Source organism: Streptomyces sp. NPDC039462, assembly GCF_055639375.1.
On sequence record NZ_JBVKAO010000011.1, the window covers coordinates 55,955 to 110,507 of the forward strand.

Genomic DNA, 54,553 nt, shown 5'->3' on the forward strand with positions numbered 1-54,553 from the left:
GCCCGCGGGGGCAATGAGACGGCTGGGGCGGAGGACGGCCCGGCGGGGCTCATGACTCCCGGAGGCGGGTCGGGCGCGCTGCCGGGTGGGCTAAGGGGCGGGTCGGGTGCGGTGGCGTGGGAACGGCTCGGTAACCTAAGCGCGCTGACACACCCTTAGGGCAGCTTTACGGCCGCCCGTAGGACGGCTTTACGGCCGCCCGCCCCGTCCTGTACCGCCCACGTTCAAGGAGTTGCCGCCGCCGTGAGCCGCAGCCTTCGACGCGGCGCCCTCGCCGCCACCGCCATCGCGTTCTCGCTCGCCTCGCTCTCCGCGTGCGCGGCGGGCAACAACGCACAGACGATGGAGGTCAAGCCGGACAACGCCGCGACCTCCGTCGGCGACATCAAGATCCAGAACGCCATGGTCATCACGCAGCCCGACCAGAAGTCCACGGGCCCGGCCGCGATCTCCGCGACGATCTTCAACGCCGGTGACAAGCCCCAGACCCTGAGGTCCATCGCGGTCGAGGGCGCGGACGAGAAGGCCAAGCTGACGCGCGGCAAGGAAGACAAGGCCTCCAAGCCGAACGGCCCGCTGACCATCCCGGCCGGCGGCTCCCTCGTCATCGGCGGCAAGGACAACGCCTCGGCGGTCCTGTCCGGCGCCGGCGAGGCCGTCAAGCAGGGCAACGCGCAGCCCGTCACGTTCTCCTTCAGCAGGACCGGCGACGTGAAGATGGAAGCGTTCGTCGTGCCCGCCGAGAGCTACTTCAGCAAGTGGGGCCCGAGCGCCCTGCCGCAGGCTCCGGGCGGCAAGCCGTCGAAGCCCGCGAAGCCGGGCCAGTCGGGCGAGCCCTCCACGGGTGCGTCGACGGGCGCCTCCACCGACCCGTCCGGCAAGCCGTCGGACGGCGCGAGTACGGACCCGTCGGGGTCCGCCTCGCACGGTGCGGACACGGGGACCGGCACCGGGACCGGCGCCGAGCACTGATCGACGTACGTACAGCGCACGACACAAGAAGGGCGGGACCCCACCGGGGCCCCGCCCTTCTCCGTACTCGGCCTTTCTCCGTACTCGCCGTGCTGTTTACGGCTCGAACTTGTAACCGAGACCCCGGACCGTGACCAGGTACCTGGGCGCCCCCGGATCCGGCTCGATCTTGGCGCGCAGGCGCTTCACGTGGACGTCGAGGGTCTTGGTGTCGCCCACGTAGTCGGCGCCCCAGACCCGGTCGATGAGCTGCATGCGGGTCAGTACGCGGCCCGCGTTGCGCAGCAGCATCTCCAGGAGGTCGAACTCCTTCAGGGGCAGGTCGACCTTGGAGCCGGAGACCGTGACCACGTGGCGGTCGACGTCCATCCGCACCGGGCCGGCCTCCAGGGCCTGCGGGGCGACCTCCTCGGGCTCGCCGCGGCGGCGCAGCACCGCGCGGATGCGGGCGACCAGCTCGCGCGAGGAGAAGGGCTTGGTGACGTAGTCATCGGCTCCTATCTCCAGGCCGACGACCTTGTCGATCTCGCTGTCCTTGGCGGTGACCATGATCACCGGGACGTTGGAGCGGCTGCGCAGCTGGCGGCAGACCTCGGTGCCGGGCAGGCCGGGCAGCATCAGGTCGAGCAGGACGAGGTCGGCGCCGTTGCGCTCGAATTCGTCGAGTCCGTCCGGGCCGGTTGCCGCGATGGCGACTTCGAAACCCTCCTTACGGAGCATGTAGGACAGGGCGTCGCTGAAGGATTCCTCGTCCTCGACGACGAGCACTCGGGTCACGGAAGGACCTCCGGGGCAGGAATGGGTTCGTACGTGGTGGTCGCGGCGGCGGCGGGGCTCGCGTCGGATGGGGCGGTCTCCCCGTCGGGTCCGCCGCCACGACCGGTTCCGCGGTCGCGGTGTGCGGCCGCCTCGGGCAGCCGCAGGGTGAAGGTGGAGCCCTGACCCTCGGAGCTCCACACGGTGACCTCCCCGCCGTGCGAGGCGGCCACGTGTTTGACGATGGCGAGGCCGAGGCCGGTGCCGCCGGTGGCCCGGGAGCGGGCCGGGTCGACGCGGTAGAAGCGCTCGAAGATGCGTTCCTTGTCCTTGTCGGAGATGCCGATGCCCTGGTCGGTGACCGCGACCTCGATGAGGTCCCCGCCGGGTGCGGTGACCCGGCGGGCGGCTATGCCCACGCGGGTGCGGGCCGGACTGTAGTTCACGGCGTTCTCGACGAGGTTGCCGAGGGCCGCCGCGAGCTGTCCGCGGTTGCCCCAGATCTGGAGCTCGGCGGTGCCTCCGGCGGCCATGGTGATCTGCTTGTGGGAGGCCTGGTGGCGACTGCGGTCGATCGCCTCGGCCACCAGTTCGTCGACGCGGACGGGTTCGGCGTCCTCCAGGGGGTCGTCGTTCTGTACCCGGGAGAGGTCGATGAGTTCCTGCACGAGGTTGGTCAGCCGGGTCGCCTCGATCTGCATGCGGCCGGCGAAGCGCTCGACGGCCTCCGGGTCGTCGGAGGCGTCCATGACGGCTTCGGAGAGCAGCGAAAGCGCCCCCACCGGAGTCTTCAGCTCATGGCTCACGTTCGCGACGAAGTCTCGTCGTACGGCCTCGATGCGGCGGGCCTCGGTCAGGTCCTCCACGAGGAGCAGGACGAGGCGGGAGCCGAGCGGGGCCACGCGCGCGGAGACGGCCAGGGCCTCGCCGCGACCGGTGCCGCGCCGCGGCAGGTCCAGCTCCACCTGGCGTATCTCCCCGTCGCGGCGGGTGTCGCGGGCCATCTGCAGCATGGGCTCGACGGCGAGCTTCCCGCCGCGTACGAGACCGAGCGCGTACGCCGCCGAGCTGGCCTTGACCACGCTGTCGGCCTCGTCGAGGACGACCGCGGAGGAGCGGAGCACGGAGAGCACCGTGTCCACGCCGGGTGGCAGTACGGGATCGGTGTGCAGGGAGGTCCGGGTGGGGCGTTTCTGGTCGCGCTCGCTCCATCGGAACGCCAGCATGGCGATGACACCGGTGCACACCCCGGCGATCGCTGCCGCTGCGGCGACCGCCGCGTTCACGTCCATGCGTCCAGGTTATGCGCCGAGTAAGCGCCGGTCACAGCCGTACGGGTGTCGGCTCGAACAGTCGTCGCCCAGAGTTCACCATGGGGACTGCACCGGTTCACTTACTCCGAGCGGACCGGGGCGGCGCCGGTCGGGGTCGCCGTCCTTCGTCGCCCACAGTTCACCTTGATGACGGTGGCGATTCATTTGGGGTGCCGGAAACGGACGCGTCCGGCCCGCACCGTGGGAGCGTAGGGGCCAGCCCCCTGGCACGTACTAGAGAGGGACAGCCACATGCGGGACGCGTACCACGAGGAACTTGACTCGATCGGCGACAGCCTCGTCGAGATGGCCCGCCTCGTCGGGTCCGCGATCGGGCGCGCCACGACGGCCATGCTCGACGCCGACCTGAAGATGGCCGAGAGCGTGATCGCGGCCGACCAGAAGGTCGACGATCTGCAGCACGACCTGGAGGCACGCGCGATAGCCCTGCTGGCGCGCCAGCAGCCGGTCGCCACGGATCTGCGCATCGTGGTCACCTCGCTGCGCATGAGCGCCGACCTGGAGCGCTCGGGCGACCTCGCCCAGCACGTCGCGAAGCTGGCGAGGCTCCGCTTCCCCGACTCGGCGGTGCCGCGGGACCTGCATGCCACGATCCTGGAGATGGGCCAGCTCGCGCAGCGCCTGATGGCGAAGGCGGCGGAGGTCATCATCACCAAGGACGTCGACCTGGCGCTCCAGCTGGAGCAGGACGACGACGAGATGGACCAGCTGCACCGCACGCTGTTCCAGCACCTCATGGACGACCGCTGGAAGCACGGCATCGAGACGGCCGTCGACGTGACGCTCCTCGGCCGCTACTACGAGCGCTTCGCGGACCACGCGGTATCGGTGGCGAAGCGGGTCGTCTACCTGGTGACGGGCGAACACGCGGACGAGATACAGGCGACGGGGCCGGCGCAGGTGGAGGGCTCGGGCTCCTGAGACTCTCCGCTTCGAGCGCATGTGCCCCGCCCGGGTCGGATTCCGGGCGGGGCACAGCCGTGTTCACTGCCCGTCCAGGCGCAACGGAACGCACCCGGGTGTCAGCCGCAACCGCCCCCGCACTGGCAGCTGCCACCCGACTGGCAGCCACAGCTGCAGCCGGGGCCGCAGCCGCAGGACTTCAGAAGACAGACGGACTGCTCGGGAACGGATTCGCGCGTAGGGGACTCGGCCATGGTCTCCTCCTCGAAGGCGTACCGGCGTACTGCCTGCTGCCATTGCATGCCCACAGGACCGGGGCGCGTCAACGGCGCACGCGCGCGTGGCGGTTGCCCACCTCCGTCCCGGGGCGGGGCCCATGAGTCCCCCTCGAGCCTCCCTCGGGCCCCGAGCCGATTCAGCCTCGGATGAATGCTTTGCTGCCAACTACGGGTGACCGGGCAGCCACGAGGCGCGAATTCGGGTTACACAGGAACGTCCGGGTCTTTGGCTCCTGACGGGAGGGGTGGCCAAGTGGTGCTGTCGATCGACCTCGCGGTTCTGCTGGCTGTCGTCATCGTCGTGCTCCTGCGCAGACGAGTGGCTCCCCGCACGAAGACGGACACGTTCCTTACCATGTCCGTGGTCCTGGTCTTCGGCATCCTGGTGGCCCCGACAGACTTCGGCCAGGGCATCCAGAACGTGGTCACGGACCTGGCCCAGGGGATCTCGGAATCGTCTGCGGGGTCGGGGGCCGGGTCGGGGCACGGTGGGGGCACGGGTACGCGGTGAACGGTGTCAGGCGTGGGTCTCGGGGTCGGTTGTGTCTTCGAGCAGGTCCAGGGCGTGATTGTGGTACCGACGCTCGGCGCCCCGGCACGGGGCGTTGAAGAAGACCCGTTGCGCTTCGCCGAGATCGCAGTTCAGCAGGTCCATGGTCACGGCTACGGCTTCCACTCCGTGGCACCCGCTGTCCTTGAGGAACTGCTGCAGCACGTCGGTGTCGCCACTTCCCTCCCAGACGGGCCTGGCGGCTTCCCGCATGACCGCGACGCGCGCCGCCCGCTCCGCGTCGAAGACCACTGGCCTCACTCCTTTTCAGCCTCCATGGCCAGCAGGCCATCGCCGGCCTACAAGCCGATGGGCAACCCCCGCGCTCGGCCACGCGCTCGGGGCCGCGTCAGGCGTCGAAGTCGTACTCCAAGACGTACGAGGCGGCGTCCAACGTCATCTCGTTGAGTTCGACGGGGTGACCTTCGGCCGTGAATGCCGTGCGGCAGATGAGGACGACCGGGGTGCCCGCCGACATGCTCAAGCACTCCGCCTCGTCCTTCGACGGCATGCGGGAGCGGATCTCTTCGCGGAAGTGGGCCGGCTTGTGGCCGAGTTCGGCGAGCCTGGCGTACGTTCCGCCCTCCCCGGTGTCCTCCTGGGTGATCGCGGATCCGGCGACCAGGGACATGGGCAGGTAACTCGTCGCGAGCAGGACGGGTTTGCCGTCCAGGACGAAACGCCGGCGCCTCACGCACACCGGCTCCTCATCGACCAACTCCAAGACCGTGCCGACGCGGTCGGGTGCGGTCTCCTCGGACACGGTGACCTGGTCCACCTCAAGGGAGCGGTTCTCGATGTCCGCCGACCAGATGGAACGGCCGTTCCCCCACTGCTGCTCGGCCAGTCGCTGAATGCCCCGACGCCGGAGCGGGCGGAAGGTGCGGACGAACACGCCGGCTCCCTTGCGTGCTTCAGCGATGCCCTCGTCCCGAAGGACGCTCAGGGCCTGGCGTGCCGTCATGCGGGCAACGCCGTGCGTGGCCATGAGGTCGTTCTCCCCCGGCAGCCGGTCACCAGGACCGTACTGGCCCGCGTGGATCGCCTCGCGCAGGGTGTCCGCGATCCGCTGGTACTTGGGCCGAGGGGCTTCTCCGGTGTGGGCCATTCCCGCAGTTCTCCTCCCGCTCATCTCTAGACACCTTAGGCCACGGGTTGGGCGTTCGTTCGCTGCGAGTAGCCACTGACCCGATCGACTACCTCCCACCTCTTCTCACGTTTTCGATTGACGTCTCTAGAGATGTTAGTCAAGGGTGAGATGTATAGAGAGGTCGAGATCGGGACCTCGAGACTGAGAGGTGCCGGACGCTGATGACCTACACGATCGACCACGACCCCTGCGAAGAGTCGCCGCGCCTCGGTGCGATGACCTTGCACCCCGTCGCGGAGTCCGCGTCTCGGGCCCGGCGTTGGTTCCGGAAGTTCATCACTCCGTACGAGCCCGCCTGCTCGGTCGACGACTGCGTCCTGCTGATCTCGGAGCTTGTGACCAACGCCGTCGTCCACGGCAGGTCGGACGAGCCCTGGGTCGTCCGGGTGGAGTGGTTCCGCGAGGACGACTCCCTCAGGGTGGAGGTGCACAACCCGGGGCTCCCGGAGAACGTGCGGCTGAGGTGCCCCGACGCCAACGACGCACACGGTCGCGGGCTACTCCTGGTCGACTCCATCTCCGATGCTTGGCACGCCGGCCCCAGCCGCTTCGGCGGAACCGTGGTCTCCTTCCAGATGACCGACGCCTGGCCGTCCTGAACCCGCGCCCGATCTTGCGGACAGCCGCTCAAAGGACGACCCGCACCACACGTAAGCCTCCGACCTACAGACATGGGTCAGCGGCGTCGGGCGGCCCGGGACGACCCAGCTTCTGGGGCTGAGCGATTCAAGCCAGGAGCGCACTCGAAAGGCAGTGGCATCTGTCTTCGATCGCCGATGAAGAGAGGCGACAACGAAGGAGACAAGACTCCTCGATGGTCACTGCGAACAGATCGGCGAAGGCGGTTGACTGAAGAGACGAGAGATCTGGACTCACGTACAGACTCACAAGTTGATTGGATTAGCAGTGCGTGAGAGATTGGGGCGCAAGCACTAGTTGGTTCTAGTTGGCTCTAGATAGCTCGCGAAAGTTCTAGAAGACTCTAGAACGACTGAGGACCCAGACCCGGTGGCACCCGGATCCAGGTCCTCTTGCAGTCAACGAGCCCGGTCGCCTTCAAGCAGGCCGGGCTCGCTGCACGTACAGCTCCCGGTCCCGACCGCCCTCGCGCGTGACTCGCTCATCGAGCGAACTGCATCACGCCGGTAGCGATGGCCACCAGTAGACCCACCCCCGTAAGCCAGACCTGACACCTCTCAGCGCTGGTCCAGCTACGAGGCTCGTCTTTTTTAAGGCTCACCTCTACCGCCTCCCTTCTCCTCCAGCCGACCCGCTTCTCGGGTCGGAGCCTGGGAACTCACGTGCATCTGCATGGAGTTCAGGGGAGGTTCAGGTGAGGTGCGAACAGCATACCGGGCACATTGCTATTCACCGAGGCACGCGAGAAGGCTTGACAGCGGCCCCGAACCCCTCTCACGGCCCAGCGACGGTCCCAGTACATAAACAAGCCCTCTACCCGCGAGAAATCCGCAGGTAGAGGGCTTGATCAGCTCTGCTTACTTCTTCTTGCCCTGGTTCTTGACTGCCTCGATCGCTGCCTTCGCCGCGGCCGGGTCCAGGTACGTGCCGCCCGGGTTCAGGGGCTTGAAGGTGGCGTCGAGTTCGTAGGAGAGCGGGATGCCCGTGGGGATGTTCAGGCCCGCGATGTCCTCGTCCGAGATGCCGTCCAGGTGCTTGACCAGGGCGCGGAGGGAGTTTCCGTGGGCCGCCACCAGGACCGTCTTGCCCGTGAGGAGGTCGGGGACGATGCCGTCGAACCAGTACGGGAGCATGCGGACGACGACGTCCTTGAGGCACTCCGTCTGGGGGCGCAGCTCCGGGGGGAGCGTGGCGTAGCGCGGGTCGGAGAACTGGGAGTACTCCGCGTCGCGGTCCAGCGGCGGGGGCGGGGTGTCGTACGAGCGGCGCCACAGCATGAACTGCTCCTCGCCGAACTCGGCGAGGGTCTGGGCCTTGTCCTTGCCCTGGAGGGCGCCGTAGTGGCGCTCGTTCAGGCGCCAGGAGCGGTGGACCGGGATCCAGTGGCGGTCGGCCGCCTCGAGGGCGAGCTGCGCCGTGCGGATGGCGCGCTTCTGGAGCGACGTGTGGACCACGTCGGGGAGCAGGCCGGCGTCCTTGAGCAGCTCACCGCCGCGGACCGCCTCCTTCTCGCCCTTCTCGTTGAGGTTGACGTCCACCCAGCCGGTGAACAGGTTCTTCGCGTTCCATTCGCTCTCGCCGTGGCGGAGGAGGATCAGCTTGTACGGTGCGTCGGCCATGCCTCTGAGCGTAATCGAACCCCGGGGAGCCTCGCGCGCGTGGGCGCGGACGGGACAGGGGGTGCCATGCGACGGGTGACAGTTGACGGCTGCTGTCAATTGAGTGGCGGTGCGGGATCAGGGGATCGTAATATGCGGGTGCTGTCCGCGCCTCTTACATCTGCCTCTTATGTTTGATGTCGTCCCGGGGGAATCTTCCATGCCGTTCGCCGCCATGAGACGTGCCGTCACGGAGAGCGTGTCGGGGCTCCCACGAGCCTTCTGGTGGTTGTGGACCAGCACGCTCGTCAATCGGCTCGGCGCCTTCGTCGCCACGTTCATGGCCCTGTACCTGACCCTGGAGCGGGGCTACTCCGCCTCGTACGCGGGGCTCGTGGTCGCCCTCCACGGGCTCGGGGGTGTCGTCTCCTCGCTCGGCGCGGGAGTGATGACCGACCGGCTCGGGCGGCGGCCCACGCTGCTGATCGCGCAGGCCTCGACGGCCGTGTCGGTGGCGGTGCTCGGGTTCATGGAGCACCCCGTCGCGATCGCCGGCGTCGCCTGCGCGGTGGGCATGGCGAGCAACGCGTCCCGGCCCGCCGTTCAGGCGATGATGGCGGACATCGTCCGGCCCGAGGACCGGGTGCGGGCCTTCTCGCTGAATTACTGGGCCATCAATCTGGGGTTCGCCATCTCCTCGGCCGGTGCCGGGTTCATCGCCTCGTACAGCTACCGCGCCGGCTTCCTGATCGAGGCCGCCATGACGATGGCCTGCGCGATCGTCGTCTTCGCGAAGCTGCCGGAGTCGCGGCCCGTGCGGACGGCGCTGGAGAAGGCGGCGGAGCCCGATGTGGGCCTCGGGACCGTGGTGCGGGACGGGCGGTTCATGGGCGTGGTCGGGTTGTCCTTCCTCGTCGCGCTGATCTTCCAGCAGGGCTCCGTGGGGCTGCCGATCGCGATGGGTGACGCGGGGTTCACGCCCGCTGACTACGGCGTCGCCATCGCCGTCAACGGCGTCCTGATCGTGGCCCTGCAGGTCCCGGTCACGCGGTTCATCGAACACCGGGACGCGGGGCGGCTGTTGGTGATCTCCTCGGTGCTCGCCGGGTACGGTTTCGGGCTCACCGCTTTCGCCGGGTCGGTCGGGGTCTTCGCGCTGACCGTGTGCGTGTGGACGCTCGCCGAGATCGTCAACGCGCCGACGCAGACGGGGCTGGTCGTACGGCTCTCCCCGGTCCACGGCCGCGGGCGCTACCAGGGCATGTACACGATGTCGTGGTCCGTGGCCGCGCTGGTCGCCCCGCTCATGTCCGGCTTCGTGATCGACCGGTTCGGGGCGGAGTGGCTGTGGGCCGCTTGTGCGGTGATCGGGACGGGGGCGGCCTTCGGGTACTGGGCGTTGATGCGGAAGCTGCCGGAGGAGGAGGCCCCCGGCGGCGCTGAGGTCAGCGTCGCAGAGCCCGTTGCGCCTCGTACAGATTCCGTGGCCGAACCGCGTCCGTAGTGCCGTACAGCTCCAGACGCGCGTGCAGGTCGCCGGTGAAGTCGGGGACGTCGATCTGGTCGAACTCGCGGACCGTGTTGAGACCGACCGTTGCACTGTAGGGCGCGAGTCCGTCGATCTTCATCAGGCCCGCGCGTTCGTTGGTGACGCGGATGTTCCAGTGGGTGAAGCGGGCTCCGAAGAGGGGGCCCGCGCTCGCGTCGCCGCCGTGCCGGCCGTTGTTGTTGATGGTGATGTCCGTCCGTACGTTCGCGAAGGGCATCCCGCGATGGCTGTCGAACGTGCCCATCTCCATACGGCCGCGTGACCAGACGTTGTAGGAGGAGAGGCCTTCGACGTTGATGCCGTGCAGTTGGGTGCCGGGCGGGGCGGGGGTGGTGCGGGCGTCGATCCGGAAGTCCTCGATGAGGTTGTCGTGCGAGCCCTCACGGCAGAAGTACGGGTGGTGGGAGCCGCGGCCGGTCACGCGGGTGCGGCGCAGGGTGCAGGCGGAGGCGGCGACCAGGCCGAAGCCGTTGTCGACGTGGCGTACGACGATGTCGTCGGCCCAACAGTCGTACGCGCACTGGAACGTGACGCCGTTGTAGCCCTTGTCGAGGAGGTGCGGGGACTGCGGGGCCTCGGGCGCTTCGAGGGTGAGGGCCTCGACGCCGGAGCCGGTCAGCGCCGGGACGTGGGTGGTGAGACGGGGGTCCCACTCCGGGCGTACGTCGAGGGGGAGCGGCCGTTCGAAGGTGACCCGGCGCCTGCCGCGGTGGAGCGCGGCGATCCGTACGGGCCACTCGTAGGGGACGTACGAGGTGAGCTTCGTCTTGTCGTCCCAGGTGTACGACTTCGCGCCCGCGCCGTCGCCTGCCATGTGCTCCAAGAGGGTGTGGTCCGGGTCATCCGCGAGGCGGAGGAGGACGAGGTCGCCCTCGCGGAGGCGGGAGGTGTCGGTGACGGTCACCGACCAGGAGCCCCGGCGGGCGGGACGGACGGGGGTGAGGGTCTCCCACTCGTCGCGCTTGTTGCCGGTCCAGCCCTCGAAGGGCCAGCTCTTTGCCTTGATGGCGGTGGTGAGGGACTGCCAACGGGCTTCGGGGCAGAGCCAGATGAGGCCGCCGGCCCAGGACCAGCTGGACTTGTCGCCGCCGTAGCGGGAGCCGTAGGGGCCGATCAGCTCGGTGAGGCTCTTCGTGGCGAGGAGGGTGGTGCGGGTGCTGCCCGCGCCGCGGAGGGTGACGTTGTCGTGGGTGATGCGGATGAGGTCGTCGATCCGGTACGTGCCGGGGTGCAGCACTACGGTGCCGCCGCCCTTCTCGCCCGCCTCGGCGAGGGCGCGGTTGATCGCGGGGGCGGCGTCGGAGTTGCCGTCGGGGTGGGCGCCGTAGTGGCGGACGTCGATGTGGGGTCGGGGGTTCTTCGCCGGGTGGGTCGAGGGTTGCCTTCCCGCGCGGCAGCCTGCCCGGCCGATGTAGGGGATCTGGGGGTGGGTGTAGGGGGTCTTGGTGAACTCTCGCCAGAGGGTGGGGGTTTGGGGCATGCCGGGGGCGGGGGTGGGGGTGGCGTGGGCTGTCCCGGTGGCAGCACTGGTGACGGTGGCTGCCGCGACGCCTATCGCGCCGCCGAGCAGGGTTCGCCTGGTGGGTTCCTTGTGCGCCATGCCCTGCCCGCCGCCTTCCGTCTTCCATGGATGTGAACGGAGTTCATGCTTGCGATGGGCGGGAGCATGGCATAGCGCTGCGCTGGGCGGAAGGGGGTGGACTACGCCGCCGCTTCGCGGCGGATGGCTCCCACCCACCCACCCGTTTGCCCGGCACCGAGTCGTGCGAATAGGGACGCGGGGGGGCATACAGCGGGCGGGCCCAGTCGTCCGCTCGCCGCCTCAGCGGTTCTTGTCGCCGCTCGGCTGGGTCAGGTGCGTGAACGCCTCAAGATTGCGCGTCGACTCGCCCCGAGCGACCCGCCACTCGTACTCCTTGCGGATCGCCGACGCGAAGCCCAGTTCGAGGAGGGTGTTGAAGGAGTCGTCGGAGGCCGAGAGGACCGAGCCGAGGAGGCGGTCGAGTTCCGTCGGGGTGACGGCGGAGAGCGGGAGCTTGCCGGCGAGGTAGATGTCGCCGAGCGAGTCGATCGCGTAACTGACGCCGTAGAGGCGGAGGTTCCGCTCCAAGAGCCAGCGGTGCACCGCCTCGTGGTTCTCGTCCGGGTGGCGGATCACGAAGGCGTTGAGGGAGAGGGAGTGGTTGCCGACCCGCAGTGACAGGGTCGTGGAGAGCTTTCGGGTGCCGGGGAGCTTCACCACGTACGAGCCGGGCTCGACGGTCTCCCACTCGAGCTCGGCGTCGTCCAGGGTCCGCTCGATGATCGCCGCAGTGTCCGCCTGATCAGCCATGGTGCGAGCGTACGTGACGGCGGGACGTGCGGAAGTCGTGCATCGCCGCGGTGTAGACGTCCGCCGTCGAGGACGCCGCCGTGTCCCAGCCGAAGGACTCCGCGTGCCGGGCCGCGGCCTCACCCATGCTGTCCACAAGGTGTGGATGGTCGGCGAAATCGCGCAGCACGCGCGCGTAGTGGGCCGGTTCGTGGTTGGGGATGAGGAATCCGGTCACCCCGTCGCGTACGGCGACGGGCAGCCCGCCGACCGCCGCCGCGAGGACCGGCGTGCCCGCCGCCTGCGCCTCGATGGCGACGAGGCCGAAGGACTCGCTGTACGAGGGCATCACGAGGACGGACGCCGCCCTGAACCAGTCCGCCAGCTGCTCCTGGCCGACCGGCGGCTGGAAGCGGACGACGTCCGCGATCCCCAGCTTCGCGGCCAGTTTCTGCAGCCCCTCCGGCTTGGCGAGGCCACTGCCGCTCGGGCCGCCGACGATGGGGACGACGATGTTCGAACGCAGTGCGGGACGCTCGTCCAGGAGGACGGCGACCGCGCGGAGCAGCAGGTCGGGGGCTTTGAGGGGCTGGATGCGGCCCGCGAAAACCGGGACGAGGGCGTTCTGCGGCAGGCCCAGGCGGTGCCGGGCGGCGGCGCGGCCGTCGGCGGGGCGGAACCGGTCGAGGTTCACGCCGGGGTGGACGACGGCGACCTTGCCGGGCTCGGCTTCGTAGTGGCGTACGAGCTCGTCGGCCTCTTCGGAGGTGTTGGCGATGAGGCGGTCGGCGGCGCGGACGATCTGGGTCTCGCCGATGACGCGGGCGGCGGGTTCGGGGGTGTCGCCCTCGGCCAGCGCCGCGTTCTTGACCTTGGCCATGGTGTGCATGGCGTGGACGAGGGGGACGCCCCAGCGTTCGGCGGCGAGCCAGCCGACGTGGCCGGAGAGCCAGTAGTGGGAGTGGACCAGGTCGTAGTAGCCGGGCCGGTGTCCCGCCCAGGCCTGCATGACGCCGTGCGTGAAGGCGCAGAGCTGGGCCGGCAGCTCTTCCTTGGCGAGTCCTTCGTAGGGGCCCGCGTCCACGTGGCGCACGAGGACGCCGGGCGCGAGTTCCACGGCGGAGGGGAGCCCTCCGGCGGTGGCGCGCGTGAAGATCTCGACCTCGATGTTGATCGCGGCGAGGCGCTTGGCGAGCTCGACGATGTAGACGTTCATGCCGCCCGCGTCGCCCGTACCGGGCTGGTGCAGCGGCGAGGTGTGCACGCTCAGCATCGCCACGCGGCGGGGCCGCCGCTGAGTGCCGGGGATACGGAGCCGTGGGGGTGCCGCCGGGGAGCGACGCCCGAGCCTGGACACGTACTGGCTCACGTGGCGGTCCTCCTTGCGTACGGACATGACTGCGGGCATGACTACGGGGAGGGCGTACGTACCTCCAGAGGGGGAACACCGGAGCCGGCTGCTCCATTTCCGCCTGGCCCCCGCCCGGCTCGTTTTTGCCAAAGCGTTACGCTGCGTCGTCACGCGTGTCTCTCCACCGCTCTCCCGCATACCCTTCCTCCATGGCCCCACGCACCTCCTCCCGCCCCGTGGGAACGGTGACGCGCGGGACCACGAACCCGAACCGGCTGCGCCGCATGGACCGCTGGATCGCCGCCGTCCACGGCCCCGCGCTGCGCCGCGCCGCAGACCCCGTCGCCGTCGACCTGGGCTACGGCGCCTCCCCCTGGACCGCCGTCGAGCTGCTGCTCAGGCTGCGTACCGTCGCCCCACGCGCGCGGGTGGTCGGCATCGAGATCGACCCGGCGCGGGTCGCGGCCGCCGCGCCGTACGAGCGCGAGGGCCTCTCCTTCCTGCACGGCGGCTTCGAGGTCCCGCTGCCGGCGGGAGCGGGGCCGGAACCGGTCCTGATCCGGGCCGCGAACGTCCTGCGGCAGTACGACGAGGAGCAGGTCGCCGCCGTCTGGGAGCGGCTGCGGGCCCGCCTCTCCCCCGGCGGGCTGCTCGTCGAGGGCACCTGCGACGAGATCGGGCGGCGGCACGTGTGGGTCGCGCTCGGGCCCGAGGGGCCGCGCACGGTGACGTTCGCGACGCGGCTCGGCTCCCTGGACCGGCCGTCCGACCTCGCCGAGCGGCTGCCGAAGGCGCTGATCCACCGGAACGTGCCGGGCGAGCCCGTGCACGCGTTCCTGCGGGACTTCGACCGGGCCTGGGCGGCCGCGGCGCCGTACGCCTCGTACGGGGCGCGGCAGCGGTGGATCAGGGCGGTGCGGGACCTGACGGCCGACTGGCCGGTGACCGACGGGACTTCGCGGTGGCGGCAGGGGGAAGTGACGGTGCACTGGGAGGCGTTGGCACCTCGCTCGGGGTGAACCCGCAGGTCTCCCTGAGGCCACCCTGACGTCACCCGGAGATGTTCTGGTGCAGGCGGTGACGGGGAACGATCTTCGCGTGCGGTACGTCACATGGGGCGTAGCGGTACGTCACATGGGCTGTAGCGGTACGTCACATGGGGCGTATGGGGGATCGGAGTTGCTGTCGGGCTCTGTCGGATCGGGCGTCGGCATGGCACCATCCCGGTGGCGACCGTAAGTTACTGACGGTAAATCAGGTACATCGGCTTTGGGGGTGGCGGAGCGTGACTGGCAAGCGATACTCGACAGCGACGGCCGTGGCGCTGATCTGCGCGGCGACGGTGCTGGCCGCACCGGGGACGGCCTTCGCGAGTCCGGCGAAGCCCACCAGTCCTGCGAAGCCCACCGATCCGGCCCCCCGGACGGACGAGTCGCTCGAGCAGGTCCGCAAGGACATCGACAAGCTCTACCACGACGCGGGCGTGGCCACCGACGCGTACAACGCGGCCGAGGAAAAGGCCGACAAGCAGTCCGAGCAGATCGTGAAGCTGGCCAAAGAGATCTCCAAGGGTCAGGCGAAGCTGAAGAAGCTCAAGGCCCGCGCGGGCGCGGCCGCCCGCGCGCAGTACCGCGGCGGTGGCATGCCGGACGAGGCCCAGCTCATGCTCAGCGACAATCCGGGCCGGTTCCTGGACGGCGCCGGGCGCCTGCGGCAGGGCCAGAAGGCCACCAAGGGCATGCTCACCGAGCTGGAGCGCACGCAGGAGGACCTGCGGATATACGCCGAGGACGCCACCGCCCGCTGGAAGAAGCTGGAAGCCAACCGCAAGGCGAAGGCCGCCTCCAAGAAGAAGATCAAGAAGAAGATCTCGGCCGCCGAGAAGCTCGAATCGACGCTGGAGAAGAAGGAGCGGGAGCGGCTGCGCAAGCTGGAGGAGGCGGCCGCTCTCAAGAAGCAGTCGGCGTGGGTGAGTTCGGGCGCCCTGAAGGACGTCAGCGGGAAGGCGTCGCCCCAGGGCAAGAAGGCCATCGAGTTCGCCACCGCCCAGATCGGCAAGCCGTACGTGTGGGGCGCCGAGGGCCCCGGGTCGTACGACTGCTCCGGACTCACCTCGAAGGCCTGGTCGGCCGCCGGTCGCGGCATACCGCGCACCTCGCAGGAGCAGTGGAAGCAGCTGCCCCGCGTCGACGTCAAGAACATGCGCCCCGGCGACCTGATCATCTACCACGCGGACGCGAGCCACGTCGGGATGTATCTGGGTGACGGCGCGATCGTGCACGCGCCGCGGCCCGGCCGGGACGTGACGATCGCGGGTGCGGGATCGATGAAGATCCTCGGGGTCGTACGCCCGGACAAGTAGGCGGACGCGGGAGCGGGGGCGGCATCGGGGGCGGTGGGCCCCGGCCCATGTGACCCAGCGCACCCCGCGCCCGGCCGCTCAACCCTCCCGGCGTGATGTTCGTCATCCCTGGCGGGACCCCGCCGTGCCCAAGTGCGTTCCTGGATGCGGCATATGACGGTGGCCGTTTGCCGCGCGCCATTCCACTGGAGGCACGGCTACCGCTATGGTCCCCGTCGGTGCCGCGTCGACCTGCGTGGCGCCATGCCCTCGGGGGGAGGGAAGGAAGCAAGCGATGCCCGTACCCATACCGCGGCAGAGAGCGATCCCGGCCGCGGAAGGCGGTCAGGCTCATGCGGCGCCCCCGCACGACACGACGGCGCCCGCCCACGCCCCGACAGCGAACACCCACAGCAACACCAGCAGCACCAGCAGCACCAGCAGCACCGCCAACGACAAGAGCAGTGGCAACGGCAGTGGCAACGGCCACAGCAGCGGCTCCAGCCTCAGCCTGCTGGTGATCGAGGACGACCCGGCGGGCTCGCTGAGCGTGCCCCAGCTCCTCGACTCCGCGGGCAAGCCCATCCGTATCCGCACCGCCCGCAACCTCACCGAGGCCGAGCGGCTGCTCACGGACGACGTGCACTGCATCCTGCTGGACCTCGCCCTGCCGGCGCCGGGCACCCAGTCGGCCCCGGGCGCTCAGCCGACCCCGGGCGCCACCGAGGCGGACGACGACGAGCTCGTCGCCCTCAAGCACGTGCTGCGCCTCGCGCCCCGGCACGCCGTCCTCGCCCTCACCGCGAACGACGACTCCGAGCGCGGTGCCGAAGCCGTCCGGGTCGGCGCCCAGGACTACCTCTTCCGGGAGGAGCTGGACGGGCGGCTGCTGAGCCGCGCCATCCGGTACGCGGTGGAGCGCAAGCGCGCCGACGCCGCCCAGCGCCAGCTGACCGAGTCACGCCTGCGCGCCCAGGAGAACGCCCGCCTGGAGCGCGGCCTGCTGCCGACGCCACTGCTGGAGGGCTCACCGCTGCGGTTCGCCGCCCGCTACCGCCCCGGCCGCTCCCGCGCGCTCCTCGGCGGCGACTTCTACGACACCGTGCGCACCCCCGACGGCTCGGTGCACGTCATGATCGGCGACGTCTGCGGCCACGGGCCCGACGAGGCGGCGCTCGGCGTGGAGCTGCGGATCGCCTGGCGCGCGCTGACCTTCGCGGGACTCTGCGGCGACGAGCTGCTGTCCACGCTCCAGAAAGTCCTGGAGCACGAGCGCGAGAACGACGAGATCTTCGCGACGCTCTGCACGGTCGACATCGCCCCGGACGGCCGCCGCGCCGGTCTCTGCCTCGCCGGGCACCCGGCGCCGCTGATCGCGCGCGAGGGACGCCTCGCCGAGCTCCTGCCGTACGAGGACGGGGGCCCGGCGCTCGGGCTCCTGCCGCGCGCCCGCTGGCCGCGCCGCCAGGTGGAGCTCGGCGGCGCATGGAGCCTGATGCTCTACACGGACGGTCTGATCGAGGGCCGGATCGGCGAGGGCAACCAGCGCCTGGGGCAGGACGGCATGGTGGAGATGATCCGCCGCCAGGTCGCCGCGGGGCTGCGGGGCGACGAACTCCTGGAGGCAGCCGTGAACGAGGTCCGCGACCTCAACGGCGGCGACCTCACGGACGACGTGGCGGTGCTGCTCCTGGACCGCTCGCCCGGGGCGCGGTGACGGCACCGCACCCGTCCGGGGAAGTCGTGGGGGCTACCGGCCGCCGTTGTACGGGCCGTACGGGCCGTCGCTGCTGGAGCCGCCGCGGCGGCCACCGCGCCCGCCGCCCGTGATCTGCTGGATCGCCGGGCGCACGTCCACCATGTACACGATGGTGGCGACGAGCCCGATGATCGGCAGGAACGACAGAATCGGGAAGAGCAGGTTCACCACGAAGGCGATGCCGAGGATGATCAGCCAGAACGGCTTGGTCTTCTTGTCCGCCGCGCGATAGGCGTCCTCGCGCCGGACGGCGGCGTCGATGAGGGCGAACCCGCTGAAGACGATCAGGGCCAGCGACAGCAGCCACATGAAGTTCGCGAACCCTTGCATCAGCACAACGTCCACCACCAGTCTCGGCCAGTCACGGCTCATCGATTACGCGGCCACGGTACCCGCTACCCCGTCAACGGGGCGGGCACGCGGAGAGTGCCCGCCCCTCGCGCACGCCGGAAGCGTGTCGCGGCGCTGCTACTTGGCGGGCGGCGGCGTCTTCTTCGCCGTCGTCTTGCGGGCCGGGGCCTTCTTCGCGACGGGCTTCTTCGCGGGGGCGGCGGCCGCGCTCCGGGGCGCGACGACTCCGGCCGGCTTGGGCGCGGCGCCCTGCGCCGCCACGGGCTCCGCCTCGTCGTCGGGCTCGACCGTCTCGGCCAGGTCGAGGATCTCCTCGGCGGCCTCGCCGCGCCAGGACTTCACGGCCTGCTCGCCGTGCTCGGCGACCTCGTCGTACTTCTCACGCGCCTTGACCGCGAGCTCGGCGGCCACGCCGACACCGCGCAACGCGATGTCCTGCGCGGTCTCCTGAAGCTTCTTCAGGTCGGTGTCGAGCGTGCCGAGCACCTCGGTGACCTTGGCCTGGAGGGTCTCCTGCGCCTCCTTGGCGCGGGCGGCGGCCTTGTCCTGGACGGTCTTGGGGTCGGTGTTGCGCACCGCGTCGATGCGCGAAGGAGCCTCGGCGATCAGCTGCTCGACGAGACCGGGAACCTTCTTCGCCTGCTGGAGGGCGAGGTCCGCGGACCCGGCGACGAAGTACGCGGGGGTGGGATTGCTGAGGGTCTTGCGCAGGTCATCGGTGATGGCCATGACGATGGTCCTCCCGGATTCGCGTCGGCTTGTCAGCTTGAGGGTGTCTGCTTCGGGTCGGCATCACTGCCGTCAGCATCACTGCCGTCGGCGTCGTACGGCGTCGCATCGAAGCCGTTCTCCTTGCGGAACGACTCGTAGATCTGCAAGAGCACCTGCTTCTGGCGCTCGTTGAGGGACGGGTCGGCGAGGATGACGGCGCGCGTCTCCAGCTCGTCCCGCTCCTTCTCGTCGAGGATCCCGGCGCGCACGTACAGCGTCTCGGCGGAGATCCGCAGGGCCTTGGCGACCTGCTGCAGAACCTCCGCGCTCGGCTTGCGCAGGCCGCGCTCGATCTGGCTCAGATACGGATTGGACACCCCGGCGGCGTCGGCGAGCTGCCGCAACGACAGCTGCGCGGTGCGCCGCTGCTCGCGCAGGTACTCGCCGAGATTGCCGACGTTGAGTGATGCCATGCCCCGATGGTGCAGCACCCTTGCTAACTTTTGCAAGCACCCGCTTGCAATAGTGCACCACATCACGCCACACCACGCAGGGCGCCCTGTGCCGAGTGTGATCGGGTCCCGGTCGTTCTGCGGAGTGCGACCTCTTGCGGGTTGCCCTAGGGACATCGCGCGGCGAAAACTCTCCCTGCTCGGCCTGTCAGCCTTCGCGTACAGTGCGCAGGCAGCGTCCGGGGACACTCGCGTACACGGTGGAAAACGAGGTCGGCATTCCAATGCAGGTAGCGGCCGTGCATCCCGATATGCCGGAAAGCACCCGCCTGGCCGCCTACAGCACAGTCTCCACGTCCCTCGCCCTGCAAAGTGATCGCCGGCTGGGCGCGCTCGTTGACGCCGCCATACCCCTTGGCTCCGGTATCGGCGGAAGGTCTGCGCTGCTGAAGGTTGATGGGAAGCCGGTCTTCGTGAAGCGGGTGCCGCTCACGGATATGGAGCGGCTGCCGGAGCACGCACGGTCCACGGCCAACCTGTTCGGGATTCCCACCTTCTGCCAGTACGGCGTCGGTGGTGGGCCTGGTTTCGGGGCATGGCGGGAGCTCGCCGTTCACACCATGACGACGAACTGGGTGCTCGGAGGGCAGTACCAAGGGTTCCCGATGATGTACCACTGGCGCGTACTGCCGGACACGGCCGCGCTTCCCGAGGAACTCGCGGACGTGGATCGGGTCGTGGCCTATTGGGGAGGCAGCCCGGAGGTGCGCCGTCGTATCGAGGCCCTTCAGCAGTCCTCTGCGAGCCTCGCGCTGTTCCTGGAGTACATCCCTCAGACGCTCGACGAGTGGCTCACCGAGCAGGTACAGGCTGGTGAAGAGTCTGCCGACCAGGCTTTTTCCCTGGTGGAGGGCGAGTTGGAGACCGGCACGTCCTTCATGAACGCTCGCGGGCTTCTGCACTTCGACGCCCATTTTCAGAACATCCTGGTCGACGGCCGACGCCTTTACTTCGCCGACTACGGCCTCGCCATATCCTCCCGATTCGATCTGTCACCGTCCGAGACCAGCTTCTTCGAACTGCACAGGACCTACGACCGCTGCTACACACGCAGCTGGCTCGTGAACAGGCTGATCACGAAGCTGTACGGATACGAGCGGAAAGAACGCGAGGCACTTATCCGCGCATGCGCGGAAGGAGAGGACCCGCCGGACGGACCGCAAAAGGCCAGGGCGATCCTCTCCCGCCATGCACCGCTCGCCGCAGTGATGACGGACTTCTACGTCAAGATCCAGGACGAGAACAGGGAAACCCCGTACCCGCTGGAGGCGCTCCGCCGGGCCCTCCATGCGTACAGGTCACGTCCCACGTGAGATTCTCCGGTCGATCACCTGGATAAAGGGTTTGGTCCCGTTCTTCCTTCTCGGTCCCGCTGCTTCTGCACAGTGGTTCCTATAGCGGGAACGATCAGCTGGCCGCCCCGATCAATACCGGTGGGACCGTCGCGGCCTTCTTGGTCGCCGGCGCGGGCATCGTCTACAAGCGGCGGTGAACGCTGCGCGCCGGGCGGGGACACCAGTCGACCGCACACCATCGGCGGACCGGCATCACCATGGAGCGTGTCCGTGCAATCGCCGAAGCCGTCCTCCACCCCACCGGCAACGAATCCAAGTGACGTCGAACAGGCTGTTGACCTAACGTTCCGCCCATGACCACCCCAGACGTCGGCGCTGACGACGAGGCCGGCGTGACCATCCGCTGCCGGGACAACGCGTCCGTCGGCGTGACGTTCTGCGACCGGTTCAGCTTCGACGCAGACTCGGTGCACTATGCCGTTGAGCTGCGGGCCCCCGGTCTGACCGCTCGCGTCGACGAGGTCGTCGCCTGGATCTGGGACAGCGACCTCACCACGTTCCTGGAAGAGCTTGCCTCCGACTACCGGGGGTGGGAGGGCGAACGGAGCTGGCAGACCGACGACCAAGAGCTGACGGTGTCGGCGGTCTTCCGGTCCGGCGGCCACGTCGGGCTGACCTGGGCCTTGCGGCCATGGCCTCAGGCCGCAGGCGGCTGGGGCGCCTCGGTGACCACCTGGCTGGAGGCCGGCGAGCAGCTGACTTCCCTGGCGGCCGACGTCCGGGCCTTCCTCGCCGTGGAGCACCGGTGACTTCCGGCATGCGCATCGCCGTGACGGGGGCGGCCGGCAGTTTGGGACGGCGGGTGGTGCGGTTGCTCGCGGGCCGGGCCGACGTGGACGTCGTAGCGATGACCAGGCGGAAGCCGCCCGCCGATGCGGTACCGCCGGGGGTGGAGGTCGCCGTCGCCGACTACGCCGATCCGCCCGCTCTGCGTGCGGCTCTGAAGGGTGTGGACGTTCTGGTCTTCATCTCCAGTGACGGGCCCGACGCGCGGGTGCTGCTGCACCACCGCAACATCGTCGCCGCTGCGGCGGCCGAGCGCGTCGGCCATGTCGCGGCGCTGAGCAGCGTTGACGCCGACATGGCGTCCCCGTTCTGCTACGCCGTGGTCAACCGGCTCACCGAAGATCTGCTTCTGGCCTCCGGCGTCCCGTGCTCGTTCGCCAGGGCTTCGCTGTACATCGAGTTCTTCCGGTCCTGGCTCACCGAGGCCCGAGCGACCGGGCTGCTCAGGCTGCCGGCAGCGGATGGCCGGGTCTCCCTGGTGGCGCGCGACGACGTGGCGCGCGCCCTCGCCGCACTCGCGGTGGGTGAGCCGACCGGCCGGCACCATGACATCACGGGACCCGAGTCGGTGAACCTGGCAGGCATCGCCTCGATCACGACGGAAGCCTGGGAGACACCTGTCTCCTACGTGGACATCCCGTCTGACACGTACTGCGCCGAGACTGCGGCGGCCGGGCTGGATCCCTGGTGGACCTACGCCTTCGCGTCCATGTTCGCCTCGGTGCGCGAGCAGCGCTGGGATCGAGTCCGAAACGACTACACCCAGCTGACCGGCCGCTCCCCCATCGCTCTCCGCGACGCCCTGTCGGCACACGGGTGAGAGAGCCGGCCATCGCCCGGCAAGCCCTCGAGCCCTTGGGCCCTAGCTGCCCGTGGCGCTAAATCGGTCGACATGCAGAGCCGCGGCGCATTGTGATGACCCGTACCGTCCGCCGTACGGAGCGGGCCGACCCGCAGGAGCTGTTTTGGCAACCGCGAGAACCGCGGACGTACGACCCGAGATCGATGCCGTGCTCGTCAGGCGCCTGGTCGACAGCCAGTTTCCTCGATGGGCGGAGCTGCCTCTGAAGCTGGTCGACCCGGCCGGGTCCGACCATGTCATCTACCGGCTGGGTGAGGAGCTGGCCGTTCGGCTGCCCCGGCATGCCGGGGCCGTGGGTCAGGCCAGGAAGGAGTTCGAGTGGCTGCCCCGGCTCGCCCCGCACCTCCCGCTGGCCATTCCGGTGCCGGTGGGGGTGGGGGAACCCGACTTCGGCTATCCGTGGCCTTGGGCGGTGGCCCGATGGCTTGAAGGCGACGTGGCGACCGTCGACGTACTGGCCGACTCCACCAGGACCGCCGTCGAGCTGGCGCGCTTCCTGGCCGCTCTGCAGCGGTTCGCGCCCGAGGGCGGGGCCAAAGCCGGGTGCGAGTGTCTCTCCAGTTGGTCGTTGTCCGAACGGGATCGTGCGACGCGGGTCGCCATCGCGGAGGCCGGTGACGTCTTCGATGCCGTGGCGATGACCGAGTTGTGGGATGCCGCCATGAGCGCCCCTGGATGGGACGGCCCTCCGGTGTGGTTCCACGGCGACTTCCACACGGGCAACCTGCTGACCCTGCACGGCCGCCTCAGCGCCGTCATCGACTTCGGCGGGCTCGGCATCGGGGACCCTGCCTGCGACCTGATGATCGCCTTCACCCTGATGACTGCCGGGAGCCGGGCCGCCTTCCGGGACGCGCTCGGCGTGGACGACGCCACCTGGCTGCGAGGCCGCGGCTGGGCCCTGGCCACCGGCCTGAACGCCTACACCTCCTACGCCGCCGTCAACCCTCGGGTCGCCGCGCAGACCACCCGGCAGATCACCGAGGCGCTCATCGGCTGACTGGGGCGGCGGTGGCGTCCCCGCCCTTGCCCCTGTCCCCGCCCTTGCCCCTGTCCCCGCCGTCGCCCTCCCGCAGAGAGCGGATCATGCTCTGCAGGATGCGGAACGCGCCCGACCGCTCGGCCTCTGTCATGCCGGTCAGCATTCTGACCTCGACGGACCGGACCGCCGCCGACGCCTTCTCCAGGCTCCGGCGGCCTCGAGGCGTGAGCCGTGCGGGGAGGGCCTTCCCGACGGGGGCCTCCGCGGGTCTGGTCACGTAACCCTCTCGCTCCAGGTTCTGGAGCAGTACGTTCATCGACTGCCGGGTCACGAACGCGCCGCGTGCGAGCTCGGAGTTCGACAAGCCCGGCCGCTGGGCCAGCAGTTCGAGGCAGGAGTAGTGCGTCACGGTCATCCCGAGCGGCCGCAGCACCTCCTCCATGGCCGAGCGGAGGACGCTCGACGCCTCTTTCAGCAGGTAGCCCAGTGACGTCTCCAGGTCGACACCGGCAGCAGTACCGACACCGTCTTGTTTCATGTCAGCATTCTGACATAGGTTGCTCCGTGTCAGAAAGCTGACATGAAAAGAAGGAGCTCGTCATGCCCGTCACCGGTCCCGACTTCATCTCGCTCCAAGCGCGCGACCTCGACGCTTCACAGGCGTTCTACGAGCAGTACCTGGGCCTGGTCCGCTCACAGGCCGGGCCTCCGCACGCCGTCGTCTTCGAGACGAAGCCGATCGCGTTCGCACTCCGCGAGGTCGTCCCCGGCACCGATCTCGCCTCCGTCGCCCAGCCCGGCATCGGTGCCGCGATCTGGCTGCACGCCACGGGCGTCCAGGCCATCCACGACGCTCTCGTCGCCGACGGCCACACCATCGTCTCCGCGCCGATCGACGGACCCTTCGGCCGGACCTTCACCTTCGCCGACCCCGACGGCTATCAGGTCACGCTCCACGACCGCGCCTGATCACCCGTACCGAACCACCTCCGCACCGCGCCGAGCAGGTCCTGCTGGTCGTCGCCCGCCCACGCCACGTGGCCGTCCGGGCGCAGCAGCACCGCCGGGGCGTCCAACTCCTCGCTGACGTCGACGACGTGGTCGATCCGGTCCGTCCAGCCCTCCACCGAGAGGCGGCCGGTCTGGTCGAGCAGCAGGCCGCGGCCCTCGTGCATCAGGTCGTAGAGGCGGCCGTGCTTCAGCTCCAGGTCCCGCAGCCGCTTGCCGAGCAGGTCGTGGCCCGCGCCGAAGTCGTACCGGACGCCGATCGCGGTGATCTTCTCGATGAGGTAGCGGTTGACCTCCTCGAAGTCCATCAATTCGGCGAGCAGTCTGCGTACCGACTGCGGGCCCGGCTCCTGGGACATCAGCTCCATCTGCGCGCGGGTGTTGTCCAGTACGGCGGCGGCCACCGGGTGCCGTTCGTCGTAGTAACTGTCCAACAGGCCTTCCGGCGCCCAGCCGTTGATCTCGGCAGCCAGCTTCCAGCCGAGGTTGAACGCGTCCTGGATGCCGAGGTTGAGCCCTTGCCCGCCGGTCGGCGGGTGGATGTGCGCGGCGTCACCGGCCAGCAGCACCCGGCCGACCCGGTACCGCTCGGCCTGCCGGGTGGCGTCGCCGAAGCGGGACAGCCAGCGCGGCGAGTGCACGCCGAAGTCGGTGCCCGCGAACGCCCGCAGCTGCCGCTGGAAGTCCGCGAGGACCGGCGGGGTCGCCCGGTCCTCGGACACGCCGTCGGCGGGCACGATGACGCGGTACACCCCGTCGCCGAGGGGCATGGCGCCGAACCGCAGCTGGGTCTTGCGGACTTCGGCGATCTTCTCCGTGAGTTCCTCGGGCGATACGGCCACCTCCATCTCGCCCAGCAGCGTCTCGGCCCTGCTCGGCTCGCCGGGGAAGCCGACGCCGAGCAGCTTGCGCACCGTGCTGCGGCCGCCGTCGCAGCCGACGGCGTAGCGCGAGCGCAGCCGGGTGCCGTCGGCCAGTTCGACGGTCACCCCGTCGTCGTCCTGGCTCAGCCCGGCCACCTCGCAGCCGCGCCGGACCTCGACGCCGAGTTCGGCGGCGCGCTCGGCGAGCAGGCGCTCGGTGACTTCCTGCGGGATGGCGAGGACGTACGAGTGCGCCGTGTCGAGGCGGTCGGGCCAGGCCTTGCCGAGGCCTGCGAAGAAGCCGCCGACGGTGAACTGCCTGCCGAGCGGCAGGAACCGGTCCAGCAGCCCGCGTTGGGCCATCACCTCGATGCTGCGCACGTGCAGGCCCTGCGCACGGGACTGCTTGGTCGGCTCCGTCTCCTTCTCCAGTACGAGGACGTGTACGCCCTGGAGCCGCAGTTCGGCCGCCAGCATCAAGCCGGTCGGGCCGCCGCCCGCGATGATCACGTCGACCATGTAATCCCCCATGTCAGTCCCCGGTTTGTCGAGCTCGTCGTTGTTACGAGCGGTGATTGTGCAGGACCGACGGGGTCTTGCCGCAAGGCCCCCTGTGCGCTATAAGTTGAGAGTGGCAAGGAGTGCGTAACCCTCCTTGCTTTTTTATTTTCCTCTCCTCCCGTCCGAGGGCCCGTCCGGCGTCCCGTCCGAGGTCTCGTCCGAGAAGCGACTGTCAGACCCCCCGGCTAGCGTGAAAACGCACGACGCCGCGTGCCGGACCTCGATGGAGAGACCATGAGCACCAGGAAGACGAGCACCAGGACCGCTGCCGACAGCCACGACCTGATCCGCGTGCACGGCGCCCGGGAGAACAACCTCAAGAACGTCAGCATCGAGATCCCCAAGCGCCGTCTGACGGTGTTCACCGGCGTCTCCGGTTCGGGCAAGAGCTCGCTGGTGTTCGACACGATCGCCGCGGAGTCGCAGCGGCTGATCAACGAGACGTACAGCGCCTTCGTGCAGGGCTTCATGCCGACGCTCGCGCGGCCCGAGGTCGACGTGCTCGACGGTCTCACCACCGCGATCACCGTCGGCCAGCAGCGGATGGGCGGCGACCCCCGCTCCACCGTCGGCACCGCCACCGACGCCAACGCGATGCTGCGCATCCTCTTCAGCCGGCTCGGCGAGCCACACATCGGCCCGCCCAGCGCGTACTCCTTCAACACCGCGTCGGTCCGGGCGAGCGGCGCGATCACCGTCGAGCGGGGCAACAAGACGAAGGCGCAGACCGCGACGTACCACCGCACCGGCGGCATGTGCACGCGCTGCGAGGGCCGCGGCACGGTCTCCGACATCGACCTCACCCAGCTCTACGACGACTCCAAGTCGCTGGCCGAGGGCGCGTTCACCATCCCCGGCTGGAAGTCGGACAGCCAGTGGACCGTGCAGGTCTACGCCCAGTCCGGCTTCGTCGACCCGGACAAGCCGATCCGCGAGTACACCAAGAAGGAGCTGCAGTCCTTCCTGTACGGCGAAGCGGTCAAGGTGAAGGTCAACGGCGTCAACCTCACCTATGAAGGGCTCATCCCCAAGATCCAGAAGTCGTTCCTGGCCAAGGACAAGGAGTCGATGCAGCCGCACATCCGGGCGTTCGTGGAGCGGGCGGTCACCTTCACCACCTGCCCCGAGTGCGACGGCACGCGCCTCAGCGAGGGGGCGCGCTCGTCGAAGATCCGGCGGAAGTCCATCGCCGACGTCTGCGCGATGGAGATCAGGGACTTGGCCGAGTGGGTCCGCGGCCTGGCGGGGTCGTCCTCGGGGCGGGCAGGGGGCGCGTTCGGGAGCGTGGGGCCGCTGCTCACCGCGTTGCAGCAGACGCTCGACTCGTTCGTGGAGATCGGGCTCGGGTATCTGTCCCTCGACCGGCCCGCGGCCACCCTGTCCGGCGGTGAGGCGCAGCGCGTCAAGATGATCCGCCACCTCGGCTCCTCCCTCACCGACGTCACGTACGTCTTCGACGAGCCCACCGTCGGCCTGCACCCCCACGACATCCAGCGGATGAACGGGCTGTTGCTGCGCCTGCGGGACAAGGGCAACACCGTGCTCGTCGTCGAGCACAAGCCCGAGACGATCGCGATCGCCGACCACGTCGTCGACCTCGGCCCCGGCGCGGGCACAGGCGGCGGCACCGTCTGCTTCGAGGGGACCGTCGAGGGGCTGCGGGCCTCCGACACCGTCACGGGCCGCCACTTCGACGACCGGTCCGCGGTGAAGGAGACGGTCCGCGAGCCCACCGGGGCGCTGGAGATCCGCGGCGCGAACACGCACAACCTGCGCGATGTCGACGTCGACATTCCGCTCGGGGTGCTCACCGTCGTCACCGGCGTCGCGGGCTCCGGCAAGAGTTCGCTCGTGCACGGGTCGATCCCCGCAGACGCGGGCGTGGTGTCGGTCGACCAGACCCCGATCCGCGGCTCGCGGCGCAGCAACCCGGCGACGTACACAGGGCTGCTCGACCCGATCCGCAAGGCGTTCGCGAAGGCCAACGGCGTGAAGCCGGCGCTGTTCAGCGCGAACTCCGAGGGCGCCTGCCCGACGTGCAACGGCGCCGGCGTCATCTACACCGACCTGGCCATGATGGCGAGCGTCGCCACCCCGTGCGAGGACTGCGAGGGCAGGCGGTACCAGGCGTCGGTCCTGGAGTACCGGCTCGGCGGCCGCGACATCAGCGAGGTCCTGGCGATGTCGGTGGACGAGGCGGAGGAGTTCTTCGGCCCCGGCACGGGCTCCGGCTCCGGCACGGGCTCTGACTCCCGCTCCGGCACTGGTTCTGGTTCTGATTCTGGATCCGGCAGCGGCTCCGGCTCGGGCCGGGGCACCAGTTCCGGCTCCGCCTCGGGCACCGGATCCGGCGAGGCGCACACCCCCGCCGCCCACAAGATCCTGCGGCGCCTCTCGGACGTCGGGCTCGGCTACCTCAGCCTCGGCCAGCCGCTCACCACGCTCTCCGGCGGCGAGCGGCAGCGGCTGAAGCTCGCCACGCACATGGGCGACAAGGGCGGCGTCTACATCCTGGACGAGCCGACCACCGGCCTCCACCTCGCCGACGTCGAGCAGCTGCTCGGCCTCCTCGACCGGCTCGTCGACTCGGGCAAGTCGGTCATCGTCGTCGAGCACCACCAGGCGGTCATGGCGCACGCCGACTGGATCATCGACCTCGGGCCGGGCGCGGGCCACGACGGCGGCAAGATCGTCTTCGAGGGCACGCCCGCCGACCTCGTCGCCTCCCGCGCCACCCTCACGGGCGAGCACCTCGCGGCGTACGTGGGCGGCTGACCCGGCGCGTCAGGCCGGCGACGGAGCGGCGGTTGACCTTCACCTTGGGGGAAGCCGCAGCATCGGTGGGGCCGGGCGAAGTGCCCGGCCGAGGAAGGGGGGGCAGGCATGGGGATGCTGACCATCGGGGTGTTCGCGAAGGCGTCCCGGCTGTCGCCGAAGGCGCTGCGTCTCTACGACGAGCTCGGTCTGCTGCCCCCGGCCCGCGTCGACCCGGTGACCGGCTACCGCCTGTACGCCCCGGACCAGTTGGACCGGGCGCGGCTCGTCGCCTGGCTCCGCCGTCTGGGCATGCCGCTCGCCCGCATCCAGCACGTCTGTGCGCTGGACGCGGGGGCGGCGGCCCGGGAGGTGCGGGCGTACTGGGCGCGGGTCGAGGCCGAGACCGCCGCCCGGCGGGACCTGGCCGCCTTCCTCGTCGACCACCTGTCCTGGAAGGACTCCGCCTTGTCCGACGCCACGTCCCCCACGCCGGCCCCGACGCCGTCCCTCACTCCGTCCCCCACCGCCGAGCCCGCCACCTTGGGCATTCGTTACGCCGCGCTGTCCGACACCGGCCTCGTCCGGAAGAGCAACCAGGACACGGCGTACGCGGGTTCCCGGCTCCTCGCGGTCGCCGATGGGTTCGGCCGCGGCGGCGCGCCCGCGAGCGCCGCGGCCGTCGACACGCTCAAGCGCCTGGAGACCGAGACCATCCCCGCGGGCAGCCTCCTCAACGTCCTGGAGGACGCGGTCGAGGAGGCCCGGCAGGCCGTGGCAGGTGTCACGGGACCTCCGCAGGAGGACGGTACGACGCTGACCGCGCTGCTCTGGACCGGCTCGCACCTCGCCCTCGTCCACATCGGCGACTCCCGCGCCTGCCTCCTGCGCGACGGCGAGTTCTTCCGAATCACCCACGACCACACGGTGGTGCAGTCTCTGCTCGACGAAGGCCGCATCACCCCCGAGGAAGCGGACTCCCACCCTCAGCGCTCGCTGCTGATCCGGGCCCTCACACCGGGCTCCGACGCCGCACCCGACCTGCGCCTGCACGAGGCCCGGGCCGGTGACCGGTATCTGCTCTGCTCCGACGGCCTGTCCACCGTCGTCCCGGACGAGGACGTGCGGCGGGTGGTCACGACGGTCGGCGACCCCGAGCAGGCCGTGCGGGACCTCGTCGAGCTGGCCAACAGCAGGGGCGGCCCCGACAACGTCAGCTGCGTGATCGCCGACGTGGTGGAGCTCCAGCACTGACCCCCGACGCCACACCGCCTCCGATGGCCTTACCCGATGGCCACTTTTAAGTGGGTACTTGGCGGAGGCCGGCTCAGCGGCGAACCTGGAGGGGCAGCGGAACGCACGAGCCGGGCGAGAGGGAAGAGGGGGTGAGGTGATCGCGCGTCACGATGCTTGCTGTGCCAGGGCTTTCGGCCGGGCCTCGGCCTTCTCGGCGGCCCCGGCAGCCTCGGCGGCTTCGGCGGCCTTGGCGACCTCGGCGACCTCGGCGGCTTCGGCCAGCCTGTCCAGCCGCCGGTGGCCCCAGTCCGACAGCGGGGCCAGCGCCTCGCACAGGTCCCGGCCGAACTCCGTGAGGGAGTAGACGGTCTTCAACGGCCGTACGTCGTACACCTCCCGGTGCACGAGACCGTCCGCCTCCATCTCGCGCAGCGCCTGCGTCAGCACCTTCTCCGTGAGCCCCGGCAGCAGCCGGAGGATCTCGCCGGGGCGGTGCGGCCCGCTTTCGAGGGGCCAGAGCAGCGCCGTCTTCCACTTGCCGTCGATCACCGCGATCGCGGCGGTCACACCGCACACGTTCGGGTCCTGAGCCCGGCTGCGCGTCACATCAATCCCCTTCGAACGCCGTCATGCGCCTCCGCATGCCTTCACGCACTTCCACGCATATTCACACAGGAGTTGGATCATGTCTCCGCACAGCGAACAGTCCGCCGTCACCGTACTCGGCCTGGGCCCGATGGGCCGCGCTCTGGCCGCCGCGTTCCTGGCCGCCGGGGTGCGCACCACCGTGTGGAACCGGACGCCCGGCCGGGACGGCGAGCTGGTCGAGCAGGGCGCGGTGAGCGCAGCCACGGCCGAGGAGGCGGTGGCCGCGAGTCCGTTGACCGTCGTCTGCGTCGTCAACTACGACGCGTCGGACGCCGTCCTGCGCCGCGACGCCGTCACCGCCGCACTCCGGGGACGTACGGTCGTGAATCTCAGCGCCGACACCCCCGGCCGGTCGAGAGACACCGCGAACTGGGCCGCCGCGCACGGCGTCCGGTACCTGGACGGCGCGATCATGACGCCGACCCCGACCATCGGCACGCCGCACGGGGTCTTCCTCCACAGCGGCGACGCCGCGCTCTACGAGGAGCACCGCCCCGTCCTGGAAAAGCTGGGCGGCACCCACACCCACCTCGGTGAGGACATCGGGCGGGCGGCGGCGTACGACATCGCGCTGCTCGACTTCTTCTGGACCTCGATGACCGGCCTCATGCACGGTCTCGCGGTGGCGAAGGCGGAGGGGGTCACCGCGCAGGAGCTGGCGCCGTTCGCGAAGGGCATCAGCGCGATCCTGCCCGCGATCATCGACGGGACCGCGGTGGACGTCGACAAGGGCAGCTACCCCGGCGACGGCAACCCGATCACGTCCGCCGCCTCGACCATGGCCCACGTGGTCCACGCCTCCGAGGCCCACGGCATCGACGCGGGCGTCATGCGCGCCGCCGAGGGCTTGGTGCGGCGCGTCATCGACGAGGGCCACGGCACGGACGGACCGGCCAGACTCGTGGAGCTGCTCAGTCGCCGCTGAGCTCGCCGCCGCTGAGCCCGCCACCGCTGACCCCGCCCCCGGCCCGGCCGAGCGTCGGATAGTCCGTGTAGCCCGTCGCCCCGCCGACGTACATCAGCCCCTTGTCCCGCAAGGGGTTCAGCGGCGCGCCCACCCGCATCCGCTCGACGAGGTCGGGGTTGGCGAGGAACGCCCTGCCCAGTGACACCAGGTCCGCCCCGGCCGCCAGCAGCCGCTCGCCGGCGAGCCTGCCGCCGTCGGCGGGCAGCGGTCCGCCCCAGCCGAGGACCGGGTTGGCGATGAGCGTGCCCGGCCAGCTCGCGCGGATCCGCCGGAAGAGGGCGCTGTCGGGGTCGGCGAAGACGACGTGCAGGTAGGCGAGGTCGCCGAGGTCCTTGAGGGCGTCGACGAGCGCCGGATAGATGTCCTCGGTGTCACCCTCCTCGATGCCGTTGACGGTGATGCCGGGCGCGATGCGGACGCCGACCCGCTCGGCGCCGATCGCATCGACGACGGCGCGGACGACCTCGACCACGAAGCGGATGCGGTGGGCGACCGGGCCGCCGTACGCGTCGGTGCGGTGGTTGGTGTTGCGGGCGAGGAACTGCTGGAGGAGGTAGCCGTTCGCGGCGTGCACCTCGACACCGGCGAAGCCCGCGTCGACGGCGCGCCGGGCGGCGGCCGCGAAGTCCGCGACGGTGTCACGGATGTCCTCTTCCGTCATCTCCCTCGGTACGACGGCGGGTTGGTGCCCCGAAGGCGTGTGGACGGTGTCCGGGAGCGGGACCGGCGAGGGCGCGACGGGCGTGAGCCCGCTGTTGTCGGGGTGCCCGACGCGGCCGCCGTGCTGGATCTGCAGGAACATCCGGCCGCCCGCGTCACGCACCGCGTCGGTGACGCGCCGCCATCCGGCGACGTGCGCGTCGTCGTGGATCGCCGTGGTGTTGGCGTACGTCTGCCCGACCGCGTTGGGCGTGGCCGCCTCGGCGACGATCAGCCCCGCCGAGGCTCTCTGGGCGTAATACGTGGCCATCACCGGCAGCGGGACACCGTCGGCGGAGGCACGGTTGCGGGTCATGGGCGCCATGACGAGACGGTTGGGGAGGCGCAGGGCACCGAGCCGGGCGGGCCGCAGGAGCGGCGAGCCGACGGCGGTGTGGCCGGACGCGGCGGGGGTTTCGGTGGTGATGGTCATGAGGTGCTCCCTGTCCCGTGGACTCGGCCTCGGACTTGGCCCCGGACTCGCCGGGTCGTTCCGTCGGCTGCTGACAGGGACGACTGTGCTCCGGAGCGCTTCGGGGATCCTGATGGTCGGCTGACGGGGCAGGAGCGGGCAGCCGCGTAGTGCGACGCGGTCAGTCAGCTGGGCGGTGCGTGGTCAAGCCGCCGGGCGGCCGCTGAAGAAGGACCGGCGGTAGTCGCCCGGTGGCACCCCGACCTGCTTGAGGAAGTGGTGCCGCAGGTTGTTCGCCGTGCCGAGGCCGCTCAGTTCGGCCACCTTCTCCACCGGCAGGCCCGTCGACTCCAGGAGGCTCTGGGCCCGGGCGAGGCGTTGGTTGAGGAGCCACTGGAGGGGTGTCGTGCCGGTGGCCGCCTGGAGGCGGCGGTAGAGGGTGCGCGGGCTCATCGCCGCCCGGCGTGCCAGGTCGTCGACGGTGAGCGGCCGGTCCAGGTGCGCGCGGGCCCATTCCAGTACGGGGCCGAGGCCCGCGTCGTCCGTCTCCGGCACGGACAGGTCGACGAACTGGGCCTGGCCGCCCGGCCGGTGGGCGGGTACGACCATGCGGCGCGCGAGCTGGTTGGCGACGTGCGCGCCGAGGTCGCGGCGGACCAGGTGGAGGCAGAGGTCGAGGCCCGCGGTCAGGCCCGCGCTGGTCAGGACGTCACCGTCGTCCACGTAGAGGACGGAGTCGTCGACGGTCACCTTCGGGTGCCGGGCGGCGAGCTGGGCGGTGTGCATCCAGTGGGCGGTGGCCCTGCGGCCGTCGAGGAGACCCGCATCGGCGAGCGCGAAGGCGCCGGTGCACAGCGAGACCATGCGGGCGCCCGCCTCGTGGGCGGCGCGCAGCGCGTCGGTGAGACCGGCCGGCAGCGGCGCGCCCTCCTCGACACAGGCGTCCGGCACCGAGGTGACGACGACGGTGTCGGCCCCGGCGAGGCCTTCGAGGCCGTAGGGCGTGCGGAGCGCGATCCCGAAGTCGCCGCCGCCCGGCTCGCGTTCCCCTGTCGCGCACAGCCGCAGGTCGTACCAGTGATCGGACAGGTCGGGCTGTGGCTTGCCGAACACCGTGAGCGGAATGCTCAGTTCGTACAGGTCCCAGGACGGGACCCCGATCTCGTCGGCCACGACCACGGCCACGGAACCAGCGCTCATCCCGTGAGCGTACGAGGGCGGCGGCCGCCCGCGGGCGGCTGGCAGGAATTTGGTGTTCACCGTCACCACTGTCACTGTCCGGGCCCGCCGACCCCTGCGAGCGTGGTCCCCATGAACGCACAGAACAGCCCCGCCCCCGTAACCACTCCCGCCCCCGCAACCGTCATCGGCCTCGGCAACATGGGTTCCGCCCTCGCCGCCGCCCTCCTCGACCGCGGTCACCCCACCACCGTCTGGAACCGCACCCCGGAGAAGGCGAAGGCGCAGGCCGACCGCGGCGCGCACGTCGCCGCGACCCCGGCGGAGGCGGTCGCCGCGAGCGGCCTCGTGCTCGCCTGCGTACTCGACTACGACGCGCTGCACACCGTCCTCGACCCGGTCGCCGAGGCGGGCGGCCTGGCCGGGAAGTCCCTGGTCAACCTCACCTCCGGGTCACCGGAGCAGGCCGAGGAAATGGCCGCCTGGGCGGCCACGCACGGCGCGGGCTACCTCGACGGCGGCATCATGACGACCCCGCCGGGCGTCGGCAGCCCCGAGATGATGTTCCTCTACAGCGGCTCAGAGGCCGTCCTCGAAACCCACCGCCCGGCCCTCACCGCGCTCGGCGACCCGCTCTACCTGGGCGCGCGGCCCGGCCTCGCCTCGCTGTACGACTCCGCGCTGCTCGGCCTGATGTGGGCGACGTTCGCCGGCTGGCTGCACGGCACCGCCGTGGTGACCGCCGACGGGCCCCCGGCCACCGACTTCACCCGGGTCGCCCTGCGCTGGCTGACCGGCGCCGTCTCCGGCTTCATGACGACGTACGCGCCCCAGGTGGACGCCGGGCGCTATCCGGGCGACGACGCCACCGTCGACGTACAGATCACGGCGATCGACCACCTCGTCCACGCCGCGCGGGCCCGGGGCGTCGACACCTCGCTGCCCGAGCTCCTGAGGGCGACGATGGAGCGCGCCGCGGCCGCGGGCCACGGTCAGGACAGCTTCGCGAGCGTCATCGAGGTGCTGCGGGCCCCCGGCACCCCTGCGACGCCGTAGCCACCGTCACCCGGATTCCCCTCCCCCGCCACGCCGTAGCCACCGTCACCCGGATTCCCCTCCCCCGCCACGCCGTAGCCACCTCACCCGGATTCCCCTCCCCCGCCACGCCGTAGCCACCGTTACCCGGATTCCTCTCCCGGGCCGGGGCGCGAGCCGTCACCATGGACCGGAGGAGTTCGGTCACCGGCACCGGGGGAGCCACCCATGAACCGTCCGCTGCGGCACATAGCCGTCTTCTGCGGGATTCTCACGCTGGCGCTGCTGCTGCGGGCGACCTGGGTGCAGTTCGCGGAGAACGACGAACTGGCCAACCACGACAAGAACCGCCGCGTACAGATCGAGGCGTTCTCCCACCCCCGCGGCGACATCATCGTCGGCGGCAAGTCCATCACCGGTTCCAAGAAGACGTCGGGCACCGACTTCGCGTACAAGCGGACCTTCAAGGAAGGCCCGATGTACGCGCCGGTGACGGGCTACTTCTCGCAGGCGCAGGGCGGCACCTTCCTGGAGGGCGTCCACAACGGCATCCTCAGCGGCAACGACGACCGGCTCTTCATCAAGCGCACCCTCGACATGCTGACCGGCAAGAAGCAGCAGGGCGGCGACGTCGTCACGACCATCGACCCCGAGGCGCAGAGGGCCGCCTACGAAGGTCTGGTGAGCCTGAACGCGAAGGGTGCGGTGGTCGCCCTCGACCCCCGCACCGGCAAGGTGCTCGCGATGGCGAGCACCCCGTCGTACGACCCGTCGGTGTTCGCGGGCATCTCCGCCGAGGAGGGCAAGAAGTTCAAGGAGCTGGAGAAGCGCCCGGACAAGCCGCTGAGCAACCGCGCGCTGCGCGAGATCTACCCGCCGGGCTCCACCTTCAAGATCCTCACCGCGGCCGCCGCCCTCGAACACGGCGTGGTGACGGACATCGACGAGCGGACCGACGCCGAGACCCCGTACAAACTCCCCCTCAGCTCCACCCGCATCGGCAACGACGTGCCCGACGCCAACTGCGACAAGGTGTCGATGAAGACCGGCATGCAGTGGTCCTGCAACAACGTGTTCCTCGACATCGCGCTCAAGGTCGGCAAGGACAGGATGCGGGAGACGGCGGAGCAGTTCGGGTTCAACGAAGAGCAGTTCATTCCCGTGCGCGCGGCGGCCAGCAGCTATCCGGAGAAGCTCGACAAGCCGCAGACCGCGCTGACCGGCATGGGCCAGGGCAGCCTGACCAGCACCCCGCTGCAGATGGCGATGGTCACGGCGGGCCTCGCCAACGACGGCGAGGTCATGAAGCCCTATCTGGTCGAGGAGTTGCGCGGCCCCGACCTGTCGACGATCGAGAAGGCCTCGCCCGACCCGCTGAACCAGGCGGTCTCCGAGGAGACCGCGAAGACGGTGCAGGAGATGATGGAGAACACCGTCGAGAACGGCACCGCGAACAAGGCGCGGATCGACGGCGTCACGGTCGGCGGCAAGACCGGCACGGCCCAGCACGGCGCGGACGTCAACGACGAGCGCCCGTACGCATGGTTCGTCTCCTACGCCAAGAACAGCGAGGGCGAGTCCCCCGTCGCCGTCGCCGTGTTCGTCGACCCGTCCAACATGGACATCCCGCGTTCGGAGATCGCGGGCGGCAAGCTGGGGGCGCCGATCGCGAAGGCGGTCATGGAGGCGGTCCTCGACCGCTGACCGCTCACCCCTTCGTGGGGTGTGCCTCCCAGGACTGCCAGGGCAGCGGCCTGCTGTGCAGGACGTCGAGGCGGGAGACCGCACGGGTCAGGACGACGTACAGCCGGTGCAGGCCGCGCGGTTCGGCCTCCGCGATGTCCGCGGGCTCGACGGCGACGACGTGGTCGTACTCCAGTCCCTTGGCGACCGAGGCCGGCAGCACGGTCACCCGCGCGCCCAGCTCGTCGGGGCCCGCGCTGCCGATCCCCGCGGCGCCCAGGGCGGCACGCACCCGCTCGACGCGCCGGTCGGCGGCGATGACGCCGATGGACCCCTCCCGCCCGAGCGCGTCCCGCACCGCCCCGACGACGCCGGCCTCCACCTCCGCCGCCGTCGGCACCTCCCGCACCCGCAGCTCCCCGTCGGCGCGCAGCGACCGGGCGGGCGGCACGTCCACGTCGAGCCGCCCGAGCAGCTGGTTGGCGAGCCCGACGACGGCGCGCGGCACCCGGAATCCGGTGGTCAGCGGCGTCACCGAGGCGTCCGGTTTGCCCAGGTGGGCGAGGAGCTCGGGCCAGCCGCGGGCCGCCCACGGTGCGGTGGCCTGCGCGAGGTCGCCGAGGACGGTCAGCGAGCCGAAGCCGGCGCGGCGCGCGATGGCCCGGCACTCCATGGGCGACAGGTCCTGCGCCTCGTCGACGACGATGTGCCCGTACCCCGCGGGCCGTTCGAGCAGCCCCTCGATCTCATCCAGCAGGATGAGATCGGCCGCGCTCCATTTCGCGGACTTGTACGAGCGCGGGGGCCGGGCCCACAGGATCGCCCGCTGCTCCGCTGCGTCGAGGACGCCGTCGGCCGCGGCGGCGAGCGCGTCCGCGTCGCCGAGGAGACCGGCGAGCACCTCGTCGGCCCGCGCCCTCGGCCAGGCGCCGTCCACGAAGGCGCTGACGGGCCGGGACCGGCCGATCCGCTGCACCCAGGTGTTGTTCCGCGGTCCTGCCCGGCGCTCGGCCTGCTCCTGGACGGCCCGGACGACCCGGCTCCGCACGCGTTCACGCCCGACCGCGTACGGCGGCTCCTCGCCCCGCACGTCCTCGATGATCCGTTCCAACTCGCCGAGCGGGACTCTCCAGCGGTACGAGCCGTCCGGCACCGCCAGGGGCTCCGCGGGCGGCGCGACGCGGGAGTACAGCGCGCGGCGCAGCACCTCGGCCATCCGGGCGTCGTGCTTCACGAGGGCGGCGGCCGGGTCGTCGTGGGCGCGCACGGGGTGGCGCGCGACCTCGTCCTGGACGGTGGACTGCCGTACGCCGGTCTCGCCGAGGGAGGGCAGCACCTCGGCGATGTAGCGCAGGAAGGTGCGGTTGGGCCCGAGGATGAGGAGCCCGGAGCGCTGGACGCGCTGGGGGTGGGTGTAGAGCAGGTAGGCGGCGCGGTGGAGCCCGACGGCGGTCTTTCCCGTGCCGGGGGCTCCCTGCACGCAGACGGATGCGGCGAGGTCACCGCGTACGAGGTCGTCCTGTTCGGGCTGGATGGTGGCGGCGATGTCACGCATGGGTCCGACGCGGGGCCGCTCGATCTCCCCGGCGAGAATGCGGCTGCCTTCCCTGCTCCCGCTCTCCCCCTCTCCCAGGTGCTCGTCCTCCATGCCGGTGAGGTCGGCGGAGTCGCCCTTGCTGCCGGGGGCCCAGCCGAACCGGCGGCGGACGGCGACGCCCTGCGGGTCCTGCACCCCGGCCTGGTAGAAGGCGCGGGAGACGGGGGCGCGCCAGTCGACGACGAGGGGCGGGGCGGAGGGGTGCTCGGTGATGCGGAGCCGCCCGATGTGGTAGCTCTGCCCGCGGTGCTCACCGGCGTCGGCGTCCGTGCCGAAGTCGAGGCGCCCGAAGAACAGCGGCGCTTCGGGGAGCTCCCGCATGGCTTTGGCATGGCTGCGGAACTGGTAGCCGAGCACTTCGGCGTCGGCCCCGGACGCGGAGACGTCCGCTCCTCCGGTCACTTGTTCCTCGGCGCCTTCGACCATGCCGGCGAGGGCGGCGCGGCAGGCGTCGTGGTAGCTGCGTTCCTGGGCGAGGGCATCGGGTGGTGTGAACGTCATGCCCACCAGAGTAATGAAAAACGTAACCGAGTCACATTTCTAACCGCATCTCACTCCGGCTAGACTCCTCCTCATGCCCAGCGACACTCCCAGCGACAGCACACAGACCGACCGGCCCGGGCCCACGGGCCTGCGCGAGCGCAAGAAGCGACGCAGGTACGAGGCGATCTCCGAGACGGCGATCGCCCTCTTCCTGGAGCGGGGCTTCGAGAAGGTCTCCGTCGCGGAGGTCGCGGAGGCGGCGGAGGTCTCCAAGCCGACGCTGTTCCGCTACTTCGCCTCGAAGGAGGACCTGGTCCTGCACCGCTTCGCTGACCACGAGGACGAGGCGGCCCGCGTCGTCACCGCCCGCGGCGACGCCACGGCGCTCGACGCCCTGCACCGCCACTTCCTCGACGGCCTGGAGCGCCACGACCCGGTCACCGGCCTCTGCGACGCCCCCGCCGTCCTGGCCTTCCACCGCCTCCTCTACGGCACCCCCGCCCTGGTGGCCCGCCTCCACGGCTACCAGAACCGCTCCGAACAGGCCCTCGCCACCGCCCTCCGCACCGCCCACGGCGGCAGCCCCCTGGAGGCCCGCCTCGCCGCCGGCCAGATCATCACCGTCCAGCGGATCCTCGCCGAGGAGAACTGGCACCGCATCGCGGCGGGCGAACCCGCGACCACCGTCCACCCGTCCGCGGTCACCGCCGCGCACGATGCGTTCGAACAACTCCGCACGGGAGTCACGCGTTACGCGTGAGCGCCGGGCAGCGGTGAGGCGAGCCGCCACAGCGTGTCGAAGAGGTCCTGCCGCTGCGCGACCTTCTCGCGGCCCGCGGCTCCCGACTCGGCGCGCCAGTGGGTCAGGACGGCCTGATAGCCCTTGAGATCCAGGATCTGCCGCTCCGGGGGCACGGGCGCCGACTCCTGCACGACCTTGTCGTAGATGCCGTCGAACAGCTCGTCGCCGTTGATCAGGCAGAACTTCAGCAGCGGCGTGATGCACAGGACGCGGAACTGCACGTCCATCTCGGCCCGGCGCGACTCCCGCAGGCTGCGGGCGGCGACACCGAACTCCCGTACGTTCCACCGGACCTTGTCCAGCTGATACGCCCGGTACGCCGGGTCGTCCACGGCCTTGCCCTCCGCGTCCAGCGTCCCGGGGATCGCCATCGGCACGGTGAAGTCCGGCACAAGTATGCGAACCCGCACCTCGCGACGCGCGCCCTCCTCCAGGGCTTCGAGGCTGCGGCTGACCGGGGCCTGGACGGTCTCTCCTGTGTAGCCGATGGCGTCTATGCGGATCCGCCTGGCCCTTCTGTTCGCCAGCACCCGCTCGATGTGCTCGCGCAGGTCGGACGTCCGTATCTCCGACCCGGACTCGGGGAGCATCCTGCGGTTCAGCTCCCGCACCTCGGCGTAGAGCACGTAGCCCACCAGGCTGAGGATCGCGCCGCCCAGATAGGTCTTGCCCTCCAGCGCGTCCCCCACCGGCTGGACGAACTGGGCGACCAGGCCGAGGAGGAAGACGCCGAGCAGCAGCGCCTTGGTCACGACGCTCTCGGCGTCCGCCCACCGTTCCCCGAACCGCTCACGCCCCGCACGAAGACCCCTCGCGGCCACCACGTCCCCCTTGTGTCACGGGAATTGAACGGTGCTCTACAGGAGAAGCCCATGGTGCCCGGGCCCGGGCCGGTCAGGAAGAGCACGGCCGAGCGGCCCCGCGTACCAGTCGCGCAGCGCCTGCCCGGCCACGGCCTCGTCGGGCACGTCGGCCAGCTTCAGCGGTTCGGCCGCTCGCCGCAGGGCCCGGCAGACCCGTACGGCCGCGGCCGCGAAGTCGGCGTCGTCCGGCTCGGACGGCAGCTCGGTCAGGTCGAGGGCGGCCCGCATGATGTCGGGGAAGACGGACTGGGCGTACTCGAAGTCCAGGTAGACAGGCAGGTCGGTGGCCATGCCCGCCGTCATGTCGGCGTGGCCCGCACGCTCCATCGCGTCGGCCCACAGCTCCGTCATCCGGCTCTGCTCGTCCTTGTCGTACTCCATGCGTACGAGATGGGTGGCGAGGTCGTGCAGCGGGTCGCCGTACATGGCCAGTTCCCAGTCGATGACGGCGAGTTGCTTGTGGTCGACGACGACGTTGGCGCGGTGCACGTCGGTGTGCAGGAGGCAGAAGGGGCGCGATGTCAGGCGTGGGCGGGCCGGGTCGTCGCGGAAGGCGGCCATGGCGTCGGGGCGCAGGCCCACGGCCGCGAAGAGACCGTCGAACCGCCGGCGGTTGGGTCCGTGCACCCGGTCCTCGGTGAAGCCGATCAGCCAGTGGAGGAACTCCTGGCTCTGCCCGGACTCCGGCCAGCCGGGCGGTCTCGGTGGCAGTTCCTCGTCCGGCACGGTCGCCGTCCGGGCGAAGAACTCGGCGAAGGAACGCATCATCGGCTCCCCGACGGGTCCCTCCGGCTGCACTTCGGAGAGCGCGCGCCCGGGCCGGTAGGAGTGCAGCGACCAGTCACCGAAGTCCCGCAGGCAGCTGGGCACTTCCTTGAGGTGCCGGCTCACCACCGCGAGGAGCTCCGGCTCGCTCGGCCAGATGCGCGGCACCACCTCCAGGGTGTCCCGGGGCATCCGGCACTTGACCCGGGCCCGGAAGGGCATCGTGCGCAGCAGCAGGGCGAGGCGCCAGCCGAGCGGCACGACGTAGTTGATGTTGTGGTGACCGGCCACGACCTGGCGGTCCGGGTGTTCCCGGTGCGCGTCGGCGAGGCGTCGGATCCACGACTCGCGGCGACCGCTCTTCGGCGCCTCATGGGGAGTGCGAGGCGGAGGTGACGGCATGAGCGCAGAGGGTATCCCCTGCACGGAACCGTTCCTGCCACTTGCCACATAGTGGACACCGGCGTGGCGACCGTTCGCTCAGCCTGCCGCTTTACTGCGCCTTCGTGTCGCCCATGTCGAACACCACTCTGGAGAGCAGTTCGAGGGATTCGACCAGGTGTTCCGCGCCGGCCCCGCGCAGCAGCCCCGCCTTGCGTGCGTTGCGCGCGAAGCCGAGGAAGCGGACGCCCGCCCGCCGTGCCGCCACGCAGTCGGACGGCGCGTCGCCGATCATGAGTGTGGCGGCCGGGTCCGCCCCCATGGCGCGCAGGGCGCGGTTCACGCAGTGCGGGTCGGGCTTGAGCAGCCGGAGGTCGCGGGTGCGGCCGTAGATGTGCGGGAGGAAGCACCCCAGGAGCCCTCGCGAGTCGAGGTAACGCTCCACCGCGCGGGGCGAGTTGTTCGTCGTCACGGCCAGCCGGGCGCCGACCGCCGACCAGGTGCGGATCAGCCGGTCGGCGTACGCGGTGGGCCAGGCGGACGCCACGGCGTTCAGCTCCTGCCGGGTCAGCCACTTCTCCAGCTCGTCGACCAGGTCGCTCTCGGGGTGACGCCGGTCCACGGCGCGCAGTACGTCGTACGGATCGGCCAGCTGCCGCTCCTCGTCGGTGAGGAGGCCGTGCAGCCCCCTCTCCTCCAGCCACTGGACCAGGTCCTTCGCCACCTGCTCGGCCGAGTGGCCGGCGAAGAGGCGGCAGATGGGTCCGTCGAAGTCGAAGAGCACGAAGCGGGCGGGGCCGGTCAGGATGCGGAGCATGCCGATCTCGTCATTGACCGTCTCGGACCAGGTCGCGTCGGGTTGCGTCGAGTCAGGAGTCACCTAAGAGAGTGTCAGGTCCGAGGTGATGGTTGCCCAGAGTGCGTCGAACCACTTCTGCGACTCTTCGACGAACATCGCGTCGCGCGAGGCCGCCACGGCCTTCTCGAAGGAGAAGACGGGCGCCTTGACGCCGCCCACGTCGTAGAGGTCCACCACCTCGCTCTCGTCGCCGTCGGCCGCGTCCAGCTCCAGTGACTGCTGGTGGGGCGAGTAGAAGGCGAACAGCGCCTCGGCCGCGTTCAGCAGGTAGATCTTGACCGGCGGGGTGAAGGGCAGCGCCCGGAACGTCACATGGACGTCGATGCCGTGCGAGGAGCGCAGGGCGCGGAGGTTGTGCCGCAGCACCTGGCCCTGGGCGTTGCGCTGGGCGAGCCAGCGCTGGTGCAGCCGCTGCCGGTGCTCCGCGTCGGTGTCGATGGGCACCGGGAAGGCCAGCTCGATGTCGCTGCTCGGCAGCAGGATGCGCACGTCGATCGACTCCGGCCGGATGCGGCCCTCGTGGATCAGGCGGAGCGGCTCGCCGATGGCGACCATCAGCGTCTCGGCGGTGTAGGAGACGACGTCTATCCGGACGTGGGGCCTTGCGAACGCCTCCGCCAACCGCGGCGCCAACGCCACCATCGACGGCTGTGGGTCCCTGCTCGCAGGGGCCGGCCCCGCGTCCGCCACCCTCGGCGGGCTTCCCTTGCTGACGTTGGACAGCAGGCCCTCGCCCTGGAGCAGCTTCATCGCCTGGCGCACGGTGCCGCGTTCGACGCCGAACTCGCAGGCCAGTTCGGCCTGGGTCGGCAGGCGTTCTCCCGCTTTGAGTTCGCCCGCCCGGATGCGGTCGCGGAGGGTGTCGGCGATGTCCTGGGGCGTGAGTCTTCTGCTGCCGTTCACTGCAACGTTCTCCTGGGTCACGACCAGACGATACAACTGACCGCCATCTTTGGGGAGTTGATGGGAAGTTGTTTATGGGCTTACGCCAAGTGGGGACAACCTAGGCAGAGTTGGTTGCCAACTCGTCCAAGATGGCAGAAGGAGGAACCACCATGCCCGCCATAGCCCTCCTCGCAGCCGTGGTCGCCGTCACCGTCGAGCAGCTCGTGCAGTGGAAGTACGGCCCGATGGGCATCGTCGGCCTCCTCCTGCTCACCATCGGCGTCAAGGCGCGGAACCCCACGTGCAGCTCCATCGGCGCCGTCGTCCTCGCCCTCCTGGTGACGGGTCCGGCGAGCTGACCGGGTCGGCGGGCGGCGGCCCGCTCCCTAGGCCCTGCCCGCCGACAGCTGCAGGTCCTGACTGATCGTGTTCCACAGAGCGTTGAACCACAGGTGGGACTGCTCCACGAACGTGGTGTCCCGCAGCCCGTCCCCCTCCTTGAACGGAAAGAGCATCGACTGCGTGCCCTGCGCGTCGTACATCTCCAGGGACTCCTGGCCGATCTCCTCGTCCCGCTTGGTGAGCGTGTAGTAGGCGAAGAGCGCCTCCGAGCCGTTGATCAGGTACAGCTTCACCGGCGGCGTGAACGGCAGCGCGCGGAACTGCACCGACACGTCGATGCCGTGCGAGGAGCGCAGCGCCAGGAGGTTGTGGCGCAGCACCTGCCCCTGCGCGTTGCGCTGGTCGAGCCAGCGCCGGTGGACCTGGTCGCCCTCGTGGTCCCCGCCGTCGACCGGCGCGGGGAAGGCGAGGTCGATGTCGCGGCTCGGCAGCAGCACCCGGACGTCGACCTTGGCCGGTTTCAGCTGCCCCGCGTGGATCTGCCGCAGCGGCTCGCCGACGGCCATGGTGAGCGAGATGGACGTGTGACAGAGCGCGTCTATCTCCACGTGGGGCACGTCGAAGGCGGCCGCGATGCGCGGGGCCAGGCCGACCATCGTGGGCTGCGGGCGCGTCTCGCCCGGTCCGGCCGCGGCGCGCTCGGAGGCCTCCGCGACCGTGGCGGGGCTCCCCTTGGACACGTTGGACAGCAGATGCTCACGGTGCAGGATGCGCAGCGCCTCCCGCACCGCACCGCGCTCCACGCCGAACTCGTCGGCCAGCTCGGCCTGGGTCGGCATGCGCTGTCCCGGCCGCAGCGCCCCGGACCTGATCCGGTCGCGCAGCACGTCGGCGACCTCGCGGTGGGACCGCTGCGATCGCTTGCGCCCGTTGACGGAGGCAGGTTCGGTGCTCACAACCAAACAGTACAACTTCGCGCCATCTTAGGGGAGTTGCAGGAAAGGTGGTTATGAGTCGAGTCCTAGCGGAGATAAGTCAGTTGAAGTTGGTAGCCAACTTCGGCGACATGGTCAGACCCTCCCGGGGTTGGCCACCAGCTCATCGGGGTTCGCCGCCCCGGTCCCGAAGGAGGGAACGTCATGCCCGTCATCGCCATCGTCGTCGCCGCCCTCGCCCTCGGTTTCGAGCAGCTCATCCAGTGGAAGTACGGACCGCTCGGCATCGTCGCCTTCGTCCTGCTGACCATCGGCATCAAGGCGAAGAACGTGAAGCTCAGCGGCGTCGGGGCCGGACTTCTCGTCCTGCTCCTCGCCCAGTCGGGCTGACCCGCCCGGCGCCGCACAGACCCGGCGGGCCGGGCTCCCATCCGGAGGGGAGCCGGGAGTCCGGTCAGCCGTAAGGGGGCTGAGCCCCGGTCCACCGCTACGGACGGGCCGGGGCTCAGACGCGTCCGGGCCCCGGCGGAACACTCGCGATCGTCACGACAGCAAGTCGTCGACCTGCGCCTCTCCCACCCGGTACCGCCGCGCGATCTCCGCGCTGCACTCGTCCGTCGTCCGCTGCAGCCGCTGGCGGCGCCGGGACACCTGCTGTTCGTACCGCACGAGGCGGCCCATGGCCGTGTGCAGTTCGTCGTCGGTGCGCGCCGCCAGGTCGGAGAGCTCGACCTCGGCGAGCATCTCCGTGGCCAGCAGGCGGTACTCCTCGCCGTGCGGCGTGCCGAGCGTGACGTGCCGGGCCGATGAGCGGTGGCGGGCCGGGGCGTCCCTGAGGATCTCCGCGAGCCGGTCCATGACCGTCGCCTCCGGCTCGGGCGCCTGCGCGTGCGGCTCCCCGCGGCGCGCGATCTCCGCCCGCAGGATGTCGATGCGCCCCTGGAGGAGCCGCCGCACATAGCTGAGGTCGGCCTCGTCCTGCTGGGCCGCCCTGCGCAGTTCGCGGAGCTCCGGCAGGCGCAGCCCGCCGAGGTCGCCCCCGGTCCCGTCGGTCAGCAGCCGGCCGCCGGTGCGCTGCGCGGGTGGCCGCGGAACCTCCGTACGCCGCAGGGAGATGCGGCCGGGCGAGTGCCCGGTACCTGGTGTGCTCATCTGCCTCTACCCGTCCCCTCGACCGGTCGACGCGGTGCACCGCGTGTGAGCATCGTGCCACCCCGAGTGGCCGCTATGTGAGCGAGTGCCCGGAATCGGCCCCAGATGGGGGGATCGGGGGCATGTTCCGGGCGCCGCGCCCGGCACGGCATGATGGCCGCATGCGAGCAGTGGTGCAGCGGGTCGACGGCGCGAGCGTCGTCGTGGCGGGCGAGGACGGCCCGGAGACGGTGGGCGAGATCAGCGGCGAGGGCCTCTGCGTCCTGGTGGGCGTCACGCACGACGACACCAAGGAGAAGGCGGACCGGCTCGCCCGCAAGCTCTGGACGCTGCGCATGCTGTCCGACGAGAGGTCGTGCAGCGACACCGGCGCCCCGCTCCTGGTCATCAGCCAGTTCACGCTCTACGGAGACGCCCGGAAGGGCCGCCGCCCCACGTGGAACGCGGCGGCCCCCGGCGACGTGGCCGAGCCCCTGGTCGACGAGGTGGTGTCGCGGCTCCGCGCCCTGGGGGCGACGGTGGCGACGGGCCGCTTCGGCGCCCAGATGCGGGTGGGCCTGACGAACGACGGCCCGTTCACGGTGCTCCTGGAGATGTGAGCCCGGGGCTCGACCAGAAATGTGGGCCTAGGGCTCGACGACCACTTCCTGGGCCGCGGCGGTGTCGCCCGCCACCAGGCCCGCGTCCAGCGGCACATTGCGCTTGATGAGGCCCAGCGCGATCGGTCCCAGTTCGTGGTGGCGTACGGCCGTGGTGATGAAGCCCAGCTTCCGTCCCTCGGCGCCCTCGCCGGCGAGGTGCAGCGGCGTGCCGGCGACCGGCAGGTGCACCTCGCTGCCGTCCAGGTGCAGGAAGACGAGGCGGCGCGGCGGCTTGCCCAGGTTCTGGACGCGGGCGACCGTCTCCTGGCCGCGGTAGCAGCCCTTCTGCAGGTGCACCGCGGAGCCGATCCAGCCGAGCTCGTGCGGGATGGTGCGGTGGTCCGTCTCGAAGCCGAGGCGCGGCCGGTGGGCCTCGACCCGCAGCGCCTCGTACGCGAGGAGGCCGGCGGCGGGGCCGTGGGCGGCGGCGAACGTCTCCAGGTCCGCGCGCGGCAGGAACAGGTCGCGGCCGTGCGCGGTCTCGCGGGCGACGGCGCCCTCCGGGACCGGGGCGATGGAGCCGGCGGGCAGGTGGACGACGGCGAACTCGTCCGTGCGGTCGGCGACTTCGACGCGGTAGAAGAACTTCATGCTCTCCAGGTACGCGATGAGCGCGTCCTGCGTGCCCGGTTCGACGTGCGCCCAGACGGTCTCGCCGTCGTCGACGAGGGAGAGGTGGTGCTCGATGTGGCCGTTGGCGGAGAGGATCAGCGCTTCGGTGGCCTGGCCCGCGGGCAGCTCGCTGACGTGCTGGGTGATCAGCAGGTGCAGCCAGCTCAGCCGGTCGGAGCCGGTCACGGAGACCACCCCGCGGTGGGAGAGGTCGACGAAACCGGTGCCGTCGGCGAGGGCGCGCTGCTCACGGAACAGTTCGCCGTAGTGGGCGGCGACGCCTTCGTCCACGCCCTCGGCGGGGACGGCGCCGGGCAGGGACAACAGGGGGCTCTTCATGTTCACAAAGACTACGACCCGCTGGTGACGGTTTTTATTTCTGGGCGTCCCTGTTCCGCGCCGCGCACTTCTCGCACTGGCCGAAGATCGCGAAGTGCTTCAGGTCGGTGTCGAAGCCGAAGGTGTCCCGCAGCTTGGCGGTGAACTCCGCCGCGATCTCGGTGTCGGCCTCGATGACGTCCGTGCAGTCCCGGCAGACGAGGTGGATGTGGTGGTGCCGGTCCGCCAGGTGGTACGTCGGCGCGCCGTGCCCGAGGTGGGCGTGGCTGACCAGGCCCAGCTCCTCCAGGAGCTCCAGGGTGCGGTAGACCGTGGAAATGTTGACCCCCGACGCCGTCTTCCGCACTTCGCAGAGGATGTCGTCGGGGGTCGCGTGTTCAAGGGTGTCGACGGCTTCGAGGACAAGCTGACGCTGCGGCGTCAGCCGGTAGCCGCGCTGACGCAGGTCGCTCTTCCAGTCGGAGTCGGTACTCGTCACACCAGAAGTCTAGGTCTACTTGAAGAAAGCGATGCCGTCGTCCGGCAGATCACCGAGGTTGCGGGCCATCTCGGCGACCTCCTCGGGGGTGACGACCTTCTTCAGCTGGGCCGACATGTAGGGGCGCAGCGGCACCTCGGGGGTCTGCTTCTCGCCGACCCACATCAGGTCGCCCTTCACATAGCCGTAGAGGCGCTTGCCACCGGTGTAGGGGCCCGAGGCCGCGGTGCGGGCGACGGCGTCGGTGGCCAGGTCGATCTGCGGCTTCTTGTCGGCCAGCTCGCCGTACCAGACCTCGACGACACCGTCGTCGCGGACCATGACGACCTCGACCTTGCGGTCCTTGTCGATGCGCCAGAACCCGGACTCGGTCTCCAGGGGCTTGACCTTGTTGCCCTCGGAGTCGAGCACCCAGGTGTACGACCGGTACTCGATGAAGTCCCGACCGTCGTGCGTGAAGGAGACCTCCTGGCCGAAATTCGCCTTCTCGGCGCCGGGGAAGTCGGTGACGCCCGCGCCGGCCCAGTTGCCGAGGAGGAAGGCGAGGGGGACGAGGTCGGGGTTCAGGTCGGACGGAATCTCGATCATGGGAAGCTCAGGCGATCTGTGGAGGTGGCGGTGAGGGGCGGGGAGGTCAGCGCTGGCCCTGGTACAGCTTCTTCACGGTCAGGCCCATGAAGGCGAGAACGCCGACGCAGACGAGAACCAGCAGGGCGGAGAAGAAGGCCTCAAGCACGGGGTGCTCCTCGGTGAGCGGTTGGGGCAGGTATCAGAGCCGGTCCCACTCTAGTCGGGCGGCGCCCGTCCCTCTCTGTGAGGGGGCGCGGGACGTACGCTGGGTGTATGTACGCGCGTAGGCGTCATGTGTACTTCGCCATGATGGGGACCTGCGTCGGGCTCTTCGTCCTGGCCTGGGGCGTGGTGCGGCTGTGGTCGGTGCCCGTCGCCGTCGGAATGTGTGTCGTGGCGATGGTGATCCCGCCGCTGGCCGCGATCACGGCGAATCGGAGAGGGCCGGACGACCGCTGGTGGGACGACCCGAGCGGCGATGCGAAGTCCGACGAGTGGTGGGACGAGCTGGACGGCAGACGCAGGCACCAGCCGTAGCCACGCTGTGACCCCGTAGCCACGCCGTGACCCCGTGGCCACGCCCTGACCCCGTGGCCACGCCGTAACCCCATAGCCGTGACGTAGCCGAAGGGCCGCACCCCGTTCCAGTGGCGTCCAACCCCCTGGGGTGCGGCCCTTCAGCCGTCTGCGGTGCGGTGGTGGCTCAGACCGCGATCGCGACCTCCGCGAGACCGCCCGTCCGGGCGACGACCGTACGGTCCGCCGTGCCGCCGGGAACCAGCGCCCGGACGGTCCACGTGCCCTCGGCGGCGTAGAAGCGGAACTGTCCGGTGGCCGAGGTGGGGACCTCGGCGGTGAACTCGCCGGTCGAGTCGAGCAGGCGCACGTAACCGGTGACGGGCTCGCCGTCGCGGGTCACCTGGCCCTGGATCGTCGTCTCACCGGGCTTGATCGTCGAAGCGTCGGGGCCGCCGGCCTTTGCTCCACACATGGGGACTCCTGAGGGGGAAGAGAGGTCGGGGGTCTTACTTGTTGGCGCCGAGCTCGATCGGCACGCCGACGAGCGAGCCGTACTCGGTCCAGGAGCCGTCGTAGTTCTTGACGTTGGTCTGGCCGAGCAGCTCGTGCAGGACGAACCAGGTCAGGGCCGAACGCTCACCGATGCGGCAGTAGGCGATCGTGTCCTTGGAGAGGTCGACCTGCTCGTTCTCGTAGAGGGCCTTGAGCTCGTCGTCGGACTTGAAGGTGCCGTCGTCGTTGGCGTTCTTCGACCAGGGGATGTTGCGGGCGCTCGGCACGTGGCCGGGGCGCTGCGACTGCTCCTGCGGGAGGTGGGCCGGGGCGAGCAGCTTGCCGCTGAACTCGTCGGGCGAGCGCACGTCGACGAGGTTCTGCGAGCCGATGGCCGCCACGACGTCGTCGCGGAAGGCGCGGATCGAGGTGTCCTGCGGCTTGGCCTTGTAGTCGGTGGCGGGCCGCTGCGGGACCTCGGAGCCGTCGACCAGGTCGCGGGAGTCGAGCTCCCACTTCTTGCGGCCGCCGTCGAGGAGCTTCACGTCCTGGTGGCCGTAGAGCTTGAAGTACCAGAAGGCGTAGGACGCGAACCAGTTGTTGTTGCCGCCGTAGAGGACGACGGTGGAGTCGTTCGCGATGCCCTTCGCCGAGAGGAGCTTCTCGAAGCCCTCCTGGTCGATGAAGTCACGGCGGACCGGGTCCTGGAGGTCCTTGGTCCAGTCGATGCGGATCGCGTTCTTGATGTGGTTCTTGTCGTACGCGGAGGTGTCCTCGTCGACCTCGACGATGACGACCTTCGGGTCGTCGATGTGGGCCTCGACCCAGTCGGCGTCTACCAGGACGTCGCTGCGGCTCATGCTTTTCTCCTCCGGGGCAGTTACGGCGGTGCGGCGGTGCTGCGAGGGGTGTGCGCGTACGACGACGGGCGCGCGGGGAGGCGCGGCGTACGGCACGGGGGCCCTGACGGAAAGCGTCGACGGGCCGGGGGAAACGGGAGTTCGGAAGTCCCGCTAGAAGGTGCGACAGAGCATGGCGGCGACGCGGCACAGGTCCACTGCCCGCCGCTTCGTGAGGTCCGCCTGTCGTTGCATGGGTCCGATCGTAGGGACGGAGGGGCGGCCGTGTCACCGGCGCTCCGCATACTGAGACACGATCGTCCACCATGTGGGAATGGTTGAAGCCCGCGGCCGCCCCGATGGGGCCGCGGGCTCCGTGTCGTCCCTCTCACATCCGCCGGGCGGACGCCTCCGTCTCGGACTGTGGTCAGCCCACCAGCCGGACCTGGGAGCCGGTCACGGACATGTCCACGCCGTCCGGTGCCGCCTCGACCTTCTGGAGCTCGATCCCGGCGGGCAGGTCGTCGATCTTCTGCTCGAAGTCGGTGACGTCGCGCACCATGCCCTCGGGGAGCGGGATGGAGACGCCGAGGACGTCGAGGTTCTTCGGGATCTCGTCGGCGTGCACCTTGATGGTGTCGCCCTCGACGCGGACCGAGCTGAGCACGTGGACGGGCTTCGGCAGCTTCGCGCCGCCCTTGCTGACCTCGACCTCGACCTTGATCTTGCCGTTGCCGCCGTCGGAGAGGCCGATCACCTTGCCGGTGGCGCCGAGCGGCAGCTCGACGGGCTCGGACTTGCTGGCCTTCAGGAGCTCGTCGTACGAGACGTGGGCGGTGCCCGTGGCGCTCGCGGCGGTCGCCGAGCTGTAGTCGCCGGAGAACTTCACGCCCTTCATGTGGGCGGTGAGGTCGGCGATCCGGATGGCGTCGGAGCCGGACCTCGCGTCGTAGTTCTTGATGCCGACCTCGACGTCGTCGAGCTCTCCGCCGGCGACCTGGGTCAGGAAGGGGAAGCCCTTGATGGAGACGTCGGGCGTCTCGCTCAGGCCCTCGCTGGTGCGCATCTTCTCCGCCGCCTCGTTCTCGGCGAAGTTCACGGCGAGCCGGTCCGCGGCCACGAAGAGACCCCCGAGGACCACGACGACTATCAGAAGTATGCGTACGGCTCGCTTGCTCATGTCCGGTGTTCCCCCACTTGTCCCCCGCGTCGACTGTCGTTGCCGCGAGCCTAAAGGACAGGTCCCCGGCCGCAGAGATCGGCCGGGGACCTGTCGAACAGCTGTGACGATCGGTGTGCGGGTCAGCCGATGGCACGGCCGAGGACGTAGACGGCGGGGGCGGCGGCCGCGAGCGGCAGCGCGACGCCCGCCGTCATGTGCACGAAGCGGGACGGGTAGTCGTAGCTGGCGACCCGGTGTCCGATCAGCGCGCACACCCCGGCGCCGACGGCGAGCAGCGCGCCCTTGCTGCCGTAGTCGGTGGTCCCGCCGACGGCGATCCCTGCGCCGGCGGCCGCGAGCAGGGCGACGACCACGGAGACGGGGGTGGGCAGCGGCAGCGCGCGGGCGAGGACCGCGACGGCGACGGCGATGCAGCCCACCGTCACGGCGTCGGAGGCGGCCGCGAGGTGCCCGGCCGCGACGATCGCGAGCGCGGCGGAGACGACGGTGGCCATCAGGCCGTACATCCGCTCGTCGGCACCGGCCCGGCTGCGCAGCTGCAGCACCAGCACGAGCAGCACCCACACACCGAGGGTGCCGAGGATGGCGGCGGGCCCGTGCTCCTTGCCGACGCCGAGCAGCACGGCGTCCGCGACGACGCCGCCGAGGAAGGCGAGCGCGATGCCCTGCCGGGCGGGCCACATGCCGTTGAGCCGGAACCACCCGGCGGCGGTCACGGCCTGCAGCAGGACCAGCGGCACGAGCAGCGCGTACTGCCCGACGGCGGCGCCCGCGGCGAGCAGCAGCCCGAGCACGGCGGTCAGCGCGGCGGGCTGCATCCCCGGCTCGATGATCGGCGAGCGGCCCTCGGCCCTGGCCCGCTGGGCGTCGGTGACGCGGGGGTTGCCCGTGGTGGTGGCGGGGCCGTAGGAGGCGCCGTGGCCGGGGGCCGCGGCGGGCTCATCGGCGGGCTCCTCGGCACGGGCCGCTCCCTGCGCGGGCAGGTACGCCGTCTCCGTCACGTCCACGGCGGCCACGGGCGGCTGCACCTGGGTCTCCCAGGTCTGGCCCTCCCACTGCTGGGTGTGCTGCTCATGGCCGTACTGCTGCTGCGGATCGGCGTAGTACTGCTGGGGCGGCTGAGGCTGCTGCCCGTACTGCTGCTGGGGGTCCGGGTAGTACTGCTGCTGGGGGTCGGCGTAGTACTGCTGAGGCTGCTGGGGCTGGCCGTACTGCTGCTGCTGTTGCTGCGGCTCCGCGTAGTACTGCTGCTCCGGATACGGCTGGTGCTGCTGCTGTTCCGGATACGGCTGCTGCTGGTGCGGGTGCTGCTGCTGCCCGGGGTACTGCTGCTGCGGATACGGCTCGTATCCCTCGTACCCCTCGTATCCCTGGTGCCCCGTGTACCTCTCGTCGGGCTGATCGGACATGGCGCTCATCCTCCTGCGAACGGCGGGAGCACCTCGACCGTGCCGCCCTCGGCCAGCCGTACGGTCTCATGCCCGCGGGTCCCGACGGGGTCTCCGTCGACGAGGAAGGAGCAGCGCTGCAGGACCCGGACGAGTTCGCCGGGATGCCGCTCGCGGGCCGCGTCCAGCGCCTCGGCGAGCGTCACCGCCGCGTACGGCTCCTCGGCGACGCCCGCGGCCGCCTTGGCAGCGGCCCAGTAACGAATGGTGCCGTTCACCATGCGGCTCCCCTTCCTTTCAGTCGGCGGTCGCCGATGTCTCCTCGGCGGTTGCCGACGTCCATGATGCCGTGGCCCAGGAGGCGATCCGTGCGACGAGCCCGTCCGTCGCCGCGTGCTCGGCGTGCCCCATGCCTTCTTCCAGCCACAGCTCGGCCCCGCCGGCGGCGGCCGCGGCGAGCATCCGCGGGTGGTCGAGGGGGAAGTACGGGTCCCGGTCGCCGTGGACGACGAGCAGAGGTGTCGGGGCGATGAGGGGGACGGACTCGACCGGCGAAAGGGGGACGGGGTCCCACTCGTGCGGGTGGATTCGGGTCCGCAGTCCGAAGCGGCCGACCACACGGCCCGCGGGCCGTGTGACGACCCAGTGCAGCCGCCGCATCGGCGCCGTACCCCGGTAGAACCAACGGGCCGGGGCACTCACGGCGACCACCGCGTCAGTCCGCGCCTCCGTGCGCCCCCGGTGCGACGCGGCGTGCCGCAGCACGACCGAGCCGCCCATCGAGAAGCCGACGGTCACCACGTGCGCGTAGCCCAGGGACCGTGCCCACTCGACCGCGGCCGCCAGGTCGAGCACCTCGCGGTCGCCGACCGTGGAGTGCCCGCCGGAGCGCCCGTGCCCCCGGAAGGAGAAGGTGATCACGCCCGCACGCTGGGCGAGGACGCCCGCGATGCGGCGCACGTGCGGCCGCGAGAGGTCGCCCGTGAAGCCGTGCGCGACGACGATCGCGAGCCCTCCCGCGGGGTCGGGCCCGGGGTCGTGGGCGGCCTCGATGGCCACTGCGTCCTGTGTACGCAGCGTGGCGTACCGCTGAACGCGACGCTGATCGCGCGTGACCGGAGGCACAGAAGATCGCGCGGTTTGACCTGCCGGACCGGAACTCATGTGGGCTATTCTGCTGGGCAGAGGATCCGGGCAGCGCAGCCCCCGGGTCCTTTTGTGCTTTCGGAGCCCCGGGCGCGGGCCCTTGCGCACACGCACCACAGTACGAAGCAGTGCCGTAAACGTCCTCGCAGGGACCGAGGAGGAACCGACGTTATGGGCGAGCGAAACGTGCACGACAGTCAGACGACCCGGGCAGGTGGTCGGCGATGAGTTCTCTGCTGCTCCTGACCAATGCCCTCCAGCCGTCGACGGAGGTGCTCCCCGCTCTCGGCCTGCTCCTTCACAACGTGCGCGTCGCCCCGGCGGAGGGGCCCGCTCTCGTCGACACCCCCGGTGCCGACGTCATCCTCGTCGACGGGCGCCGCGACCTTCCGCAGGTGCGCAGCCTCTGCCAGCTCCTGCGCTCCACGGGGCCCGGCTGTCCGCTGGTCCTCGTCGTGACGGAGGGCGGCCTCGCGGCCGTCACCGCGGACTGGGGCATCGACGACGTACTCCTCGACACGGCGGGCCCCGCCGAGGTCGAGGCCCGGCTGCGGCTCGCGATGGGCCGCCAGCAGATCACCTCCGACGACTCCCCCATGGAGATCCGCAACGGCGATCTCTCCGTGGACGAGGCGACGTACAGCGCGAAGCTGAAGGGCCGGGTCCTGGACCTGACCTTCAAGGAGTTCGAGCTGCTCAAGTACCTGGCCCAGCACCCGGGGCGGGTCTTCACGCGCGCCCAGCTGCTCCAGGAGGTGTGGGGCTACGACTACTTCGGCGGCACGCGGACGGTCGACGTGCACGTGCGGCGGCTTCGGGCGAAGCTCGGCGTCGAGCACGAGTCGCTGATCGGCACGGTCCGCAATGTCGGCTACCGCTTCGTCACCCCGGAGAAGGTCGAACGCGCGGCCGACGGCGAGAAGGCGAAGGCCGCCGCCCCGCGAGCCGAGGAGGACGGCGGGGGGACCGCCCGGGCCGCCGCGGCGCCCGCTCCGAAGGAAGCTGCCGTACGCCCTGCCCAGCGGTAGTTCCATCCGCGTAGACTCCGCGCGTGGCCAAGGTGACTCGGGATGACGTGGCAAGACTTGCGGGTACTTCGACCGCGGTCGTCAGTTACGTCATCAACAACGGACCCCGGCCGGTCGCCCCGGCCACGCGCGAGCGGGTACTCGCCGCGATCAAGGAGC

Annotated in this window: 58 protein-coding genes (1 of these 58 only partly in view); 25 read left to right on the forward strand and 33 right to left on the reverse strand. The window is 70.5% G+C overall.

Going from position 1 to position 54,553, the window contains the following annotated elements:
- Positions 1-243 precede the first annotated feature (243 nt).
- Positions 244-972, forward strand: a complete 729-nt coding sequence (locus ACZ7LU_RS39050) for a copper chaperone PCu(A)C domain-containing protein (RefSeq protein ID WP_471919554.1) — start codon at positions 244-246, stop codon at positions 970-972.
- Positions 973-1,068: 96 nt separating this feature from the next.
- Here the strand turns inward: ACZ7LU_RS39050 and phoP are convergent, their stop codons facing one another.
- A complete protein-coding gene (phoP, locus tag ACZ7LU_RS39055; RefSeq protein ID WP_030362171.1) occupies positions 1,069-1,749 on the reverse strand; it encodes a two-component system response regulator PhoP in 681 nt (226 codons plus the stop codon).
- Positions 1,746-3,020, reverse strand: a complete 1,275-nt coding sequence (gene phoR, locus ACZ7LU_RS39060; RefSeq protein ID WP_471919555.1) for a two-component system sensor histidine kinase PhoR — start codon at positions 3,018-3,020, stop codon at positions 1,746-1,748. The genes phoP and phoR overlap by 4 nt, the downstream gene beginning before the upstream one ends.
- A 273-nt stretch (positions 3,021-3,293) precedes the next feature.
- On the opposite strand from phoR, the gene phoU reads away from it, so the two are divergent.
- Positions 3,294-3,983, forward strand: a complete 690-nt coding sequence (gene phoU, locus ACZ7LU_RS39065; RefSeq protein ID WP_471919556.1) for a phosphate signaling complex protein PhoU — start codon at positions 3,294-3,296, stop codon at positions 3,981-3,983.
- A gap of 513 nt (positions 3,984-4,496) precedes the next feature.
- The gene (locus ACZ7LU_RS39070; RefSeq protein ID WP_470975258.1) at positions 4,497-4,754 is read left to right on the forward strand and encodes a hypothetical protein; all 258 of its coding nucleotides are present in this window, start codon (positions 4,497-4,499) and stop codon (positions 4,752-4,754) included.
- Positions 4,755-4,760: 6 nt separating this feature from the next.
- Here the strand turns inward: ACZ7LU_RS39070 and ACZ7LU_RS39075 are convergent, their stop codons facing one another.
- On the reverse strand, positions 4,761-5,045 hold the full coding sequence (locus ACZ7LU_RS39075; RefSeq protein ID WP_471919557.1) for a hypothetical protein: 285 nt from the start codon (positions 5,043-5,045) through the stop codon (positions 4,761-4,763).
- A gap of 97 nt (positions 5,046-5,142) precedes the next feature.
- Positions 5,143-5,901, reverse strand: a complete 759-nt coding sequence (locus ACZ7LU_RS39080) for a GntR family transcriptional regulator (RefSeq protein ID WP_471919558.1) — start codon at positions 5,899-5,901, stop codon at positions 5,143-5,145.
- Positions 5,902-6,104: 203 nt separating this feature from the next.
- Between ACZ7LU_RS39080 and ACZ7LU_RS39085 the strand changes: the two genes are divergently transcribed.
- On the forward strand, positions 6,105-6,542 hold the full coding sequence (locus ACZ7LU_RS39085; RefSeq protein WP_471919559.1) for an ATP-binding protein: 438 nt from the start codon (positions 6,105-6,107) through the stop codon (positions 6,540-6,542).
- An 897-nt stretch (positions 6,543-7,439) separates the two neighbouring features.
- Here ACZ7LU_RS39085 and ACZ7LU_RS39090 read toward each other — a convergent pair.
- Complete coding sequence (locus ACZ7LU_RS39090; protein ID WP_398302842.1) at positions 7,440-8,201, reverse strand: phosphoglyceromutase; 762 nt, start codon at positions 8,199-8,201, stop codon at positions 7,440-7,442.
- A 199-nt stretch (positions 8,202-8,400) separates the two neighbouring features.
- On the opposite strand from ACZ7LU_RS39090, the gene ACZ7LU_RS39095 reads away from it, so the two are divergent.
- The gene (locus tag ACZ7LU_RS39095) at positions 8,401-9,684 is read left to right on the forward strand and encodes an MDR family MFS transporter (RefSeq protein ID WP_471919560.1); all 1,284 of its coding nucleotides are present in this window, start codon (positions 8,401-8,403) and stop codon (positions 9,682-9,684) included.
- Here ACZ7LU_RS39095 and ACZ7LU_RS39100 read toward each other — a convergent pair.
- The 3 genes from ACZ7LU_RS39100 to mshA all read right to left on the reverse strand — a co-directional run bounded on the left by ACZ7LU_RS39100 (position 9,626) and on the right by mshA (position 13,409).
- On the reverse strand, positions 9,626-11,329 hold the full coding sequence (locus ACZ7LU_RS39100) for a glycosyl hydrolase family 28-related protein (RefSeq protein WP_471919561.1): 1,704 nt from the start codon (positions 11,327-11,329) through the stop codon (positions 9,626-9,628). The genes ACZ7LU_RS39095 and ACZ7LU_RS39100 overlap by 59 nt on opposite strands.
- A gap of 222 nt (positions 11,330-11,551) precedes the next feature.
- Entirely contained in the window at positions 11,552-12,061 is a 510-nt protein-coding gene (locus tag ACZ7LU_RS39105; protein WP_470975277.1) for a type III secretion system chaperone family protein, read from the reverse strand.
- Positions 12,054-13,409: a D-inositol-3-phosphate glycosyltransferase gene (gene mshA / locus ACZ7LU_RS39110; RefSeq protein WP_398302835.1), complete on the reverse strand. Its 1,356-nt coding sequence runs from the start codon at positions 13,407-13,409 to the stop codon at positions 12,054-12,056. The genes ACZ7LU_RS39105 and mshA overlap by 8 nt, the downstream gene beginning before the upstream one ends.
- Before the next feature lie 191 nt (positions 13,410-13,600).
- Between mshA and ACZ7LU_RS39115 the strand changes: the two genes are divergently transcribed.
- From ACZ7LU_RS39115 to ACZ7LU_RS39125, 3 genes are all read left to right on the forward strand, one after another.
- On the forward strand, positions 13,601-14,410 hold the full coding sequence (locus ACZ7LU_RS39115; RefSeq protein ID WP_471919562.1) for a class I SAM-dependent methyltransferase: 810 nt from the start codon (positions 13,601-13,603) through the stop codon (positions 14,408-14,410).
- 266 nt (positions 14,411-14,676) lie between these two features.
- On the forward strand, positions 14,677-15,753 hold the full coding sequence (locus tag ACZ7LU_RS39120) for a C40 family peptidase (protein ID WP_471919563.1): 1,077 nt from the start codon (positions 14,677-14,679) through the stop codon (positions 15,751-15,753).
- Positions 15,754-16,027: 274 nt separating this feature from the next.
- On the forward strand, positions 16,028-17,449 hold the full coding sequence (locus tag ACZ7LU_RS39125; protein WP_471919564.1) for a PP2C family protein-serine/threonine phosphatase: 1,422 nt from the start codon (positions 16,028-16,030) through the stop codon (positions 17,447-17,449).
- 33 nt (positions 17,450-17,482) lie between these two features.
- Here ACZ7LU_RS39125 and ACZ7LU_RS39130 read toward each other — a convergent pair whose 3' ends face one another.
- The 3 genes from ACZ7LU_RS39130 to ACZ7LU_RS39140 all read right to left on the reverse strand — a co-directional run bounded on the left by ACZ7LU_RS39130 (position 17,483) and on the right by ACZ7LU_RS39140 (position 19,026).
- Positions 17,483-17,821: a DUF2516 family protein gene (locus ACZ7LU_RS39130; protein WP_361721631.1), complete on the reverse strand. Its 339-nt coding sequence runs from the start codon at positions 17,819-17,821 to the stop codon at positions 17,483-17,485.
- A 138-nt stretch (positions 17,822-17,959) separates the two neighbouring features.
- The gene (locus ACZ7LU_RS39135) at positions 17,960-18,571 is read right to left on the reverse strand and encodes a hypothetical protein (protein ID WP_471919565.1); all 612 of its coding nucleotides are present in this window, start codon (positions 18,569-18,571) and stop codon (positions 17,960-17,962) included.
- Between the two features lie 32 nt (positions 18,572-18,603).
- Positions 18,604-19,026 (reverse strand): helix-turn-helix domain-containing protein, encoded by a 423-nt coding sequence (locus ACZ7LU_RS39140; RefSeq protein ID WP_468086804.1) that lies wholly within the window; start codon positions 19,024-19,026, stop codon positions 18,604-18,606.
- Between the two features lie 290 nt (positions 19,027-19,316).
- On the opposite strand from ACZ7LU_RS39140, the gene ACZ7LU_RS39145 reads away from it, so the two are divergent.
- From ACZ7LU_RS39145 to ACZ7LU_RS39160, 4 genes are all read left to right on the forward strand, one after another.
- Positions 19,317-20,378: a protein kinase family protein gene (locus ACZ7LU_RS39145; RefSeq protein WP_471919618.1), complete on the forward strand. Its 1,062-nt coding sequence runs from the start codon at positions 19,317-19,319 to the stop codon at positions 20,376-20,378.
- A gap of 335 nt (positions 20,379-20,713) precedes the next feature.
- Positions 20,714-21,169, forward strand: coding sequence for a DUF6228 family protein (locus tag ACZ7LU_RS39150; protein ID WP_471149862.1), 456 nt, complete (start codon positions 20,714-20,716; stop codon positions 21,167-21,169).
- Positions 21,166-22,026: an NAD(P)H-binding protein gene (locus ACZ7LU_RS39155; protein ID WP_471919566.1), complete on the forward strand. Its 861-nt coding sequence runs from the start codon at positions 21,166-21,168 to the stop codon at positions 22,024-22,026. Before ACZ7LU_RS39150 ends, ACZ7LU_RS39155 begins: the two co-directional genes overlap by 4 nt.
- Positions 22,027-22,171: 145 nt before the next feature.
- Positions 22,172-23,068, forward strand: coding sequence for an aminoglycoside phosphotransferase family protein (locus ACZ7LU_RS39160; protein ID WP_471919567.1), 897 nt, complete (start codon positions 22,172-22,174; stop codon positions 23,066-23,068).
- Here ACZ7LU_RS39160 and ACZ7LU_RS39165 read toward each other — a convergent pair.
- The gene (locus ACZ7LU_RS39165; protein ID WP_471919568.1) at positions 23,058-23,588 is read right to left on the reverse strand and encodes a MarR family winged helix-turn-helix transcriptional regulator; all 531 of its coding nucleotides are present in this window, start codon (positions 23,586-23,588) and stop codon (positions 23,058-23,060) included. The genes ACZ7LU_RS39160 and ACZ7LU_RS39165 overlap by 11 nt on opposite strands.
- A 62-nt stretch (positions 23,589-23,650) precedes the next feature.
- On the opposite strand from ACZ7LU_RS39165, the gene ACZ7LU_RS39170 reads away from it, so the two are divergent.
- Positions 23,651-24,019, forward strand: coding sequence for a VOC family protein (locus tag ACZ7LU_RS39170; protein WP_398302815.1), 369 nt, complete (start codon positions 23,651-23,653; stop codon positions 24,017-24,019).
- Here ACZ7LU_RS39170 and rox read toward each other — a convergent pair.
- Positions 23,992-25,440: a rifampin monooxygenase gene (gene rox / locus ACZ7LU_RS39175; RefSeq protein WP_471919569.1), complete on the reverse strand. Its 1,449-nt coding sequence runs from the start codon at positions 25,438-25,440 to the stop codon at positions 23,992-23,994. The genes ACZ7LU_RS39170 and rox overlap by 28 nt on opposite strands.
- 276 nt (positions 25,441-25,716) lie before the next feature.
- On the opposite strand from rox, the gene ACZ7LU_RS39180 reads away from it, so the two are divergent.
- Both ACZ7LU_RS39180 and ACZ7LU_RS39185 read left to right on the forward strand, forming a co-directional pair.
- Entirely contained in the window at positions 25,717-28,257 is a 2,541-nt protein-coding gene (locus ACZ7LU_RS39180; protein WP_471919570.1) for an ATP-binding cassette domain-containing protein, read from the forward strand.
- 108 nt (positions 28,258-28,365) lie between these two features.
- A complete protein-coding gene (locus tag ACZ7LU_RS39185) occupies positions 28,366-29,490 on the forward strand; it encodes a MerR family transcriptional regulator (protein WP_471919571.1) in 1,125 nt (374 codons plus the stop codon).
- Positions 29,491-29,637: 147 nt separating this feature from the next.
- Here the strand turns inward: ACZ7LU_RS39185 and ACZ7LU_RS39190 are convergent, their stop codons facing one another.
- Complete coding sequence (locus ACZ7LU_RS39190; RefSeq protein ID WP_471919572.1) at positions 29,638-30,078, reverse strand: winged helix-turn-helix transcriptional regulator; 441 nt, start codon at positions 30,076-30,078, stop codon at positions 29,638-29,640.
- A 4-nt stretch (positions 30,079-30,082) separates the two neighbouring features.
- On the opposite strand from ACZ7LU_RS39190, the gene ACZ7LU_RS39195 reads away from it, so the two are divergent.
- A complete protein-coding gene (locus tag ACZ7LU_RS39195; RefSeq protein ID WP_471919619.1) occupies positions 30,083-31,045 on the forward strand; it encodes an NAD(P)-dependent oxidoreductase in 963 nt (320 codons plus the stop codon).
- Here ACZ7LU_RS39195 and ACZ7LU_RS39200 read toward each other — a convergent pair.
- Both ACZ7LU_RS39200 and ACZ7LU_RS39205 read right to left on the reverse strand, forming a co-directional pair.
- Positions 31,032-32,219: an alkene reductase gene (locus ACZ7LU_RS39200; RefSeq protein WP_471919573.1), complete on the reverse strand. Its 1,188-nt coding sequence runs from the start codon at positions 32,217-32,219 to the stop codon at positions 31,032-31,034. The two genes, ACZ7LU_RS39195 and ACZ7LU_RS39200, sit on opposite strands and share 14 nt — an antisense overlap.
- Positions 32,220-32,402: 183 nt before the next feature.
- The gene (locus tag ACZ7LU_RS39205) at positions 32,403-33,377 is read right to left on the reverse strand and encodes a helix-turn-helix domain-containing protein (RefSeq protein ID WP_471919620.1); all 975 of its coding nucleotides are present in this window, start codon (positions 33,375-33,377) and stop codon (positions 32,403-32,405) included.
- A 132-nt stretch (positions 33,378-33,509) separates the two neighbouring features.
- On the opposite strand from ACZ7LU_RS39205, the gene ACZ7LU_RS39210 reads away from it, so the two are divergent.
- Together ACZ7LU_RS39210 and ACZ7LU_RS39215 are read left to right on the forward strand one after the other, a co-directional pair.
- On the forward strand, positions 33,510-34,433 hold the full coding sequence (locus ACZ7LU_RS39210; RefSeq protein ID WP_471919574.1) for an NAD(P)-dependent oxidoreductase: 924 nt from the start codon (positions 33,510-33,512) through the stop codon (positions 34,431-34,433).
- A gap of 207 nt (positions 34,434-34,640) precedes the next feature.
- Positions 34,641-36,116, forward strand: a complete 1,476-nt coding sequence (locus ACZ7LU_RS39215; protein ID WP_468086783.1) for a peptidoglycan D,D-transpeptidase FtsI family protein — start codon at positions 34,641-34,643, stop codon at positions 36,114-36,116.
- Positions 36,117-36,120: 4 nt separating this feature from the next.
- Here ACZ7LU_RS39215 and ACZ7LU_RS39220 read toward each other — a convergent pair whose 3' ends face one another.
- Positions 36,121-38,193, reverse strand: a complete 2,073-nt coding sequence (locus ACZ7LU_RS39220) for a HelD family protein (protein ID WP_471919575.1) — start codon at positions 38,191-38,193, stop codon at positions 36,121-36,123.
- A 73-nt stretch (positions 38,194-38,266) separates the two neighbouring features.
- Here ACZ7LU_RS39220 and ACZ7LU_RS39225 point away from each other — a divergent pair, with 73 nt between their 5' ends.
- Positions 38,267-38,935 (forward strand): TetR/AcrR family transcriptional regulator, encoded by a 669-nt coding sequence (locus tag ACZ7LU_RS39225; RefSeq protein ID WP_471919576.1) that lies wholly within the window; start codon positions 38,267-38,269, stop codon positions 38,933-38,935.
- Here ACZ7LU_RS39225 and ACZ7LU_RS39230 read toward each other — a convergent pair.
- From ACZ7LU_RS39230 to ACZ7LU_RS39245, 4 genes are all read right to left on the reverse strand, one after another.
- Positions 38,926-39,798, reverse strand: a complete 873-nt coding sequence (locus tag ACZ7LU_RS39230) for a hypothetical protein (protein ID WP_468305392.1) — start codon at positions 39,796-39,798, stop codon at positions 38,926-38,928. The two genes, ACZ7LU_RS39225 and ACZ7LU_RS39230, sit on opposite strands and share 10 nt — an antisense overlap.
- Before the next feature lie 36 nt (positions 39,799-39,834).
- The gene (locus ACZ7LU_RS39235; RefSeq protein ID WP_471919577.1) at positions 39,835-41,007 is read right to left on the reverse strand and encodes a phosphotransferase family protein; all 1,173 of its coding nucleotides are present in this window, start codon (positions 41,005-41,007) and stop codon (positions 39,835-39,837) included.
- A gap of 91 nt (positions 41,008-41,098) precedes the next feature.
- Complete coding sequence (locus ACZ7LU_RS39240; protein ID WP_471919621.1) at positions 41,099-41,803, reverse strand: HAD family hydrolase; 705 nt, start codon at positions 41,801-41,803, stop codon at positions 41,099-41,101.
- A 63-nt stretch (positions 41,804-41,866) separates the two neighbouring features.
- The gene (locus tag ACZ7LU_RS39245) at positions 41,867-42,775 is read right to left on the reverse strand and encodes a winged helix-turn-helix domain-containing protein (protein WP_471149964.1); all 909 of its coding nucleotides are present in this window, start codon (positions 42,773-42,775) and stop codon (positions 41,867-41,869) included.
- A 125-nt stretch (positions 42,776-42,900) separates the two neighbouring features.
- Between ACZ7LU_RS39245 and ACZ7LU_RS39250 the strand changes: the two genes are divergently transcribed.
- Complete coding sequence (locus tag ACZ7LU_RS39250; protein ID WP_362993873.1) at positions 42,901-43,089, forward strand: hypothetical protein; 189 nt, start codon at positions 42,901-42,903, stop codon at positions 43,087-43,089.
- A gap of 27 nt (positions 43,090-43,116) precedes the next feature.
- On the opposite strand, the gene ACZ7LU_RS39255 is transcribed toward ACZ7LU_RS39250, so the two are convergent.
- The gene (locus tag ACZ7LU_RS39255) at positions 43,117-44,028 is read right to left on the reverse strand and encodes a FadR/GntR family transcriptional regulator (RefSeq protein ID WP_398302791.1); all 912 of its coding nucleotides are present in this window, start codon (positions 44,026-44,028) and stop codon (positions 43,117-43,119) included.
- Positions 44,029-44,211: 183 nt separating this feature from the next.
- Between ACZ7LU_RS39255 and ACZ7LU_RS39260 the strand changes: the two genes are divergently transcribed.
- Positions 44,212-44,397 (forward strand): hypothetical protein, encoded by a 186-nt coding sequence (locus tag ACZ7LU_RS39260; RefSeq protein WP_468555414.1) that lies wholly within the window; start codon positions 44,212-44,214, stop codon positions 44,395-44,397.
- Between the two features lie 153 nt (positions 44,398-44,550).
- Here the strand turns inward: ACZ7LU_RS39260 and ACZ7LU_RS39265 are convergent, their stop codons facing one another.
- Positions 44,551-45,159, reverse strand: a complete 609-nt coding sequence (locus ACZ7LU_RS39265) for an RsiG family protein (RefSeq protein WP_468086767.1) — start codon at positions 45,157-45,159, stop codon at positions 44,551-44,553.
- Positions 45,160-45,320: 161 nt separating this feature from the next.
- Between ACZ7LU_RS39265 and dtd the strand changes: the two genes are divergently transcribed.
- Entirely contained in the window at positions 45,321-45,758 is a 438-nt protein-coding gene (dtd, locus tag ACZ7LU_RS39270; protein WP_398302785.1) for a D-aminoacyl-tRNA deacylase, read from the forward strand.
- Positions 45,759-45,785: 27 nt separating this feature from the next.
- On the opposite strand, the gene ygfZ is transcribed toward dtd, so the two are convergent.
- Genes ygfZ through ACZ7LU_RS39285 form a run of 3 tightly spaced genes read right to left on the reverse strand, consistent with a single transcriptional unit; the run spans position 45,786 to position 47,817 of the window.
- Positions 45,786-46,751: a CAF17-like 4Fe-4S cluster assembly/insertion protein YgfZ gene (ygfZ, locus tag ACZ7LU_RS39275; protein ID WP_471919578.1), complete on the reverse strand. Its 966-nt coding sequence runs from the start codon at positions 46,749-46,751 to the stop codon at positions 45,786-45,788.
- 34 nt (positions 46,752-46,785) lie between these two features.
- Positions 46,786-47,229, reverse strand: coding sequence for a Fur family transcriptional regulator (locus tag ACZ7LU_RS39280; protein ID WP_398302781.1), 444 nt, complete (start codon positions 47,227-47,229; stop codon positions 46,786-46,788).
- 15 nt (positions 47,230-47,244) lie between these two features.
- A complete protein-coding gene (locus ACZ7LU_RS39285; protein ID WP_398302779.1) occupies positions 47,245-47,817 on the reverse strand; it encodes an FABP family protein in 573 nt (190 codons plus the stop codon).
- A 255-nt stretch (positions 47,818-48,072) separates the two neighbouring features.
- On the opposite strand from ACZ7LU_RS39285, the gene ACZ7LU_RS39290 reads away from it, so the two are divergent.
- Complete coding sequence (locus ACZ7LU_RS39290; protein WP_398302778.1) at positions 48,073-48,336, forward strand: DUF3099 domain-containing protein; 264 nt, start codon at positions 48,073-48,075, stop codon at positions 48,334-48,336.
- 166 nt (positions 48,337-48,502) lie between these two features.
- Here ACZ7LU_RS39290 and ACZ7LU_RS39295 read toward each other — a convergent pair whose 3' ends face one another.
- From ACZ7LU_RS39295 to ACZ7LU_RS39325, 7 genes are all read right to left on the reverse strand, one after another.
- Positions 48,503-48,790, reverse strand: coding sequence for a DUF1416 domain-containing protein (locus ACZ7LU_RS39295; protein ID WP_018527919.1), 288 nt, complete (start codon positions 48,788-48,790; stop codon positions 48,503-48,505).
- Positions 48,791-48,824: 34 nt separating this feature from the next.
- Positions 48,825-49,670 carry a sulfurtransferase gene (locus tag ACZ7LU_RS39300; protein WP_398302776.1) on the reverse strand — a complete coding sequence of 282 codons (846 nt, stop codon included), beginning with the start codon at positions 49,668-49,670 and terminating at the stop codon, positions 48,825-48,827.
- Positions 49,671-49,823: 153 nt separating this feature from the next.
- A complete protein-coding gene (locus ACZ7LU_RS39305; protein ID WP_351007875.1) occupies positions 49,824-49,904 on the reverse strand; it encodes a putative leader peptide in 81 nt (26 codons plus the stop codon).
- 172 nt (positions 49,905-50,076) lie between these two features.
- Entirely contained in the window at positions 50,077-50,829 is a 753-nt protein-coding gene (locus ACZ7LU_RS39310) for an LmeA family phospholipid-binding protein (protein WP_468086759.1), read from the reverse strand.
- Positions 50,830-50,951: 122 nt separating this feature from the next.
- A complete protein-coding gene (locus tag ACZ7LU_RS39315; protein WP_471919579.1) occupies positions 50,952-52,241 on the reverse strand; it encodes a hypothetical protein in 1,290 nt (429 codons plus the stop codon).
- Positions 52,242-52,246: 5 nt separating this feature from the next.
- Positions 52,247-52,501 carry a MoaD/ThiS family protein gene (locus ACZ7LU_RS39320; protein ID WP_468087460.1) on the reverse strand — a complete coding sequence of 85 codons (255 nt, stop codon included), beginning with the start codon at positions 52,499-52,501 and terminating at the stop codon, positions 52,247-52,249.
- A gap of 16 nt (positions 52,502-52,517) precedes the next feature.
- Positions 52,518-53,384 carry an alpha/beta hydrolase gene (locus ACZ7LU_RS39325; RefSeq protein ID WP_468715266.1) on the reverse strand — a complete coding sequence of 289 codons (867 nt, stop codon included), beginning with the start codon at positions 53,382-53,384 and terminating at the stop codon, positions 52,518-52,520.
- Between the two features lie 206 nt (positions 53,385-53,590).
- On the opposite strand from ACZ7LU_RS39325, the gene ACZ7LU_RS39330 reads away from it, so the two are divergent.
- Positions 53,591-54,394: a response regulator transcription factor gene (locus tag ACZ7LU_RS39330; protein ID WP_470975349.1), complete on the forward strand. Its 804-nt coding sequence runs from the start codon at positions 53,591-53,593 to the stop codon at positions 54,392-54,394.
- A gap of 23 nt (positions 54,395-54,417) precedes the next feature.
- Positions 54,418-54,553 carry the beginning of a LacI family DNA-binding transcriptional regulator gene (locus ACZ7LU_RS39335; protein WP_398302765.1) on the forward strand. 887 nt of this gene lie beyond the right edge of the window, so 136 of the gene's 1,023 nt are visible here — the first part of the coding sequence; it begins with the start codon at positions 54,418-54,420; its stop codon lies beyond the right edge, outside the window.

Coding starts and splice junctions, on each gene's coding strand:
- dtd (WP_398302785.1), top strand. CDS start 45,321: ATGCGAGCAGTGGTGCAGCGGGTCGACGGCGCGAGCGTCGTCGTGGCG.
- ACZ7LU_RS39285 (WP_398302779.1), bottom strand. CDS start 47,817: ATGATCGAGATTCCGTCCGACCTGAACCCCGACCTCGTCCCCCTCGCC.
- ACZ7LU_RS39210 (WP_471919574.1), top strand. CDS start 33,510: ATGAACGCACAGAACAGCCCCGCCCCCGTAACCACTCCCGCCCCCGCA.
- phoR (WP_471919555.1), bottom strand. CDS start 3,020: ATGGACGTGAACGCGGCGGTCGCCGCAGCGGCAGCGATCGCCGGGGTG.
- ACZ7LU_RS39095 (WP_471919560.1), top strand. CDS start 8,401: ATGCCGTTCGCCGCCATGAGACGTGCCGTCACGGAGAGCGTGTCGGGG.
- ACZ7LU_RS39220 (WP_471919575.1), bottom strand. CDS start 38,193: ATGACGTTCACACCACCCGATGCCCTCGCCCAGGAACGCAGCTACCAC.
- ygfZ (WP_471919578.1), bottom strand. CDS start 46,751: ATGAAGAGCCCCCTGTTGTCCCTGCCCGGCGCCGTCCCCGCCGAGGGC.
- ACZ7LU_RS39150 (WP_471149862.1), top strand. CDS start 20,714: ATGACCACCCCAGACGTCGGCGCTGACGACGAGGCCGGCGTGACCATC.
- ACZ7LU_RS39100 (WP_471919561.1), bottom strand. CDS start 11,329: ATGGCGCACAAGGAACCCACCAGGCGAACCCTGCTCGGCGGCGCGATA.
- ACZ7LU_RS39180 (WP_471919570.1), top strand. CDS start 25,717: ATGAGCACCAGGAAGACGAGCACCAGGACCGCTGCCGACAGCCACGAC.
- phoU (WP_471919556.1), top strand. CDS start 3,294: ATGCGGGACGCGTACCACGAGGAACTTGACTCGATCGGCGACAGCCTC.
- ACZ7LU_RS39105 (WP_470975277.1), bottom strand. CDS start 12,061: ATGGCTGATCAGGCGGACACTGCGGCGATCATCGAGCGGACCCTGGAC.
- ACZ7LU_RS39170 (WP_398302815.1), top strand. CDS start 23,651: ATGCCCGTCACCGGTCCCGACTTCATCTCGCTCCAAGCGCGCGACCTC.
- ACZ7LU_RS39090 (WP_398302842.1), bottom strand. CDS start 8,201: ATGGCCGACGCACCGTACAAGCTGATCCTCCTCCGCCACGGCGAGAGC.
- ACZ7LU_RS39135 (WP_471919565.1), bottom strand. CDS start 18,571: ATGGCCATCACCGATGACCTGCGCAAGACCCTCAGCAATCCCACCCCC.
- ACZ7LU_RS39305 (WP_351007875.1), bottom strand. CDS start 49,904: ATGCAACGACAGGCGGACCTCACGAAGCGGCGGGCAGTGGACCTGTGC.
- ACZ7LU_RS39080 (WP_471919558.1), bottom strand. CDS start 5,901: ATGGCCCACACCGGAGAAGCCCCTCGGCCCAAGTACCAGCGGATCGCG.
- ACZ7LU_RS39295 (WP_018527919.1), bottom strand. CDS start 48,790: ATGTGTGGAGCAAAGGCCGGCGGCCCCGACGCTTCGACGATCAAGCCC.
- ACZ7LU_RS39125 (WP_471919564.1), top strand. CDS start 16,028: ATGCCCGTACCCATACCGCGGCAGAGAGCGATCCCGGCCGCGGAAGGC.
- ACZ7LU_RS39315 (WP_471919579.1), bottom strand. CDS start 52,241: ATGTCCGATCAGCCCGACGAGAGGTACACGGGGCACCAGGGATACGAG.
- ACZ7LU_RS39165 (WP_471919568.1), bottom strand. CDS start 23,588: ATGAAACAAGACGGTGTCGGTACTGCTGCCGGTGTCGACCTGGAGACG.
- ACZ7LU_RS39325 (WP_468715266.1), bottom strand. CDS start 53,384: ATGAGTTCCGGTCCGGCAGGTCAAACCGCGCGATCTTCTGTGCCTCCG.
- ACZ7LU_RS39085 (WP_471919559.1), top strand. CDS start 6,105: ATGACCTACACGATCGACCACGACCCCTGCGAAGAGTCGCCGCGCCTC.
- ACZ7LU_RS39225 (WP_471919576.1), top strand. CDS start 38,267: ATGCCCAGCGACACTCCCAGCGACAGCACACAGACCGACCGGCCCGGG.
- ACZ7LU_RS39215 (WP_468086783.1), top strand. CDS start 34,641: ATGAACCGTCCGCTGCGGCACATAGCCGTCTTCTGCGGGATTCTCACG.
- ACZ7LU_RS39310 (WP_468086759.1), bottom strand. CDS start 50,829: ATGAGCAAGCGAGCCGTACGCATACTTCTGATAGTCGTCGTGGTCCTC.
- ACZ7LU_RS39145 (WP_471919618.1), top strand. CDS start 19,317: ATGCCGGAAAGCACCCGCCTGGCCGCCTACAGCACAGTCTCCACGTCC.
- ACZ7LU_RS39185 (WP_471919571.1), top strand. CDS start 28,366: ATGGGGATGCTGACCATCGGGGTGTTCGCGAAGGCGTCCCGGCTGTCG.
- ACZ7LU_RS39250 (WP_362993873.1), top strand. CDS start 42,901: ATGCCCGCCATAGCCCTCCTCGCAGCCGTGGTCGCCGTCACCGTCGAG.
- ACZ7LU_RS39235 (WP_471919577.1), bottom strand. CDS start 41,007: ATGCCGTCACCTCCGCCTCGCACTCCCCATGAGGCGCCGAAGAGCGGT.
- ACZ7LU_RS39115 (WP_471919562.1), top strand. CDS start 13,601: ATGGCCCCACGCACCTCCTCCCGCCCCGTGGGAACGGTGACGCGCGGG.
- ACZ7LU_RS39200 (WP_471919573.1), bottom strand. CDS start 32,219: ATGACCATCACCACCGAAACCCCCGCCGCGTCCGGCCACACCGCCGTC.
- ACZ7LU_RS39330 (WP_470975349.1), top strand. CDS start 53,591: ATGAGTTCTCTGCTGCTCCTGACCAATGCCCTCCAGCCGTCGACGGAG.
- ACZ7LU_RS39260 (WP_468555414.1), top strand. CDS start 44,212: ATGCCCGTCATCGCCATCGTCGTCGCCGCCCTCGCCCTCGGTTTCGAG.
- ACZ7LU_RS39240 (WP_471919621.1), bottom strand. CDS start 41,803: ATGCTCCGCATCCTGACCGGCCCCGCCCGCTTCGTGCTCTTCGACTTC.
- ACZ7LU_RS39140 (WP_468086804.1), bottom strand. CDS start 19,026: ATGGCATCACTCAACGTCGGCAATCTCGGCGAGTACCTGCGCGAGCAG.
- ACZ7LU_RS39130 (WP_361721631.1), bottom strand. CDS start 17,821: ATGCAAGGGTTCGCGAACTTCATGTGGCTGCTGTCGCTGGCCCTGATC.
- ACZ7LU_RS39320 (WP_468087460.1), bottom strand. CDS start 52,501: ATGGTGAACGGCACCATTCGTTACTGGGCCGCTGCCAAGGCGGCCGCG.
- ACZ7LU_RS39300 (WP_398302776.1), bottom strand. CDS start 49,670: ATGAGCCGCAGCGACGTCCTGGTAGACGCCGACTGGGTCGAGGCCCAC.
- ACZ7LU_RS39265 (WP_468086767.1), bottom strand. CDS start 45,159: ATGAGCACACCAGGTACCGGGCACTCGCCCGGCCGCATCTCCCTGCGG.
- rox (WP_471919569.1), bottom strand. CDS start 25,440: ATGGTCGACGTGATCATCGCGGGCGGCGGCCCGACCGGCTTGATGCTG.
- ACZ7LU_RS39290 (WP_398302778.1), top strand. CDS start 48,073: ATGTACGCGCGTAGGCGTCATGTGTACTTCGCCATGATGGGGACCTGC.